The 56,167-nt window shown below is 67.3% G+C and carries 52 protein-coding genes and 2 pseudogenes (1 of these 54 cut by a window edge); 29 read left to right on the top strand and 25 right to left on the bottom strand.

Annotated features, from left to right (window positions below; translation table 11 throughout):
* The 10 genes from trpE to lpxB all read left to right on the top strand — a co-directional run.
* Nucleotides 1–279 carry the 3' portion of an anthranilate synthase component I gene (trpE, locus tag MHA02_RS16950; protein WP_147080785.1) on the top strand. 1,245 nt of this gene lie to the left of the window's left edge, so the window shows 279 of its 1,524 coding nt (coding positions 1,246–1,524); its start codon lies beyond the left edge, outside the window; its stop codon occupies nt 277–279.
* Nucleotides 280–284: 5 nt separating this feature from the next.
* Entirely contained in the window at nt 285–899 is a 615-nt protein-coding gene (locus MHA02_RS16945) for an anthranilate synthase component II (RefSeq protein WP_147080783.1), read from the top strand.
* A gap of 139 nt (nt 900–1,038) precedes the next feature.
* Nucleotides 1,039–2,052 (top strand): anthranilate phosphoribosyltransferase, encoded by a 1,014-nt coding sequence (gene trpD / locus MHA02_RS16940; RefSeq protein ID WP_147080781.1) that lies wholly within the window; start codon nt 1,039–1,041, stop codon nt 2,050–2,052.
* A gap of 94 nt (nt 2,053–2,146) precedes the next feature.
* Complete coding sequence (gene trpC / locus MHA02_RS16935) at nt 2,147–2,992, top strand: indole-3-glycerol phosphate synthase TrpC (protein WP_147080779.1); 846 nt, start codon at nt 2,147–2,149, stop codon at nt 2,990–2,992.
* Nucleotides 2,989–3,471, top strand: coding sequence for a cyclic pyranopterin monophosphate synthase MoaC (gene moaC / locus MHA02_RS16930; RefSeq protein WP_147080777.1), 483 nt, complete (start codon nt 2,989–2,991; stop codon nt 3,469–3,471). The genes trpC and moaC overlap by 4 nt, the downstream gene beginning before the upstream one ends.
* The gene (locus MHA02_RS16925; RefSeq protein ID WP_147080775.1) at nt 3,468–4,697 is read left to right on the top strand and encodes a molybdopterin molybdotransferase MoeA; all 1,230 of its coding nucleotides are present in this window, start codon (nt 3,468–3,470) and stop codon (nt 4,695–4,697) included. The genes moaC and MHA02_RS16925 overlap by 4 nt, the downstream gene beginning before the upstream one ends.
* A gap of 157 nt (nt 4,698–4,854) precedes the next feature.
* Entirely contained in the window at nt 4,855–5,322 is a 468-nt protein-coding gene (gene fabZ / locus MHA02_RS16920) for a 3-hydroxyacyl-ACP dehydratase FabZ (protein ID WP_147080852.1), read from the top strand.
* Complete coding sequence (lpxA, locus tag MHA02_RS16915) at nt 5,319–6,131, top strand: acyl-ACP--UDP-N-acetylglucosamine O-acyltransferase (RefSeq protein ID WP_147080773.1); 813 nt, start codon at nt 5,319–5,321, stop codon at nt 6,129–6,131. Before fabZ ends, lpxA begins: the two co-directional genes overlap by 4 nt.
* 11 nt (nt 6,132–6,142) lie before the next feature.
* Nucleotides 6,143–6,997: an LpxI family protein gene (locus tag MHA02_RS16910; RefSeq protein ID WP_147080771.1), complete on the top strand. Its 855-nt coding sequence runs from the start codon at nt 6,143–6,145 to the stop codon at nt 6,995–6,997.
* Complete coding sequence (gene lpxB / locus MHA02_RS16905) at nt 6,994–8,154, top strand: lipid-A-disaccharide synthase (protein WP_147080769.1); 1,161 nt, start codon at nt 6,994–6,996, stop codon at nt 8,152–8,154. Before MHA02_RS16910 ends, lpxB begins: the two co-directional genes overlap by 4 nt.
* 132 nt (nt 8,155–8,286) lie before the next feature.
* Here lpxB and pqqA (MHA02_RS16900) read toward each other — a convergent pair whose 3' ends face one another.
* From pqqA (MHA02_RS16900) to pqqA (MHA02_RS16890), 3 genes are all read right to left on the bottom strand, one after another.
* Complete coding sequence (gene pqqA / locus MHA02_RS16900) at nt 8,287–8,376, bottom strand: pyrroloquinoline quinone precursor peptide PqqA (protein ID WP_109951178.1); 90 nt, start codon at nt 8,374–8,376, stop codon at nt 8,287–8,289.
* 64 nt (nt 8,377–8,440) lie between these two features.
* Nucleotides 8,441–8,530 carry a pyrroloquinoline quinone precursor peptide PqqA gene (gene pqqA, locus MHA02_RS16895; RefSeq protein WP_109951178.1) on the bottom strand — a complete coding sequence of 30 codons (90 nt, stop codon included), beginning with the start codon at nt 8,528–8,530 and terminating at the stop codon, nt 8,441–8,443.
* A gap of 65 nt (nt 8,531–8,595) precedes the next feature.
* Nucleotides 8,596–8,685, bottom strand: a complete 90-nt coding sequence (gene pqqA, locus MHA02_RS16890) for a pyrroloquinoline quinone precursor peptide PqqA (protein ID WP_091970034.1) — start codon at nt 8,683–8,685, stop codon at nt 8,596–8,598.
* A gap of 468 nt (nt 8,686–9,153) precedes the next feature.
* Between pqqA (MHA02_RS16890) and lanM the strand changes: the two genes are divergently transcribed.
* From lanM to MHA02_RS16875, 3 genes are all read left to right on the top strand, one after another.
* Nucleotides 9,154–9,573 (top strand): lanmodulin LanM, encoded by a 420-nt coding sequence (gene lanM / locus MHA02_RS16885; RefSeq protein WP_147080767.1) that lies wholly within the window; start codon nt 9,154–9,156, stop codon nt 9,571–9,573.
* A 172-nt stretch (nt 9,574–9,745) separates the two neighbouring features.
* Nucleotides 9,746–10,423, top strand: a complete 678-nt coding sequence (locus tag MHA02_RS16880; protein ID WP_147080765.1) for a metal ABC transporter permease — start codon at nt 9,746–9,748, stop codon at nt 10,421–10,423.
* Nucleotides 10,424–10,616: 193 nt separating this feature from the next.
* The gene (locus tag MHA02_RS16875) at nt 10,617–11,252 is read left to right on the top strand and encodes a L,D-transpeptidase (protein WP_147080763.1); all 636 of its coding nucleotides are present in this window, start codon (nt 10,617–10,619) and stop codon (nt 11,250–11,252) included.
* Between the two features lie 159 nt (nt 11,253–11,411).
* Here the strand turns inward: MHA02_RS16875 and MHA02_RS16870 are convergent.
* From MHA02_RS16870 to MHA02_RS16850, 5 genes and pseudogenes are all read right to left on the bottom strand, one after another.
* Nucleotides 11,412–11,730, bottom strand: a pseudogene (locus MHA02_RS16870) (low molecular weight protein tyrosine phosphatase family protein).
* Nucleotides 11,723–13,510 carry an ABC transporter ATP-binding protein gene (locus tag MHA02_RS16865; protein WP_147080761.1) on the bottom strand — a complete coding sequence of 596 codons (1,788 nt, stop codon included), beginning with the start codon at nt 13,508–13,510 and terminating at the stop codon, nt 11,723–11,725. Before MHA02_RS16865 ends, MHA02_RS16870 begins: the two are co-directional and overlap by 8 nt.
* Nucleotides 13,511–13,960: 450 nt before the next feature.
* Nucleotides 13,961–14,683, bottom strand: a complete 723-nt coding sequence (locus tag MHA02_RS16860; protein WP_147080759.1) for an alpha/beta hydrolase — start codon at nt 14,681–14,683, stop codon at nt 13,961–13,963.
* A gap of 199 nt (nt 14,684–14,882) precedes the next feature.
* Nucleotides 14,883–15,377 (bottom strand): CinA family protein, encoded by a 495-nt coding sequence (locus tag MHA02_RS16855; RefSeq protein ID WP_147080757.1) that lies wholly within the window; start codon nt 15,375–15,377, stop codon nt 14,883–14,885.
* Nucleotides 15,374–16,672, bottom strand: a complete 1,299-nt coding sequence (locus MHA02_RS16850) for a bifunctional 2-C-methyl-D-erythritol 4-phosphate cytidylyltransferase/2-C-methyl-D-erythritol 2,4-cyclodiphosphate synthase (RefSeq protein ID WP_147080755.1) — start codon at nt 16,670–16,672, stop codon at nt 15,374–15,376. Before MHA02_RS16850 ends, MHA02_RS16855 begins: the two co-directional genes overlap by 4 nt.
* A gap of 116 nt (nt 16,673–16,788) precedes the next feature.
* On the opposite strand from MHA02_RS16850, the gene dusB reads away from it, so the two are divergent.
* Genes dusB through ntrC form a run of 3 tightly spaced genes read left to right on the top strand, consistent with a single transcriptional unit; the run spans nt 16,789 to nt 20,443 of the window.
* Complete coding sequence (gene dusB, locus MHA02_RS16845) at nt 16,789–17,823, top strand: tRNA dihydrouridine synthase DusB (RefSeq protein WP_147080753.1); 1,035 nt, start codon at nt 16,789–16,791, stop codon at nt 17,821–17,823.
* A 5-nt stretch (nt 17,824–17,828) separates the two neighbouring features.
* Entirely contained in the window at nt 17,829–18,962 is a 1,134-nt protein-coding gene (locus MHA02_RS16840; RefSeq protein WP_147080751.1) for a two-component system sensor histidine kinase NtrB, read from the top strand.
* A 23-nt stretch (nt 18,963–18,985) separates the two neighbouring features.
* Nucleotides 18,986–20,443: a nitrogen regulation protein NR(I) gene (gene ntrC / locus MHA02_RS16835; RefSeq protein WP_147080749.1), complete on the top strand. Its 1,458-nt coding sequence runs from the start codon at nt 18,986–18,988 to the stop codon at nt 20,441–20,443.
* Nucleotides 20,444–20,478: 35 nt separating this feature from the next.
* Here ntrC and MHA02_RS22720 read toward each other — a convergent pair whose 3' ends face one another.
* A complete protein-coding gene (locus MHA02_RS22720; RefSeq protein ID WP_238180391.1) occupies nt 20,479–20,694 on the bottom strand; it encodes a hypothetical protein in 216 nt (71 codons plus the stop codon).
* On the opposite strand from MHA02_RS22720, the gene MHA02_RS16830 reads away from it, so the two are divergent.
* The 4 genes from MHA02_RS16830 (at nt 20,642) to hflX (ending at nt 26,238) form a co-directional block, all read left to right on the top strand.
* Nucleotides 20,642–22,909, top strand: a complete 2,268-nt coding sequence (locus tag MHA02_RS16830) for a sensor histidine kinase NtrY-like (protein ID WP_373318383.1) — start codon at nt 20,642–20,644, stop codon at nt 22,907–22,909. The genes MHA02_RS22720 and MHA02_RS16830 overlap by 53 nt on opposite strands.
* Nucleotides 22,906–24,276 carry a nitrogen assimilation response regulator NtrX gene (gene ntrX / locus MHA02_RS16825; protein ID WP_147080746.1) on the top strand — a complete coding sequence of 457 codons (1,371 nt, stop codon included), beginning with the start codon at nt 22,906–22,908 and terminating at the stop codon, nt 24,274–24,276. The genes MHA02_RS16830 and ntrX overlap by 4 nt, the downstream gene beginning before the upstream one ends.
* A gap of 216 nt (nt 24,277–24,492) precedes the next feature.
* Nucleotides 24,493–24,750: an RNA chaperone Hfq gene (gene hfq, locus MHA02_RS16820; protein WP_147080744.1), complete on the top strand. Its 258-nt coding sequence runs from the start codon at nt 24,493–24,495 to the stop codon at nt 24,748–24,750.
* A 93-nt stretch (nt 24,751–24,843) separates the two neighbouring features.
* A complete protein-coding gene (hflX, locus tag MHA02_RS16815; RefSeq protein ID WP_147080742.1) occupies nt 24,844–26,238 on the top strand; it encodes a GTPase HflX in 1,395 nt (464 codons plus the stop codon).
* A 75-nt stretch (nt 26,239–26,313) separates the two neighbouring features.
* Here hflX and MHA02_RS16810 read toward each other — a convergent pair whose 3' ends face one another.
* From MHA02_RS16810 to MHA02_RS16765, 10 genes are all read right to left on the bottom strand, one after another.
* On the bottom strand, nt 26,314–27,882 hold the full coding sequence (locus tag MHA02_RS16810; protein ID WP_147080740.1) for a SulP family inorganic anion transporter: 1,569 nt from the start codon (nt 27,880–27,882) through the stop codon (nt 26,314–26,316).
* A gap of 14 nt (nt 27,883–27,896) precedes the next feature.
* The gene (locus MHA02_RS16805) at nt 27,897–28,604 is read right to left on the bottom strand and encodes a carbonic anhydrase (protein WP_147080738.1); all 708 of its coding nucleotides are present in this window, start codon (nt 28,602–28,604) and stop codon (nt 27,897–27,899) included.
* A gap of 751 nt (nt 28,605–29,355) precedes the next feature.
* A complete protein-coding gene (locus tag MHA02_RS16800) occupies nt 29,356–31,599 on the bottom strand; it encodes a xanthine dehydrogenase family protein molybdopterin-binding subunit (protein ID WP_147080736.1) in 2,244 nt (747 codons plus the stop codon).
* Nucleotides 31,592–32,650, bottom strand: a complete 1,059-nt coding sequence (locus tag MHA02_RS16795) for an FAD binding domain-containing protein (protein WP_147080734.1) — start codon at nt 32,648–32,650, stop codon at nt 31,592–31,594. The genes MHA02_RS16800 and MHA02_RS16795 overlap by 8 nt, the downstream gene beginning before the upstream one ends.
* Nucleotides 32,647–33,135: a (2Fe-2S)-binding protein gene (locus MHA02_RS16790; protein WP_147080732.1), complete on the bottom strand. Its 489-nt coding sequence runs from the start codon at nt 33,133–33,135 to the stop codon at nt 32,647–32,649. Before MHA02_RS16790 ends, MHA02_RS16795 begins: the two co-directional genes overlap by 4 nt.
* Nucleotides 33,136–33,282: 147 nt before the next feature.
* Nucleotides 33,283–33,744, bottom strand: coding sequence for a c-type cytochrome, methanol metabolism-related (locus MHA02_RS16785; protein WP_147080850.1), 462 nt, complete (start codon nt 33,742–33,744; stop codon nt 33,283–33,285).
* A gap of 468 nt (nt 33,745–34,212) precedes the next feature.
* Nucleotides 34,213–34,599, bottom strand: coding sequence for a CopM family metallochaperone (gene copM / locus MHA02_RS16780; RefSeq protein WP_147080730.1), 387 nt, complete (start codon nt 34,597–34,599; stop codon nt 34,213–34,215).
* Nucleotides 34,600–34,625: 26 nt separating this feature from the next.
* Nucleotides 34,626–37,796 (bottom strand): efflux RND transporter permease subunit, encoded by a 3,171-nt coding sequence (locus MHA02_RS16775; RefSeq protein WP_147080728.1) that lies wholly within the window; start codon nt 37,794–37,796, stop codon nt 34,626–34,628.
* Between the two features lie 64 nt (nt 37,797–37,860).
* Nucleotides 37,861–39,546, bottom strand: coding sequence for an efflux RND transporter periplasmic adaptor subunit (locus MHA02_RS16770; RefSeq protein ID WP_147080726.1), 1,686 nt, complete (start codon nt 39,544–39,546; stop codon nt 37,861–37,863).
* A gap of 64 nt (nt 39,547–39,610) precedes the next feature.
* Nucleotides 39,611–39,985 carry a hypothetical protein gene (locus MHA02_RS16765; protein ID WP_147080724.1) on the bottom strand — a complete coding sequence of 125 codons (375 nt, stop codon included), beginning with the start codon at nt 39,983–39,985 and terminating at the stop codon, nt 39,611–39,613.
* Between the two features lie 507 nt (nt 39,986–40,492).
* Here MHA02_RS16765 and MHA02_RS16760 point away from each other — a divergent pair.
* The 3 genes from MHA02_RS16760 (at nt 40,493) to MHA02_RS16750 (ending at nt 45,395) form a co-directional block, all read left to right on the top strand.
* Nucleotides 40,493–41,509, top strand: a complete 1,017-nt coding sequence (locus MHA02_RS16760) for an efflux RND transporter periplasmic adaptor subunit (RefSeq protein WP_373318382.1) — start codon at nt 40,493–40,495, stop codon at nt 41,507–41,509.
* An 11-nt stretch (nt 41,510–41,520) separates the two neighbouring features.
* A complete protein-coding gene (locus MHA02_RS16755; protein ID WP_147080722.1) occupies nt 41,521–44,640 on the top strand; it encodes an efflux RND transporter permease subunit in 3,120 nt (1,039 codons plus the stop codon).
* 278 nt (nt 44,641–44,918) lie between these two features.
* Entirely contained in the window at nt 44,919–45,395 is a 477-nt protein-coding gene (locus MHA02_RS16750; RefSeq protein ID WP_147080720.1) for a Ros/MucR family transcriptional regulator, read from the top strand.
* A 225-nt stretch (nt 45,396–45,620) separates the two neighbouring features.
* Here the strand turns inward: MHA02_RS16750 and MHA02_RS16745 are convergent, their stop codons facing one another.
* The gene (locus MHA02_RS16745) at nt 45,621–47,681 is read right to left on the bottom strand and encodes a carbohydrate porin (protein WP_147080846.1); all 2,061 of its coding nucleotides are present in this window, start codon (nt 47,679–47,681) and stop codon (nt 45,621–45,623) included.
* A gap of 314 nt (nt 47,682–47,995) precedes the next feature.
* A complete protein-coding gene (locus MHA02_RS16740; RefSeq protein WP_147080718.1) occupies nt 47,996–48,529 on the bottom strand; it encodes a DUF2147 domain-containing protein in 534 nt (177 codons plus the stop codon).
* Between the two features lie 226 nt (nt 48,530–48,755).
* Here MHA02_RS16740 and ndk point away from each other — a divergent pair, with 226 nt between their 5' ends.
* Both ndk and MHA02_RS16730 read left to right on the top strand, forming a co-directional pair.
* Nucleotides 48,756–49,178, top strand: coding sequence for a nucleoside-diphosphate kinase (gene ndk / locus MHA02_RS16735; protein ID WP_147080716.1), 423 nt, complete (start codon nt 48,756–48,758; stop codon nt 49,176–49,178).
* A 171-nt stretch (nt 49,179–49,349) separates the two neighbouring features.
* Nucleotides 49,350–49,724, top strand: coding sequence for a hypothetical protein (locus MHA02_RS16730; RefSeq protein WP_147080714.1), 375 nt, complete (start codon nt 49,350–49,352; stop codon nt 49,722–49,724).
* Between the two features lie 58 nt (nt 49,725–49,782).
* On the opposite strand, the gene purN is transcribed toward MHA02_RS16730, so the two are convergent.
* Both purN and purM read right to left on the bottom strand, forming a co-directional pair.
* Complete coding sequence (gene purN, locus MHA02_RS16725; protein WP_147080712.1) at nt 49,783–50,436, bottom strand: phosphoribosylglycinamide formyltransferase; 654 nt, start codon at nt 50,434–50,436, stop codon at nt 49,783–49,785.
* Nucleotides 50,433–51,500: a phosphoribosylformylglycinamidine cyclo-ligase gene (purM, locus tag MHA02_RS16720; protein ID WP_147080710.1), complete on the bottom strand. Its 1,068-nt coding sequence runs from the start codon at nt 51,498–51,500 to the stop codon at nt 50,433–50,435. The genes purN and purM overlap by 4 nt, the downstream gene beginning before the upstream one ends.
* A gap of 425 nt (nt 51,501–51,925) precedes the next feature.
* Here purM and MHA02_RS16715 point away from each other — a divergent pair, with 425 nt between their 5' ends.
* The 4 genes from MHA02_RS16715 (at nt 51,926) to MHA02_RS16700 (ending at nt 54,152) form a co-directional block, all read left to right on the top strand.
* Complete coding sequence (locus tag MHA02_RS16715; protein ID WP_147080707.1) at nt 51,926–52,180, top strand: hypothetical protein; 255 nt, start codon at nt 51,926–51,928, stop codon at nt 52,178–52,180.
* A gap of 304 nt (nt 52,181–52,484) precedes the next feature.
* Nucleotides 52,485–52,997, top strand: coding sequence for a transcriptional regulator LdtR (gene ldtR, locus MHA02_RS16710; RefSeq protein WP_147080705.1), 513 nt, complete (start codon nt 52,485–52,487; stop codon nt 52,995–52,997).
* Between the two features lie 82 nt (nt 52,998–53,079).
* Nucleotides 53,080–53,661 carry a YqaA family protein gene (locus tag MHA02_RS16705; RefSeq protein WP_147080703.1) on the top strand — a complete coding sequence of 194 codons (582 nt, stop codon included), beginning with the start codon at nt 53,080–53,082 and terminating at the stop codon, nt 53,659–53,661.
* Nucleotides 53,661–54,152, top strand: coding sequence for a disulfide bond formation protein B (locus tag MHA02_RS16700; RefSeq protein ID WP_147080701.1), 492 nt, complete (start codon nt 53,661–53,663; stop codon nt 54,150–54,152). Before MHA02_RS16705 ends, MHA02_RS16700 begins: the two co-directional genes overlap by 1 nt.
* A gap of 406 nt (nt 54,153–54,558) precedes the next feature.
* On the opposite strand, the gene MHA02_RS16695 is transcribed toward MHA02_RS16700, so the two are convergent.
* Nucleotides 54,559–55,998, bottom strand: a complete 1,440-nt coding sequence (locus MHA02_RS16695) for a TadE/TadG family type IV pilus assembly protein (RefSeq protein WP_147080699.1) — start codon at nt 55,996–55,998, stop codon at nt 54,559–54,561.
* Nucleotides 55,983–56,167: pseudogene (locus MHA02_RS22460) on the bottom strand (TadE/TadG family type IV pilus assembly protein); the annotation flags it as partial. The pseudogene MHA02_RS22460 and the gene MHA02_RS16695, both read right to left, overlap by 16 nt.

Below are 56,167 nucleotides of genomic sequence, written 5' to 3'. Positions count from 1 at the left end.
CGCGCCATGGAGATCATCGACGAGCTGGAGCGCGAGAAGCGCGGACCTTATGGCGGCTGCATCGGCTATTTCGGTGCGCGCGGCGAAATGGACACCTGCATCGTCCTCCGCACGGCCATCGTGAAGGACGGCCGCATGCACGTGCAGGCCGGTGCCGGCATCGTCTACGATTCCGACCCGGCCTCCGAGCAGCAGGAATGCGTCAACAAGGCTAAGGCGCTGTTTCGCGCGGCCGAGGATGCGGTTTCGTTCGCGAGCCGGGCACGGCGGGGGCAGTAGCGGGCATGTCCAACGTCCTCGTCATCGACAACTACGATTCCTTCACCTGGAACCTCGTCCACCTGATCGGCCCGCTCTGCGGCGGCATCGACGTGGTGCGCAACGACGGGATCACGATCGAGGGCATCCGCGCACGGGCACCAGACGCCATCGTGCTCTCCCCCGGCCCCTGCACGCCGAACGAGGCCGGGATCTGCCTCGACGTGGTGCGCGAACTCGGCGGCGAGATCCCGATCTTCGGCGTCTGCCTCGGGCTGCAATCGATCGGGCAGGCCTATGGCGGCGACGTGGTGCGGGCGCCGGCTCCGATGCACGGAAAAGTCTCGACCATCAGCCACCACGCCGAGGGCATCTTCCGGGGTTTGAACGATGCGTTCTCGGCGACGCGGTACCACTCCCTCGTGGTCGATCGCGCCACCTGCCCCGACGCGCTCGTCGTCACGGCCGAGGCGGACGGGCTGATCATGGGCATCCAGCACGCGACGCTGCCGGTGCACGGCGTGCAGTTCCACCCGGAGAGCATCCTCTCGCATCACGGCGCGCGGATCGTGAGCAACTTCCTCGACATCGCCGCGGCGTGGCGGGCGGGACGTGACAAGGCGCAGGTCGGCGTGCATTGAAGCCTCGTCATTGCGAGCGAAGCGAAGCAATCCAGGGCAACGTCCTCGACAACCAGGGCGTTTGCCCTGAATTGCTTCGCTTCGCTCGCAATGACGGCGATAGCAGACGCCGTTCGGAACAGTGCAGCCGCCATCCACGATGGACACCTTCAAACCCCATCTCGCGACGGTCGCCGCCAGCGGCTCGCTCACGCGCGAAGCAGCCCGCGCCGCCTTCGACGACCTGCTCTCGGGGGAGGTGACGCCCGTCCAAGCCGGCGCCTTCCTCACGGCTCTGCGGGTCCGTGGCGAGTCCATCGACGAGATCGTCGGCGCGGTGCAGGCCATGCGCGCACGCATGATCCCGGTGGAGGCGCCGGAGGGCGCCATCGACATCGTCGGGACCGGCGGCGATCATTCGGGCAGCTACAACGTCTCGACCCTGGCCGCGATCCTCACCGCCGCCTGCGGCGTGCCGGTGGCCAAGCACGGCAACCGCGCTGCGACCTCGCGCTCCGGCGCGGCCGACGTGCTTGCGGCGCTCGGCGTCAGGCTCGAACTGCCGCCGGAGCGCCTCAGCCATTGCTTGGCGGAAGCCGGCCTGTGCTTCCTGTTCGCGCAGACCCACCACGCCGCTATGCGCCACGTCGCGCCGGTGCGGAAGGAGCTGCCGTTCCGCACGATTTTCAACATGCTCGGGCCGCTCTCGAACCCGGCCGGCGTCACAGCGCAGGTGTTCGGTGTTTCGATGCCGGCCTGGGCCGAGCCACTGACGCGGGTGCTGGCCGAACTCGGCTCGAAACGCGTCTGGACCGTGCACGGCTCCGACGGTCTCGACGAGATCACCGTCACCGGCCCGACCGGCGTGGTCTCGCTGGAGGATGGCCGCATCGCGTCCTTCTCGGTCGACCCGCGCGAATGCGGGCTGACGCTCTCGAGCCTTGAGGATCTGCGCGGCGGGGACCCCGACCACAACGCCCGGGCCCTCGTCCAGGTGTTGGAGGGCGCGCGGAACGCCTATCGCGACATCAGTGTGATCAATGCCGGTGCCGGATTGCTCGTCGCCGGCCACGCGGAGACGCTCGCCGAGGGCGTCGCGCGGGCTCAGGGAGCGATCGATACGGGCGCGGCGCGGGCGACCCTCGCGCGCCTCGTGGCAATTTCGAACGCATGATAGAGGGCTGACCGCGCCTTCGTTTCTCCGACCCATCTCGGGATGAGGTGGTCTGGTTGGATCGGCTGCGCTGGTACGGGTCGAGGACAGAACGATGGACGACATCGTCGCCGAAGTGACGACCGGTCTGGCGGCCGACCGTGCCTCCGTGCTCGCGCGGATCGAGGCCTACAAGCGCCGCGAGATCGCCGAGGCGAAGCTGCGGGTGCCGTTGGCCAAGCTCGAAAAGCAGGTCGCCAAGGCCGATCCGCCCCGCGGCTTCGCCGATGCCATCGCCGCGCATATCGACGAGGGCCGGCCGGCGCTGATCGCCGAGATCAAGAAGGCGTCACCGTCGAAGGGCCTGATCCGCGCCGATTTCGATCCCGCAACGCTGGCAAAAGCGTACGAGGAGGGCGGCGCGACTTGCCTCTCCGTGCTCACGGACACGCCCTCGTTCCAGGGAGCGCCTGAGTACCTGATCGCGGCGCGCGCAGCCTGCGGGCGGCCGGTTCTGCGCAAGGACTTTCTGTTCGAGCCCTATCAGGTTCTGGAAGCACGGGCCTGGGGCGCCGATTGCGTGCTCGTGATCATGGCCTGCCTCGACGACGACGAGGCCCGCGCGATCACCGAGACGGCGCACGATCTCGGCATGGACGTGCTGGTCGAGGTGCACGATCAAGCGGAGTTGGAGCGGGCTTTGCCCCTCGGCACGCGGCTCGTCGGCGTCAACAACCGCAACCTGAAGACCTTCGAAGTTTCGTTCGAGACCGCGATCCGTCTCAAGCCCGGCATCCCCGACGACCGCATCGCGGTCGCCGAGAGCGGGATCGGCAGCCATGCGGAGGTCGCGCGGCTGCGCGAAGCGGGCCTTCACACCATTCTCGTCGGCGAGAGCCTGATGCGGCAAGCCGACGTCACCGCCGCGACCCGCGCCCTGCTGTTCGGCGGGGGCGCATGAGCGCCCTTACCCATCTCGACGCCGCCGGCGCCGCAAACATGGTCGACGTCTCCGATAAGGCAGCGACCTCCCGCACGGCGCGGGCGGAAGGCGTGGTGGTGATGCTGGCGGAAACGCTTCGTCTCATTCGCGAGGGCGACGCCAAGAAGGGCGACGTGATCGGCACGGCCCGGCTCGCCGGCATCATGGCGGCCAAGCGCACGCACGAGTTGATCCCGCTCTGCCACCCGCTGTTGCTCACGAAAGTCCGGGTCGATTGCGAGCCAGACGACGCGCTGCCGGGCCTGCGGGTCACTGCCGAGGTGCGCGTCACCGGACAGACCGGCGTCGAGATGGAGGCGCTCACCGCCGTCTCGCTCGCCTGCCTGACGATCTACGACATGGTGAAGGCGGCCGATCGCGGCATGCGGATCGAGGGTATCCGGCTGCTGGAGAAGGACGGCGGCAAGTCCGGCTCATGGCGGAGCGAACCGCGATGAGCGGTCTGATTTCCGTCGCCGAGGCACTGGCGCGGATCCTCGCCAGCGTACCCGGCCCCGTCGAGGCCGAGACCGTAGCGCTCGCCGAGGCGCATGGGCGCACGCTCGCGGCCGACATCGTAGCCACGCGCACGCAGCCGCCGTTTCCCGCTTCCGCCATGGATGGCTATGCCGTGCGAGCGGTGGACCTCGCCACCGTTCCGGTAAGCCTTCGCCTCGTCGGTATCAGCGCTGCGGGCCACGGATTTTCGGGCTCGATCGGACCCGGCGACACGGTGCGGACCTTTACCGGCGCTCCCGTGCCGGACGGTGCCGACGCCATCCTGATCCAGGAAGATGCGGATGCGAAGGGCGAGACCGTCACAGCGCGCGAGAGCGTGACGGCCGAAAAGTTCATCCGTCCGGCCGGCCTCGACTTTCGCGATGGCGACGTCCTGATGCGCGCCGGCGAGACGCTCGATGCGCGCCGCCTCGCCCTCGCCGCCGCCTCCGGCCACGCGATGGTTGGCGTCCGCCGCCGTCCGCGCGTCGCTATCCTCGCCACCGGCGACGAACTCGTGCGCCCCGGCGAGGCCGCCGCCTGGGACCAGATCGTCGCCTCGAATGGCCTCGCGGTGGCCTCGCTCGCCCGCGAGGCCGGCGCCGACCCGATCGACCTCGGCATCGCCGGCGACGACCTCGATAGTTTGAAAGCGTCCGTCGGCCGGGCGCGGGACGCCGGTGCCGATCTTCTGATTACCCTCGGCGGTGCCTCGGTCGGCGACCATGACCTCGTGCAGCGGGCGCTGTCGGACGAGGGCATGGAACTCGGCTTCTGGCGGGTCGCGCTTCGCCCCGGCAAGCCGCTGATGCATGGCCGCCTCGGCCCGATGCTCGCCATCGGCCTGCCGGGTAACCCGGTCTCCTCGATCGTCTGCGGCCTGCTCTTCGTCGTGCCGGCGATCCGGGCGCTGCTGGGCGATCCCCATGCAGGCGCCGACCGCAGCGAGCCGGCGACGCTCGGCCGCGACATGGCCGAGAACGACAAGCGCCAGGACTACCTGCGGGCCCATCTGGACATGGCCCCAGACCGCGTCCCGATCGCCACCCCTGAAACACGCCAGGATTCTTCGATGCTGGCGGTGCTCGGCCGCTCGGAGGCGTTGCTCATTCGTGAGCCGCACGCGCCGGCCGCACGCAAGGGCGATCCCTGCCGGATCATCCGGCTCGATCGGCGGATCATCTGACGAAGCGTCGCTCGCACTGCCCGATACCGCCCAATCTCCCCGAAAGTCTTGCATCTGCCGGATTTTCTCCCCAACAGGGCCGCTTGCTGAGACAATCGAGCAGCAGGGGCGGCGCCGGGACCGTCCGTAAACGCGTGGGGCGGGTGGAGTTTCGATGATGGCGGAGACGGCAACGGAACTCGCTTCGGCCGACATCCAGAAGGTGATGCAGTACCTGCCCCACCGCTACCCGTTCCTGATGATCGACAAGATCATCGAGATCGACGGGGACGACAGCGGCATCGGCATCAAGAACGTCACCGTCAACGAGCCGCAATTCACCGGTCACTTTCCCGGCCAGCCGATCTTTCCGGGCGTCCTGCTGATCGAAGCCATGGCGCAGACGGCCGGCGCGATCTGCTGCCGGCACATCGCCGAGACGGACGACGTGAAGTCGAAGCAGGTCTTCTTCATGACCATCGACAAGTGCAAGTTCCGCAAGCCCGTCGTCCCCGGCGACCAGGTGAGGTTCCACATGAAGAAGATCACCCGGAAGCGGACGATGTGGTGGTTCCGTGGGGAGGCGCGTGTCGATGGCTTCCTGGTCGCGCAGGCCGAGATCGGCGCCATGCTGGTGGCGGAATGAGCGCCTCCGCCACGATCCACCCGAGCTCCGTCGTCGAGGACGGCGCGCAAATCGGCGATGGGGTAACGATCGGCCCGTTCTGCCACATCGGGCCGCAGGTGGTGCTCGGCGAGGGCTGCGAACTCCTCAGCCACGCGGTGGTGGCCGGTCTCACGACGATCGGCCCGCGCACCAAGATCTATCCCTTCGCCTCGCTCGGCCACGCGCCGCAGGACCTGAAGTACCGCGGCGAGGCCTCGACCCTCACGATCGGCGCCGATTGCATGATCCGCGAGGGCGTCACCATGAACCCCGGCACGGCCGGCGGCGGTATGAAAACGACGGTCGGCAATGCCTGCGCCTTCCTCGCCAACAGCCATGTCGGCCATGATTGCCGGGTCGGCGACAACGTCATCTTCTCCAACAACGTCATGCTCGCCGGCCATTGCACGGTGGGCAACTACGCGATCCTCGGCGGCGGCGCCGGCGTGATCCAGTTCGCGCGGATCGGCAACCATGGCTTCGTCGGCGGCTGTGCGGCGCTCGAGAACGACTGCATCCCCTACGGCATGGTGCTCGGCAACCGGGCCTATCTCTCCGGTCTCAACATCATCGGCCTTCAGCGCCGCGGTTTTTCGCGGGACGACATCCACGCCCTGCGCCGCGCGTACCGGCAGCTCTTCGCGCCGGAGGGTACGCTGATGGAGCGGGTCGAGGACGCCGCCGCCGAATTCGGTTCGCATCCGGCCGTTCAGGAAATCCTCGCCTTCATCCGCGAGGGCAGCAAGCGCTCGATCTGCACGCCGCGCGGTACGGCGCAGGCGATCTGAAGGCCACGGCGATGAACGCGAGGGTCGAAACGGGTTCGCTCGCGCTGGTGGCCGGCGCCGGCCGCCTGCCGGAACTCGTCGCGGAGTCTCTGGAGCGAGCCGGGCGGCCGTTCCGGGTGCTGGCGTTGCGCGGCTTCACCGAGCGGCCGATGCGGGCGAGGGCGTCAGCCACCATCGATCTCCTCGATATTCCCGGGTTGCTGCGCATCCTGAACGAATGGATGCCTTCCGGCGTCGTACCCGCCGGGGGCGTCTCGCGGCCGAGCCCGGCGGCATTGCTCAATGCGTCGCACGCCCTGCGCAACCGCGATCTCCTTCGGCAGATCACCGGTGGCGACGACAGGTTGCTGCGCGGCGTGATCGGCCTCCTGGAAGACGACGGTCATCGTGTCGTCGGCGTCAACGAAGTCGCACCGGATCTGCTCGGCCGGGCTGGGCAACTGGGGCGCCACGCACCGGATGCGGCGGCGCAGGCCTCCATCGGCACCGGTGAGCTGATGCTGAATGCGCTCGCGCCCTATGACGTCGGCCAGGCTGCGGTCGTGATCGCACAGCGGGTCATCGCGGTAGAGGGCCCCGAGGGCACCGACCGAATGTTGAAGCGGGCCCGCGCCATCGGCCGCAGGCCGTTCGGGCGCGGGTCGGCACCCGCTGGAACGGTACTCATCAAGCTGCCGAAGCGTGGCCAGGATCTGCGCATCGACCTGCCGGCGATCGGCCCGCGAACCGTCCGCAATGCTGCGGACGCCGGCTGCGCCGGGCTCGCCATCGGCGCCGGTCACACCCTGGTCATCGACGAGGGCAAGACGATCGCCGAGGCCGACCGCCTCGGCCTGTTTCTCGTCGGCCTCGACGTGGCGCCCTGATGCACCGGAAAATCTGGCTCGTGGCCGGCGAGGATTCGGGCGACCAGCTCGGCGCCAAGCTGATGCGGGCGCTGCGGGACCTCTCGCCGGACGCGCTCGATCTCCAGGGCGTCGGCGGCGATGCGATGATCGCCGAGGGACTGACGTCGCTCTTCTCGATCGATGACGTCGCGGTGATGGGCTACCTGCCCGTGCTCTATCGCCTGCGTACGCTGCTGCGTCGGATCCGAGAGACGGTGAACGCGATCGTGACGAGCCGTCCCGACGTGCTCGTCATCATCGACAGTCCCGGCTTCACGCACGCGGTCGCCACGCGCGTGCGGAAGCGCCTGCCGGATCTGCCGATCGTCGACTACGTGTCGCCGAGCGTCTGGGCCTGGCGGCCCTGGCGCGCGAAGGGGATGCGTCCCTTCATCGACCATGTGCTGGCCTTGTTGCCTTTCGAACCGGCGGCGCATCAGCGGCTCGGCGGCCCGGCCTGCACCTATGTCGGGCACCCGCTGATCAAGCGGCTTGACGCCCTGCGCCCGAACGCCGAAGAATTGCGCGCTCGCGACACGGACCCGCCGCTGATCGTCGTGTTGCCCGGCTCGCGCCGCTCGGAGATCGAGCGTCTGATGCCGGTGTTCGGGCAGGCGCTGTCGCGCGTCGCCGCCCGAATCGGACCGCTCGAAGTCGCGTTGCCGGCCGTGACCCGCCATCGCGCCTTGATCGAACGCCTCGCACTGGCCTGGGACGTTCCGGTGCGGCTCGTCCACGGCGAAACCGGCAAGCATGCAGCGTTCCGGCGCGCGCGCGCCGCGCTGGCGGCTTCGGGTACGGTGACGCTCGAACTGGCGCTTGCCGGCGTACCGATGGTGGTCGGCTACAAGGTCTCGCGAATCGAGGAGATCGTCGCGCGCCGCCTCATCCAGGTGCCGACCATCGTATTGCCGAACTTGATCCTGGCCGAGAACGCCATGCCGGAATTCGTCCAGGCCGACTGCACGCCGCGCCGCCTGGCGGAGACACTTGCGCCGCTCGTCGTCGGTGGCCCGGCGCGATCGAAGCAGCTCGACGCCCTGGCACGGATCGATGACCGCATGAGCCTGCCCGGCGACGAGGAGCCCAGCCGGGCCGCCGCGCGCATCGTCCTGGGAGCATGCCGGGCTGCGTGATCGGACATCGTCGCTGGCACATCATTTCCGACTTCGATCGAGCGACGGCCGGAGGTCGGCAAAAACGAAAAAGGGCGCCACCCTTGCGGGTGACGCCCCAACATCTATCGGCCGGTGCGGCCTGAGACGACCTCAGTTGAAGGTGTCGATCTCGGCGGACTCGTAGCTGGTGACCTCCATGCCGACGCAAACTTCCTGAACGATCGGGGCAGACCACTTCATAACAAATCTCCTGTTTGGCGTTTGACGAGAAAAACGTGTCGGCTGATACCAGCCGGAGACGACCTTAGTTGAAGGTGTCGATCTCGGCGGACTCGTAGCTGGTGACTTCCATGCCGACGCAGACTTCCTGAACGATCGGGGCAGACCACTTCATGACGTTTCTCCTCGTTTGAATTTAAATGAGACACAAAGGCTTGGCTCTGATGAGCCGCCGTCACCTCAGTTGAACGTGTCGATCTCTGCCGACTCGTAGCTGGTGACTTCCATGCCGACGCAGATTTCCTGGACGACCGGGGCAGACCACTTCATGACCATCTCCTGCGCTCTTCGATGGACCCAACATAGGCGATCTGTTGGGCGCAATTCAAGCGGGCACTACACTTATATTTCTCATAGAACATGGGGGAAAGAGAGGATTCGTGCAGCGCAGGCGAGATTCCCGAAAAAGGGTTTCGATACAACGGCTTACGTCGGCGCTTTTGTTCGTGGCCGAGCGCGCTTCCTGGACCGAAACATGCCTGGGCACCCCTCATGATGACAGGTAACGCCTAGGGTCATAGGCCGGTTGCTCCCTTCGCCAGCTCTCGGTTCCAACTGGGGTTCCGCCATGTGGCCAAACGAACGGGCGTCGAAGGACACGCATTCTGGCGGGCAGGGTGATTGCCGAACCTTCCCAATCCGCAATGCCGCATTGCAGTATCCTGCGATGCCGCCCGTAGCAGCCATGGTACGCAGTGAGCGGTTCACAACCGATCTACCGACCCGGAGGCTCTATCGATGACCACCCCGTTCCGTGCGACCGCGCTTCTCGCCGCCGCAGCATTCCTGTTACCGGCCGCAACCCTCACGCCCGCCTTCGCCAAGAAGGTTGCCGGCAGCGCCGTTCTCAAGGCGGTCGATACCGACAACGACGGCACGATCGACCTCAAGGAAGTCGAGGCCGCCGCCTCCGCCACCTTCGATACGCTCGACCCGGACAAGGATGGCACCCTCGACGTCAAGGAGCTGAAGGGCCGCCTCAGCCCGGCCGCCCTCAAGAAGGCCGATCCCGATAACGACGGCACCCTCGACAAGAATGAGTTCGTCGCGCTCGCCGGTTCGCTGTTCAAGGAAGCCGATCCGGATAACGACGGCACGGTCGATGCCAAGGAGCTCAAGAGCCCGGCCGGCGAGGCTCTGGCCAAGCTGCTGAAGTAGATTTATCGGCAGTGGCCATCGGGGCTGGTGCTCCGATGGCCGTCCGCCGCATCGGCGGCGCCGCGCGACTATACGCAAAATAAGAATGCTTGAGCGTCATTCGATTGCGCGCAAGCTTGTCTGGCCCTGTCGGCGCCCCATAATCGCGGTGCACGCATAGGGAGACACAACCATGAAACGCACCACGCTCGCAGCCTTCGCCGGCCTCCTGGCCCTTACGAGCGCCAGCGTCGCCGCCCCCGAGCTCCAGCGCGTTCGCGGCACCATCGAGAGCGCCGACGCCGGCTCGGTCGTCATCAAGACGGCGGACGGGAAGTCCGAGACCATCGCGACATCGGGCGCGAAGTTCGCCTGGGTGGTCAAGTCGAGCCTCGACCAGATCAAGGACGGCGTCTTCATCGGCACCGCCACCAAGGGCGATAATCCGCCCACCGCCCTTGAAGTCGTGCTGTTCCCCGAGTCGATGCGCGGCACCGCCGAGGGCCATTACGCCTGGGACGAGATCGTCGACACCACCGAGGGTGGAACCAAGACCAAGAGCTCGATGACCAACGGCACCGTCAAGGCGAGCTCCTCGGCCGCCCCGAAGGTCAAGAGCTCGATGACCAACGGCACCGTGAAGGCCGCCTCGGGCGAGGGCGGCGAGAAGACCCTCACCGTGACCTACGACAAGGACGGCTCGAAGACGATCGCCGTCCCGGCCAAGGCACCGATCGTGGCCTTCGAGCCGGCAGATGCCGGCATCCTGAAGCCCGGCAGCCACATTTTCGTGGTCGCCGCCAAAGACAGCGGGAAACTCGAAGGCAAGCTGGTCGCCGTCGGCAAGGACGGCCTGACCCCGCCGATGTGATCGGCCGGTCGTCAGAGTACCGAGGTTATGCGGCGCCGGGACGATCCCCCGGCGCCGTTTCGCTGAAACCGCCGCGAAGGCAGGGACTTATGCCCGTGTTGCGGCACAGGCCGAATTGCCAATCGTACCGGAACCTCTCAGGGTTCTGCACGTCGTCCGTCAGGCTTAACCGTTCCGGTTGCGAGGCCGCGTCATGCGCTCATCCACCACCGTCCTGCTGTCGAGCGTTCTGCTCGCTGCCCTCACGACCTCGGCGTCCGCCGAGCTCCGTATCGACGTCGACAAGGCGTCCCAGCGGATGACGGTCACAGTCGACGGGCAGCCGCGCTACACGTGGCCCGTCTCCACCGGCGTGTCCGGCTACGACACGCCGAGCGGCAGCTTCAAGCCGTTCCGGATGGAGGCCAGCCACTTCTCGCGCGAGTTCGACAACGCGCCCATGCCGCATGCGGTGTTCTTCACGCAGATCGGTCACGCCATCCACGGCACCAACCAGGTGCGCAGTCTCGGCCGCGCCGCGTCGCATGGCTGCGTCCGGCTCTCGCCCGGCAATGCCGCGACGCTCTACAGCCTGATCAAGGCTCAGGGCATGGCCAATACGCGGATCACCCTGCAGGGCGAGGTCGAAGACCGCGTGGCCGGCGGCGGACGCGGGCGCGGATATCGCACAGCTCCGCCGCGGCGCGGCTACGACGATGGCGACGTGATGCCGGCCGGCCTGCAGGCCGCGCGCCCGCCGCCCGGCTACCGCTACGCGCCGCGGCAGCGCACGTATGATCCGTTCGGCGATGGCTATTACGGCCAATCGAGCGGTTACGGCGAGTATTAAGACGCGTCCGTCTGCGATTGTACTGGCCGATCCACCGCACCGTCTTTGCGAGTGCAGCGAAGCAGACCAGGGCCACCTGGCAAAAATTTTTGGATGTGCCCCTGGGTTGCTTCGCTCTGATCGCAACGACCGAGTTCGCGCTCAGGCGTTACGCGATAGCTATCGAAGATGCGGCGTCACCTTCGCCTCCAGCAGCCGCACCAGCCCAGGCTCCGTGAGCGCAAAATTGTCCGGGATGCCGAGACAGGTCAGCCGAGCGTTCTTGAGCGCCGTGCCGAATCTCTGCTGAAGCTTCCGCCGATGTGAGCGTTCCATCACGAAGACGATGTCGGCCCATTCGAGATGCTCGGCCGTCACCGGCTCGTCGGCATCGGCGGATACGCCGGCCGAGGCGACCTCCAGCCGCTCCCACTGCGAAAAACTGCTCTGCGGTCGGGCTCCGGAGCCGGGCCCGACCGCAGACAGCACCCTCACGCACTCTCCGCCAGCACAGCCTGCCGCTCGAACAGGGCGCGGTAGGTGCCGTTCGGGCGGCGGATCAGCGCGGCGTGGGGGCCGTCCTCGACGACGTGACCCCGGTCGAACACCAGGATCCGGTCGAGGGCCTGCACCGTCGAGAGCCGGTGCGCGATAACGATCGCCGTGCGACCGCGCATCAGCCGCTCCATCGCCTCCTGGATCAGCGCTTCCGATTCCGAATCGAGGCTGGAGGTCGCCTCGTCGAGGATCAGAATCGGCGCATCGGCCAGGAAAGCGCGTGCCAGCGCAACCCGCTGGCGCTCGCCGCCGGACAGCTTGATCCCCCGCTCGCCCACCAGCGTGGCGTAGCCTCTCGGAAGCCGCGTGATGAAGTCGTGCGCATTGGCCAGCTCCGCCGCCCGCTCGATCTCGGCCGTCGTGGCGTCGGGCCGGGCATAGGCGATGTTCTCCGCCAGCGAGCGGTGGAACAGCACCGGCTCCTGCGGCACGATCGCGATCTGCGAGCGCAAGCTGCCCTGCATTGCCCCGGCCACGTCCTGGCCGTCGATCAGGATGCGACCGCCGGTAACATCGTGGAGCCTCTGGATCAGCTTGACGAAGGTCGTCTTGCCGGAGCCCGAGCGTCCCACGAGACCGACTCGCTGCCCCGCCGGGATGGTCACGGAGAAGTCCCGGTAGAGCGGCGTGTCGTGACCGGCATAATGGAAGGTCACATGGTCGAAGCGCACCGCACCGCCGGACACCGCGAGCGACCGCGCATCCGCCCGATCCGCGACGCCATAGGGCTCGGCTTCGAGGGCGACCAGTTCCTCCATCTCGTTCACCGCCCGCTGCAGGTGGTTGATGTGGCCGCCGATGTCGCGCAGGTAGCCGTGCAGCACGAAGTAGCTGGTCAACACGGTCGCCACCTCGCCGGCGCTCGCCGCCTCGTGCCACCACAGCCAGAGGGCGAGCCCCACCAGCGCCGTGCGGAAGACCAGCAGCAGCGCGAATTGCGCGGTGCCGCTCCAGGTCACGCGCATCCAGGTGCGCCAGGTGCGCCTCTTCCATTTGCCGAAGGTACGGGCGAGCCGCGCGTCCTCCCGCGCCTCCGCGCCGAAGGCCTTCACCACGGCGTTGTTGCCGATGGCGTCGCTGAGCACGCCGCCGAGCCGGGTATCGAGGGCGTTCGAGAGCTGTGCCGCCGGCGCGATCACCCGCGTCGCGAGGGTGCCCGCGGTGCCGACATAGATCGCCGTCGCCACGCCCACGAGCGCACCCATGGCCGGCCAGTGCAGGCCGAGCATCACCATCGTGCCGAGCAGCACCACGAGGGTCGGCACCAGCGAGAGCAGCACGACGTCGTTGAGCCCGTCGAGCGCCCACATCCCGCGCGAGATTTTCCTGACGGTCGAGCCGGAGAAGCTGTTGGCGTGCCAGTCGGTCGAGAGGCGCTGCACGCGGCGAAAACTCGCCTGTGCCACGTCGGACATCATGCCGAGGGTCAGCGGCACCACCAGGCTCCAGGCGAGGTGGCGGAAGCCGATCGTGAAGAAGCCCAACACGGCCATCGCTCCGAAGGCCCGCAAAGCGGTATCGAGAGCGATCGCGCGGTCGGCGTGTGTCAGCGCATCGACGAGACGACCGGCATAGAGCGGTAGCAGCACGTCGGCGAGCGTCGCCAGCATCGTCGCCGCGAGGAGCGCGGAGACGAGGCGGACGCGCAGGCGCCATTGCCGGGCGACGAAGACGAGGACGCCGCCGAGCGCACCGTCGCGCCGGGGAGAACGAAGGGTCATGACGTTGTCCCGACGCGCGAAACCACGCCGGCTCCATCAACGGACACGCGTCGAAGCGGCAGAACGCCGTCGGTCGCGGTCGGATCGGAAGGAAAGATTGCGAAGTCCGCGGCGGCCGTCGGGCCAATGCGGAAGGCCGGTTCTGCGCGCTAACGCGGGCCGGCGGGGGAGACGAAACGAACTGTAGACATGCGGCCTCCCTCCCGTGAATTGCAACCGGCCGGCTGGATAGCAGCGCCGGGTGCATTTCGCAAATCCGAGATCAACGTCGCGAATGTTTAACTTTTTCTGGTGTTATAATTATAAATCTCAAATTACTCTGAACTTATTAGAATAAAACGACACGTTATAAGTACATGGACGCAGAGTTGCTCTTGATTATGACGTAAAAACCCCAGGCCTCGATGTGTGGCATCGCACGGCGCCATGCGTAACCGAACGCGACTACCCTCACTTCGAATGGGCGAGCCAATCCAGATTGACTGAGAAATTCGCGTATCCGCCCGAAATTCCATGATCGAGCACGCGCGATTGCTTGAACGTCAAGTCGGCATCCGCTCCCCGGTTGACGAGAGAATAGTGCAGACAAATCGGCGTATTGCATCGGGTCGTGCGCAGAACGAACAAGCTGTCCTTGCATAGGGCCTGCGCCCGTCGGTAGCCGAACGACAGCACATCGCCGGCCGCCGCCGACCAGCATTCGAGATGGGTGATCGGGAAGAAGCCGAGCGCCGGCGGCAGCTCGGTGTTGATCCCGGCGTCGAGGCTGATGAGCTTGATCGTCTCGCTCGTGCCGATGCGCGACACGGTGCTGACCGCGAGCGCCGCTCCCGAGGAATGGCCGGCGACGACGATGCGACGACCCGGCATCGCCCGAAGCCTGTTGGCGACGGCGTCGAGGGTCGGCTCCGCGACTGCGACGGCGCGCAGGACGTTGCTGCCGGCTTCGTTCGGGTAGGGGATGCCTTCGAAATCGAAGGTCCGGCCGTAGACGGGGTCGGCGGCGGCGGCCTGCTGCCAGAGGCGCATGTCGGCCTCCGTGGCGCCGTAGCCGCCGAAGAAGACGACGAGGGGCTTTTCGGCAGCGACGGAAATTCCTGATGCGCAGGTCGCAATGACGAGGCAGAGCCGCGCCAGTCGACGTGCCCATAGTCGGTGGCGAGGATCGGGCAAGGCGACAATCCAACTCTGTCCGGCGACGAAGCTCACCGCGTCAATGCGAGCGCAGCGAGGCAATCCGGCACCGATTTTCTGCCGTTTCGGATGTGTCCCTGGGTTGCTTCGCTGTGCTCGCAATGACGCAGGTGGATCCATCGACCGAGACGGGAAGCACAGGAAGGCCGCCGCTCCTGCCGTCCGCCCCCATCGTCGATCAGGCGAGCGCACCTTCTAAAAGCCCAAGCGCATCCTCGACGGCGCGCCGTCGGATCTCGCCGCGATCCAGGACACCGTAGCGCCGCTCCAGGTGCCGGGACTCCATACCGTTTCCGGCGAGGCCGAAATGGACGAGCCCGACGGGTTTCGCGGATGAGCCGCCGCCGGGGCCGGCCACGCCGGTGATGGACACGGCGACATCGGCGCGCGAGCCGGCAAGCGCACCCTCGGCCATAGCGCGGGCGGTCTGTTCGCTCACCGCGCCATACGCGGCAATTGTCGCCTCGGGTATGCCGAGCATCTCGTGCTTGGCTTCGTTCGAGTAGGTGACGAAGCCGCGCTCGACGACGGCGGACGAACCGGGGATTGCGGTCAGCAGGGCGGCGACGAGGCCGCCGGTGCAGGATTCCGCCGTCGCGAGTGTCAGGCCCGCCGCCATGTAAGCTTGTACCAGCGCTTCGGCGCGGGCGAGCAGCGCGGCGTCGTGGATCACGACTGGCGCGCGGCCTGCTCCGCCTCGGCGTCGAGTTCGGCGCAGATCTCCGGAAGGCGCACGCTGGCAGCAGCCTGGGCCGCGAGGCCTTCGGCTCGTCCGACGAAGCCGAGGGTCTCGGTGGTGGTCGCCTTGATCGAGACGCAACCGATCGGAATGCCGGCGATCTCGGCGACGCGGGCGCGGATCGCCTCGCGGTGCGCGCCGATCCGCGGGGCCTCGGCGAGTACGGTGATATCGAGATGATCGATCCGGCCGCCCCTGGCGCGCACGAGCGCAACGGCATGCGCCAGGAACTGGTCCGAGGCTGCGCCGCGCCACTTCTCGTCGCTCGGCGGAAAATGCGTGCCGATGTCGCCGTCGGCGATGGTGCCGAGCAGGGCATCGGTCAGCGCGTGAAGCACCACGTCGCCGTCGGAATGTGCGATGACGCCGCGATCGGCCGGGATCTTGATCCCGCCGAGCCAGACATGGTCGCCCGGTCCGAACTTGTGGACGTCGAAGCCGGTGGCGAGGTGGGAGACCAGTGTTGTCATAGTCGACGCAGATACCGCGTCGGCGCCTCCCGAGAAAGTCCGATCGGCGTCGATCAGGTCGCTCGGCTGCGTGATCTTGCGGTTGGCGGCATCGCCCTCGAACACCACCACCGAGAGCCCGGCCCATTCGGCGAGCGCCCCGTCGTCGGTGAAGCCGTCGCGGCCTTCCGCGACGGCGCGGCGATGCGCGTCGATCAGGGTGGCATAGACGAAGGCTTGAGGGGTCTGCACGGCGCGGAGCGACTCACGGGCCGGCGTCTCGTGGACGCGGCCGATGCCGGGAGCGATGGGCTCGACCAGCTTGATCGTGTCGGAGACCGCGACGCCCGGTACCGCCGCCCCATGCTCGCGGCCGGCCTGGATGGCGCGGTCGATCAGGTCGGTCGCGACGTAGGGGCGGGCAGCGTCGTGGACGAGCACCAGATCCGGCGCTGCGCCCGACGCGGCCAGGGCCTCGAGGCCGGCGCGGACGGATTGCTGCCGCGTCGCACCGCCCGCGACGGGCTCGGAAAGCTTTTTACCGAGATCGGGTTCGAGATCGGCGAGGCATTCGCGATAGAAGTCGGTGGCATCGGGCGCGATCACCGGCTGAATGCGGTCGATGCCGGGATGGCTTGCCAATGCCGCAAGCGTCCGGGTCAGGACGGCCCGGCCACCGACGCGGCGATATTGCTTGGGCAGGTCGCCTCCGATGCGCAGGCCCTTGCCGGCTGCAACGACCACCGCGGCGGTCAAAAGCCTCGCGGCGGGCTCGGTCATCAGGGGCCTCTGCGACATCATGGCGAAGTCGGCTGCGCTCATAAGCGGTGCCCAAGGTGAAGGCAAACCTGAGAAGGCGCTTGCATCGAACTGCCTTTGTCTATTTATTGTGCAAAATGTCGCCTGATCATTATTTGAGCGTTCTGAGCGCAGCTGGGGTTGCCGCAGTCGCTCCACCCCCGGTGCTGTTGGCGCCGTTGTCAGGTGTCACCGATCTCCACATGCGCCGGATCGCACGTCGCACCGGAGCGAGCGCCGTAGTCTCCGAGATGGTGGCGGCGGCCGAGCTCGCCCGGGGCGATGCCGAATCGCAGATCCGCGCAGAAGGTGCCGGGGTCTCGCCGCACATCGTCCAGTTGGCGGGCTGTGCGCCCGAGCCGATGGCTGAGGCGGCCCGCATTGCCGTAGAGAACGGCGCCGACGTGATCGACGTGAACATGGGCTGCCCCGCCAAGACCGTCACCGGTGGTGCTGCCGGCTCGGCCCTGATGCGCGACCTCGACAACGCTGCCCGCCTCCTCGGCGCCGTGCGCGACGCGGTCGCTGTGCCGGTCACCGTCAAGATGCGGCTCGGCTGGGATCATGCGAATCTCAACGCGCCGATGCTGGCGCAGCGGGCCGAGGCGCTCGGCCTGAATGGCGTGACGGTCCACGGCCGAACCCGGCAACAATTCTACAAGGGCAGCGCGGACTGGTCGGCGATCCGGGCCGTCGTCGAGGCGGTGCGCATTCCCGTCTTCGCCAACGGCGACATCGCGAGCCTCGACGATGCGCGCGCCTGCCTGACCGACTCAGGCGCGGCCGGCGTGATGATCGGTCGGGCGGCTTTGGGCCGGCCCTGGCTCGTCGGCGCCATCGCGGCCGGACTTGCCGGAGCGCCTCGGCGCGATCTCTCGCCGGAAGACCGCGAGAACATCGCCCGTGAGCATTACGAGGGGCTGATCGCGCTCTACGGTCCGGCGATGGGCGTGCGGCACGCTCGCAAGCATCTCGCGGCCTATGTCGATCACGCGGGCCCCGGCGCGCTCGCCCCGTCTGAGCGGACCCGCCTTCTTACCACAAGCGATCCGGCGGAGGCCCTCGCGCTCCTGCGCCGGGCGTTCTTCGATCCCGCCGGCGCCGTTCTCGAAACAATCGGCCAGGCGGCTTAGGCACGATGGCCAGTGAGAACAGCGCCTTTCCGATCGGAAGCCTGACGCCGGAGGCGATCATCAACGCGCTGCCGTTGCCGGTCATCACCATCGGCACCGACGAGCGCATCCTGCACGCCAATCATGCTGCCGAGAACTTCTTCGACGCCTCCGTGCGGCTGATGAAGCGCGGGCGGCTGCGCGACATCTTCCCCTTCGCCTCGCCGATCATCGCGCTGGTCGCCGAGGTGCGGAATCGCCGCTCCAGCGTCAGCGAGTACCGGGTCGAGCTGATCCAGCCGCGGACCGGCCTGGAGCGCAGCGTCGATGTGTTTGCGACGCATCTGGGCGATGGCGGCGACAACGTGGTGCTGATGCTCCAGGAGCGCACCATCGCCGACAAGATGAACCGGCAGCTCACCCATCGCGGCGCGGCCCGCTCGATGGTGGCGCTCGGCGCCATGCTCGCTCACGAGATCAAGAACCCGCTCGCCGGCATCCGCGGGGCCGCGCAGCTTCTCGAACAGTCCGGCGTCGAGGAGGACCGTGTCCTGACCCAGTTGATCTGCGACGAGTCCGACCGGATCGTGCGCATCGTCGAGCGCATGGAGCTCTTCGGTGAGGAGCGCCCCGTCGAGCGTGGACCGGTCAACGTCCACGGCGTGCTCGATCAGGTTAAGCGCTCGGCTCAGTCGGGCTTCGGCCGTCACATCCGTTTCGTCGAGAACTACGATCCTTCGCTGCCGCCGGTGCTCGGCAACCGCGACCAGCTCGTCCAGGTGATCCTGAACCTCGTGAAGAATGCAGCGGAGGCCATCGGGGCCGATTCCGTCGAGGGCGAGATCACCTTGTCGACCGCATTCCGGACCGGCCTGCGCCTGCAGGTGCCGGGCTCGCGCGAGCGCGTCAGCCTGCCGATCGAGGTGGCAGTGCGCGACAACGGACCGGGTATCTCCGCCGAGCTGCTTCCGGATCTGTTCGATCCCTTCGTTACCACCAAGTCGCAGGGTTCAGGCCTGGGACTTGCATTGGTCGCGAAGATCGTCGGCGACCATGGGGGCATCGTCGAATGCGATCCCGTTCCCCGCCGTACCGCCTTCCGCATCCTTCTGCCCATGTCCAGCGCCCGGGACGGGCGTGCCTCGGCCGCGGAGCCGTGAGTCCGGAGCTCGAGTAAAGCGATATGCCGAACGGCAACATCATCGTCGCGGACGACGACGCAGCGATCCGCACCGTGCTCAACCAGGCACTGTCGCGGGCGGGCTATGAGGTCCGCTCCACCGGCAACTGCGCGACGCTGTGGCGCTGGGTGGCGCAGGGGGAGGGCGATCTCGTCATCACCGACGTGGTGATGCCGGACGAGAACGTGTTCGACCTGCTGCCGCGTATCAAGCGGGTGCGGCCGGACCTGCCGATCATCGTGATGAGCGCGCAGAACACCTTCATGACCGCAATCCGCGCCTCGGAGCGCGGCGCCTACGAGTATCTGCCCAAACCCTTCGACCTGAAGGAGCTGACGGCGATCGTCGGCCGCGCCCTCTCGCGGCCCCGCGGCATCGCGCCGGCCGGGGCACCGCCCGAGAACGACGACATCCCGCTGGTGGGGCGCTCCCCGGCCATGCAGGAGATCTACCGGGCGCTCGCCCGCCTGATGCCCACCGACCTCACGGTGATGATCACCGGCGAATCCGGGACCGGCAAGGAGCTGGTCGCCCGCGCGCTGCACGATTACGGGCGGCGCCGCGCCGGCCCGTTCGTGCCGGTCAACATGGCGGCGATCCCGCGCGACCTGATCGAGTCCGAACTGTTCGGTCACGAGAAGGGCGCCTTCACCGGCGCGCTGACCCGCTCGGCCGGCCGCTTCGAGCAGGCGGAGGGCGGCACGCTCTTCCTCGACGAGATCGGCGACATGCCGATGGAGGCGCAGACCCGCCTCCTGCGCGTTCTTCAGCAGGGCGAGTACACCACCGTCGGCGGGCGGGTGCCGATCAAGACCAACGTGCGCATTATCGCCGCGACCAACAAGGACCTGCGCGTCTCGATCCAGCAGGGCATCTTCCGAGAGGATCTGTTCTTCCGCATCAACGTCGTGCCGCTGCGGCTGCCGGCGCTCCGCGAGCGCTCGGAGGACGTTCCCGACCTGATCCGGCACTTCTTCGTGCTCGTCGAGCGCGAGGGCCTGAGCCGTAAGCAGCTCGACGGCGAGGCCATGGAGCGGCTCAAGCGCTACCGATGGCCCGGCAACGTGCGCGAGTTGGAGAATCTCGTCCGCCGTCTAGCCGCCCTCTACCCGCAGGAGACCATCACCGGCCCGGTGATCGAGGCCGAGCTCGACACCCTGCCGCTGGCCCAGCCGCAATCGATAAACGGCAGCGGTCGCAAGGTTGCCGACAACGAGACGTTGTCCGGCGCGGTCGAGCGGCACATGTCGGAGTACTTTTCCGGCTACAAGGATACGCTTCCGCCGCCCGGCCTCTATCACCGCGTCCTACGCGAGATCGAAGGTCCGCTGATCGGCGCGGCCCTGGCGGCGACACGGGGCAATCAGATCCGCGCGGCGGAGCTGCTCGGGGTGAACCGCAACACCCTGCGTAAGAAGGTGCGCGACCTCGACCTGCAGGTATTTCGAACATCGCGCTGACCCGCAGCGCCCGTACGGCACTTCCAGCCGCCCGCTCAATCGGGCAGCATTTCGGCGCGATTCGTATTAATTTCGCCACACTGTTGTGGCCCTGCATCAGCCATGCCGCTGATGCGATGGATCAGGAAAAGTTCCGCCTCCGGTGCGGAAGCCGGAAGGGCCGGGGCGGGGTCCGCCACGCCCCGCGGGCCGGGCTGGATCGGGGCGGCCGTCGTCGCCACGGCGCTCGTCTCGGCAAGCATCACCTTCATGATGCTCGCCGGCCTGATCAAGGTCACGCCGAAGCCCGCCACCGGCGTGGCGCTCCTGGCCATCAACGCCGCCCTGGTCCTCGGTCTCGTCTTCGTGATCGCCTGGGAAGCGCGGGTCTTCTTGCATGCCCGCAAGGCCCATGCGGCGGTGGCACAGCTGCATTCGCGCATCGTCGGCTTGTTCAGCCTGATCGCGATCCTGCCGACGATCCTGCTCGCCATCGTCGCCTCAATCACCATCGACCGCGGCCTGTCCCTCGGCTTCACCGACCGGGTTCGCGACGTGGTGCTGAAATCCGTCGAGGTCGCCGATGCCTACCAGGAGAACCAGTGCCAGTCGCTGGCGCGCGAGATCCGCATCCTCACCGACGACCTGACTCGAGCCCGGCCGCAATTCGACGTGAATCGCGAGTGGTTCGAAGGCTTCATGACCACGCGCGCCCAGGCGCTCGGCCTGCCGATCGCCAAGATCATGCGCGGCCCGAACGACGTGGTCGCCCGCGCCCAGATCGACATCCTGAAGCAGACGCGTTTGCCCTCCGCCGCCGCCTTCGAGGATGCGGCGAAGTCGAGCGACCCGATCTGCCTGCTGCCGAACGAGGGGCGGGTCTTCGCCGCCCTGCTGCGGATGCCCGCCTACGACAACGCGGTGCTGCTGGTGCAGCGCGAGGTCAGCCAGCTCGCCATCGACTTCCCCGGCGTGTCGCGTGCCGCGGCGGCCGAATACCTCACCTACGATTCGCTCAAGCGCTCGATCCAGATCGCCTTCGCCTCGGTCTTCCTGCTGATCGCGCTGATCACGCTGCTCTCGGCGGTCTGGTTCGGATTGAGCTTCGCCAACCGCTTCGTCGAACCGATCCGCCGGCTGATCAACGCGGCCGATCAGGTTGCCTCGGGTAATTTCTACGCGCAGGTGCCGGCGCGCCGGGACGACGGCGATCTCGGCCATCTGGGCGAGAGCTTCAACAAGATGACGCAGGAGCTGCGGCGCCAGCATGACGGGCTGACCGCTGCGAGCGAACTGATCGACCGCCGCCGCCGCTTCACCGAGGCCGTGCTGTCGGGCGTGTCGCCCGGCGTGATCGGCGTCGATGCCGGTGGCATCATCACCATCGCCAACCCGTCGGTGGAACGCACCCTCGGCCTCACCTCCGGCGAACTCGTCGGCGTGCCCCTGACCCAGGCCGTGCCGGAGCTCGCCTCGCTGTTTCCCGAGGAAGGAAGCGGTCGCGAGGGTCGCCAGCGCGCGTTGCAGCAGCAGATCCAGCTTCAGCGGAATGGCCGCGAGCGCACCATCGCGGTCCGCGTCACCAGCGAGCAGGCCCAGGGCGGCTCGCGCGGCTACGTGGTGACGCTCGACGACATCACCGATCTGGTCTCGGCCCAGCGCACCTCCGCCTGGGCCGACGTGGCGCGCCGCATCGCCCACGAGATCAAGAACCCCCTGACCCCGATCCAGCTCTCGGCCGAGCGCATCCGGCGCAAATACGGAAAGATGATCACCGTCGACAAGGAGATCTTCGACCAGTGCACGGCGACGATCGTGCGGCAGGTCGACGAGATCAAGCGCATGGTCGACGAGTTCTCGTCCTTCGCGCGGATGCCGAAACCGGCCATCGCCCGGCAGGACCTGACCGAGATCGCCAAGCAGAACCTCTTCATGATGCGGGTCGCGCATCCCGACTTCGATTTCCCGTTCTCGGTGGACGGCGTCGGCGAAGAAGAACGGATCGAGGCGGCCTTCGACATCCGCCTTCTGTCCCAGGCGCTCACCAACATCCTCAAGAACGCCGTCGAGGCGGTCCAGGCGGTGCCCGAGGACGTGCTGACGGCGGCTGGTGGGCAGGGCCGCGTGAGCCTGCGTTTGCTGGTCGAGCAGGACTTCGCGGTGATCGAAGTCACCGACAACGGAAAAGGCTTTCCCGCCGAGGGACGCCAGCGCCTGCTCGAGCCCTATATGACGACCCGCGAAGGGGGGACTGGCCTCGGACTGGCCATCGTCAGCAAGGTGCTCGAAGAGCATGGCGGCGGGATCGAATTGAACGACAATCCCGACGGACGGGGCGGTCAGGTCCGCATGAAGGTGCCGCGCGACGTCTCGCGTGACGCGGGCACCGGTGCGGCGGCACCGTCCGAGCGGACACCCCACAAGAACACCACTGGCAGGGAGGGCGCCGTCATCAGCGCGCCCCGCGTCGCGGAGATGCAGTCATGAGCGCCGATATCCTGATCGTCGACGACGAGGCCGACATTCGCGACCTCGTCTCCGGCATCCTCGACGACGAGGGCCATCGCACCCGCACGGCCTCGGGCTCGGACGAGGCGCTGGCCTCGATCGAGAGCCGTCGGCCGCACCTCGTCTTCCTCGACATCTGGCTGCAGGGCTCGCGCCTCGACGGCCTGCAGGTGCTCGACCTGATCAAGGCCGGCCACCCGGACCTGCCGGTGGTGATGATCTCGGGCCACGGCAACATCGAGACCGCCGTCGCTGCGATCAAGTCGGGCGCCTACGACTTCATCGAGAAGCCGTTCAAGGCGGACCGGCTGATCCTGGTGGCCGAACGTGCGCTGGAAACCTCGCGGCTGCGGCGCGAGGTGCGCGACCTCAAGACCCGCGGTGGCCAGACGAACCGCATCGTCGGCGCCTCGGTCGCCGTGAACCAGCTGCGCCAGACCGTCGACCGCGTCGCGCCGACCAATGCCCGAGTGATGATCTCCGGCGCGCCGGGCTCCGGCAAGGAACTCGCGGCCCGGACCCTGCACACGACCTCGGCGCGCGCCAGCGGGCCCTTCGTGGTCATCAACGCCGCCACCATCACCCCGGACACGATGGAGGCGGAGTTGTTCGGTGTGGAAGCCGGCGAGGGCCGCACCCGCCGCGTCGGCGCGCTGGAGGAAGCGCATGGCGGCTCGCTCTACATCGACGAAGTCGCCGACATGCCGCGGGAGACGCAGAGCCGGATCCTGCGCGTCCTCGTCGACCAGAATTTCCAGCGCGTCGGCGGTACGACGCGGGTGCATGTCGACGTACGTATCATCTCGTCGTCCTCGCGTGATCTCGCCGAGGAGATCGCCGGCGGACGCTTCCGGGAAGACCTCTTCCATCGGCTGTCCGTGGTGCCGATCCGCGTACCGTCCCTCGCCGAGCGCCGCGAGGACGTGCCCGAGCTGATCAGCTTCTTCATGGAGCAGATCTCGGGCGCCACCGGCCTGCCGCGCCGTCGGATCGCCGAGGATGCGATGGCGGTTCTGCAGTCTCACGACTGGCCCGGCAACGTCCGGCAGCTGCGCAACAACGTCGAGCGGCTGATGATCCTGACTCAGACCGACCCGGAGCAGGAGGTTACCTCGGAGATGCTTCCCACCGAGGTCGGCGCCCTGGTTCCGACCACGCCGACGGGCGCGGGCGGCGAGAAACTGATGAGCCTCGCGCTCCGTGAGGCCCGCGAGATCTTCGAGCGCGAGTATCTGATCGCTCAGATCGCGCGATTCTCCGGAAACATTTCCCGCACCGCAGAGTTCATCGGCATGGAGCGTTCGGCGCTCCACCGGAAGTTGAAGTCCCTCGGAATCGGTCCGTAGACGGCGCTTCGTTCAGGACCGGACCACGTCGCTGTGGACCGGTCCAGGAAGACGCCTTCCGCAGCGCAAACCTCTTGCATCGTGGGAGGCTTCGCCCTGTAATGGAGACGGCTGGAGAGTCAGACCCGCATTGTGGGTTCGGATGGTTCGACTCGCGTTGCCAATTAAGAGAACCTACCCCGAGTGGTGGGCGCAAACTAAAAAAGGATAAGAAAAATGGCGGGCGAGCGGGCACAGAACCTCCAAGACACCTTTCTGAACCACGTTCGCAAGAACAAGATTCCGCTCACGATCTTTCTCGTCAACGGCGTCAAGCTTCAGGGCGTCGTGACGTGGTTCGACAATTTTTGTGTGCTGCTGCGCCGCGACGGACATTCGCAGCTCGTCTACAAGCACGCGATTTCGACGATCATGCCGGGTCATCCCGTGCAGTTGTTCGAACCGGACGAGGCGGCGCCGGCCGAGAAGGTCTGAGCCGATCTGCGCCATATTCGCGGTTGCAAGGGCCTGCCCCGTGCGAAACGGCATCGGCATCACGATATGTCATCGTGATGCCAAGAGGACTTCATGACTGAGACGCTGACTCCCGGCGAAGCGCGGCTGCGGCGTCAGGCCGCGCCCGAAGGCGATATCGCGGCTGCAACCCGCACATTGGTCGTCGGACCCTATCTGACCCGTGCTGCGGAACGATCGGCCAGCGCCGGCGAGACGCCGCGCTCGATCGAGGCGCGCCTCGACGAAGCCACTGGTCTCGCGGCGGCGATCGAACTCGACGTGACGCAGGCGATCAGCGTCCAGATCCAGCGCATCCGGCCCTCGACCTATCTCGGCAAGGGCCGGGTCGAGGAGATCGCAGGGTTGATCGCGGCCGAGGAGATCGGCCTCGTGGTGGCCGATTGCGCGCTCTCGCCCGTGCAGCAGCGCAACCTGGAAAAGGCCTGGGGCGCCAAGGTCATCGACCGCACCGGCCTGATCCTGGAGATCTTCGGCCGGCGCGCCTCAACGCGCGAGGGTACGTTGCAGGTCGAACACGCCCATCTTTCCTACCAGAAGAGCCGGCTCGTTCGGTCGTGGACCCACTTGGAACGCCAGCGCGGCGGCTTCGGCTTCCTCGGCGGTCCTGGCGAGACCCAGATCGAGGCGGATCGCCGTCAGATCCAGGAGCGCATGACCAAGATCGAGCGCGATCTCGATTCGGTCACGCGGACCCGCGGCCTGCACCGTACCAGCCGGGCGCGGGTGCCGTACCCGATCGTGGCCCTCGTCGGCTACACCAATGCCGGCAAGTCGACGCTGTTCAACGCGCTCACCAAGGCCGAGGTGAAGGCGCAGGACATGCTGTTCGCCACCCTCGACCCGACGGCCCGCGCCACCAAGCTGCCGCACGGCGAGACCGTCATCCTGTCGGACACGGTGGGCTTCATCTCCGACCTGCCGACCTCGCTGATCGCCGCCTTCCGCGCCACTCTGGAAGACGTCATCGAGGCCGACATCCTGCTGCATGTCCGCGACGTCTCGCACGGCGATACCGAGGCGCAGCGCGAGGATGTGGATACGGTGTTGCGCGAACTCGGCATCGAGGCGAATGCCGACCGGATCATCGAGGTCTGGAACAAGGCGGATCTGCTGCACGAGGGCGAGCGCACGCGGCTGGCCAATCTCGGCAACCAGAGCGGAGGCGCCGCCCCGGTGCTGGTCTCGGCCCTGACGGGGGAGGGGCTCGACGCGCTCTCCGCGCGGATCGAGGCGCGCATCGCCACCGCCCGCTCGACCTTCGCCGTGAAGCTCGGACCGGAGGAGGGTGCTGCGCTGAATTGGCTCTACGAGAATGCGGAGGTGCTCGACCGCAAGTCGGAGGAGGGCGGCACGATGCATCTCGCCATCCGCATCGCCCCCGAGAAGGAGCCGCGCTTCCTCAACCGGTTCGAGGGCGCGCGCCGTATTCGTTCCGCGGCACGCTGAACCTTTCGGCGGCTCCGACACGAACAAGAGCCGGCGCGGTGACCCCGCGCCGGCTCTTTTTGCGTTTCGGTTCGGTCAGTGCGCCGGAGCGGGATGAAGCGCCGCCGAAAGCTTTTCCCTGAGACCGGCGGAGCCGCCGACAACTTCGAACGTGGTGCCCGCCTTGGCCCGTCGGGAGGCCCAATCCTGGATCATCTCAAGACAGGTATGGTCCACGTGGCCCAGCTTGTCCGCCGAGACGCGGACCGGGCCGCCCGACGGCGTCAGCTCCAGCGCCTCGGTGAGATGTGGCAGCTGCAGGAAGGTCGCCGAACCCGAGAGCCGGACCTCGGGGACCGCGGCGAGACCGCCGGCGGGCTGGAAGGCGGTCGCCGCGCCGCCCTCGATCTTGAGCAGGCCCTTCTTGAGCAGGTGCGGAACCACCTGGATCAGGCTGAGCCCGAGCCCCACCAGCACGCCGGTGAGGAGGTCGGTGCCGACCACCGTCAGCATGGTCACCAGCCAGATCGCCGCGGTGGCGACGCCATGGCGTCTGTGCAGGTGAAAGGCGTGCTCGATGCTGATGAGACGGACGCCGGTGACGACGAGGATGCCGGCGAGCGCCGCCGTCGGCACCAGTTCCAGCGCCCAGGGTAGGGCCATCAGGAAGGCCAGGATCCAGGCGCCATGCATCACGGCGGAGGCGCGGGTGACGGCACCGGCCTGGACGTTCGCCGAGGAACGCACGATCACGCCGGTCATCGGCAGGCCGCCGACCAGACCGCAGAGCATGTTCCCGACGCCCTGCGCGCCAAGTTCGCGGTTGTACTGAGTGCGCGGGCCGTCATGCATCCGGTCGACGGCAGCGGCCGAGAGCAGGCTCTCCGCGCTGGCGATGATCGCCAGCGTCAGGGCCATGACGATCATGGTGGGCTCGGAGAGCCGGCCCCAATCGCCCGTGGCCGGCAACGCCAGTGTCGAGAGGATCGCCTCCGGCACGTCCACATGCTTCACGGCGAGACCGGCGACGGCGCTGACGATCGTGCCCGCGACCACGCCGACGAGCGCGCCCGGCAGCATCTTCAGTCGTGTCGGGCGTATCTTCTCCCATCCGAGCATGGCGACGATGGTCGACAGGCCGACGATCACGGCGCCGGTCTTGTTGCCCTCGCCCTGCACGAAGTCGAAGAAGGCGGCGGGGATAGCGACCAGATTGTCGAGGCCGCTCGCCTGCGGCAGAGCGTCAGTGAGGACGTGGATCTGCCCGAGCACGATCAGCACGCCGATGCCGGCGAGCATGCCGTGCACCACGGCGGGCGAGATCGCCCGGAACCAACCGCCGACGCGGAGCGCCCCGGCGATGATCTGGATAGCGCCGGCGACCACCAGCACGGGGCCGAGCATGCCGATGCCGTGCTCCCGCACGAACTCGAAGACGATTACCGCAAGGCCGGCAGCCGGGCCGCTGACCTGGAGCGGCGAGCCCGCGAGCATGCCGACGATGAGACCGCCGATGATGCCCGTGATCAGTCCGCGCTCGGGCGGGACGCCCGAGGCGATGGCGATCCCCATGCACAGCGGCAGCGCCACCAGAAACACGACGAAGGAGGACGGTAGATCCCGCGAGAGCGACGCAGGCAGGATCCGCGAAAGCGACTGAGGCATCGGGTGCTTCGTCCTTATTCGGCCGCGACGGACATCGGGCCGGCGTATTCCGGAGCGGCGACCCTGACCGAGGGCGCCTGCGCCACCTTGATCTCGGTATTCTCCTCGATCGCCACGAAGCGACCGTCCTCGCCGTCATAGGCAAGCACGGTGCCCTTCTCGATTTCGAAGAACCAGCCGTGGAGGCGCAGCTGCCCCTTGGCGAGGCCGGAGGCGACGCTTGGATGCGTGCGCAGGTTGCTGAGCTGGACGACGACGTTCTCCAAGGCCAGGGCGCGGTGCCGATCCTTCGGGTCCATGTCGGCGGGATAGGCCTCGCAGACTATCCGGCTCGCGGCCTGGCTGTGCTTCAGCCACGCAGCGACGTTCGGCATCCTCTCCAGCGCCTCGGGCATCATCAGCCCCTTCATCGCGCCGCAATCCGAATGGCCGCAGATGACGATGTCGCGAACGCCGAGCGCCACGACCGCATACTCGATGGCCGACGAGACGCCGCCGTTCTGCTGGGAGTAGGGCGGTACGATGTTGCCGGCGTTGCGGCAGACGAAGAGATCGCCGGGACCGGACTGGGTGATGTGCTCCGGCGAGACGCGGGAATCGGCACAGGCGATGATGAGAGCCGACGGCTGCTGCCCGTCGCGCACGAGCTGTTCGTAGACTTTCTGCTGGCCGGGAAATATATTGCCGCGAAAGTTCGATATCCCTTGGATGATATTGTCCACAATGGCCCTCGTCGTCTCGAATGGAAGCTGGATCGGCCGCATTCGCAACACCCGTCATAGACGATGGAGCGATTGCAGAGGTTCAGGACGTATCGAAAGACTTTGTAGGCGCCGATCCGACCGAGAATCGAACGCGCACGACCGATCCTGTTCGGTCGCAGGCGACATCAGTTCTTCGGCGCACGATGTCCGCGCTGCCTCCATCCCGGGACGGCGAACGTGCCGCGCGCCCCGTTCAGCGTTGCCATGCGGGCGCCAGGCCGCCGAAGGTCTTCGCCCTCGGGAGCGCGCACGACGATGAAGCGCAGGATCGGTTCAGGCTTCCATGACAGTCGCTGCCCCGGCACAAAGTCTTTCGGTGTGCTCCGGTGTATAGCGACGTATATCTCAAGGTTAAGTGCGAAACCGCACCTCGATATACTTGAGGTTTAATCCCGAGATCGGTCCGGTTGCGTGCCAAAGCGCACGCCTCTGCAGCGGACAACGGATCGTGAGGGATGAAATTCCGACCGGCACCGCCGGAATGCCGTGCTAGCTGTATCGTTCAGGTAGTGTCAGATCTGCGCAGCGCACGCCGCGCCTCTCCTCGCCCGCTGGGCGAGGGGGACCGCGCGAAGCGTGGTGGAGTTGGCAGCGCCGAGCGCAATCGGAAACGCCGCACCTTCCGTCCCCTCCGCGGCCACCTCCTCAAGGGTCGAGGATTGGCGCACCGGAGACCGAAGCGATCGATCGGCACTTGTTCGAACCGCCCTCAGCCGAGCAGGCGGTCCAGCGTGATCGGGAATTCGCGCACGCGGATGCCGGTGGCATGGAAGATCGCGTTGGCGATGGCGCCGGCCGTGCCCGTGATGCCGATCTCGCCGACGCCCTTGATGCCCAGCGCATTCACGTGGGGATCGTCCTCCTCCACGAGGATCGCCTCGATCGACGGCACGTCGGCGTTCACCGGCACGTGGTACTCGGCGAGGCTGGCATTCATGATCCGCCCCGACCGGGCATCGGTGACCGCGTGTTCGTGGAGCGCGAAGGACACGCCCCAGATCATGCCGCCGTAATACTGGCTCCGCACGAGGCGCGGATTCACGATCCGGCCCGCAGCGAAAGCGCCAACGAGACGGCTGACGAGGATCTGGCCGAGCTCGGGATCGACCTTCACTTCGGCGAAGACCGCGCCGTGCGCGTGCATGGCGTAGTGGTCGCGCGCCGCTGGATCGCTCGCGGACTTGGCCGTGGCGACGATCTCGGCGCGCCCGGCTCTGCCAAGAATCTCCGAAAAACGCTCGCCGCGGCTCTCGTCGTCCCGGCGCAGCAGGCTCCCGTCGCGGGCGATCACGCCGGCATTGCCGGCGCCGAACAGTGGCGAGGCCTCGTCGTTGGTGGCGAGGTCGGCGAGCTGCGCGATCACGGCGCGTCCCGCCTCGTGGATCGCCGAGCCGGCCGTGGCGGTATGGGCCGAGCCGCCGGCGATGCCGGCATTCGGCAGGTCCGACGAGCCCATCTCGAAGGTGACCGCGTCGAGATCGAGCCCGAGGCTGTCGGCGGCGATCTGGGCGAGCGCCGTCCAGGCGCCCTGGCCCATATCGTGCGCGCCGATGAGCATCGCGCCCCTGCCGTCGGCGCGCAGGATCGCCCGTGCCTCGGCCTGCATCATCAGGGCGGGGAAGGTCGCGGTGCCCATGCCCCAGCCGACCAGAAGGCCGGCCTCGTCGCGCATCGAGCGCGGCGCCGGATTTCGCGAGCCCCAGCCGAAGCGCTCGGCGCCCTGTGCGTAGCATTCGCGAAGTGCTTTGGAGGAGAACGGCTTGCCGGAGATCGGCTCGATCTCCGCATAGTTCTTCAGGCGAAATGCCAGCGGGTCCATGCCGCAGGCTTCCGCCATTTCGTCGACCGCGCTCTCGAGAGCGGCGCTGCCCGAGGCTTCGCCGGGCGCACGCATGAACATCGGCGTGCCGATGTCGAGGCGCACGGCCTCGTGCGTCGCGGAGATGTTCGGGCTCGCGTAGAGGGTGTGCGAGACGCCACCGCTGGGCTCGAAAAAGTCGTCGTAGGTGCTCGACGCCGTCAGCGTCCGATGCTCGAGCGCCGTCAGCCGGCCCTCGCCGTCGGTCCCCATTCGAAGGGTCTGGCGGGTCTGTGCGCGATGGCCGACCGGGCCGAACATCTGCTCCCGGCGCGTGACGAGTTTCACAGGCCGCCCGGCGAGCTTCGCCGCCATGATGCCGAGCACCTGCGGCCCGGCCGCACCGGCCTTCGAGCCGAAGCCGCCGCCGAGGAAGGGCGAGCGGATCAGAATGTTCTTCGGATCGATATCGAACAGGCCGGCGATGCGGCCCTGCGCCATCGCCAGCGCCTGGCTCGGCGTGTCCAGGGTCAGGCGGTCGCCGTCCCAGGCGGCGACGATAGCGTGAGGTTCCATGGCGTTGTGGTACTGAGACGGCGTCTCGTAGGCGACCTCGATCCGGCGGGCTGCCGCGGTCAGGCCAGCCTCGACATCGCCCGTGCTCGCGCTCGGCTCTTCGCCGGCCCCGACGGCGGGCGGTACGAAGGGCGTGTCCGTATCGAGCGCGGTGCGCGCGGCTTCCGCCTCGTAGCGCGGCGCGAGCAGCCGGGCGCCCTCGGTCGCGGCCTCCACGGTCTCGGCGATGACGACGGCGATCGGCTGGTTGGCGTAGCGGACGTTCGCGTCCTGCAGCAGGTCGAGCCGAAAGGCGAAGGGGTTGTCTTTCTTGTCCGGGTGTTGCGCGAGCTTCGGCGCGTTCTCCGGCCGCATCACCGCGACGACGCCGGGGTGCGCCTCGGCCGCCGCCACGTCGAGATGGGTGACGCGGCCTCGCGCGATCGCGCTGACCGCCATGACGGCGTGCAGCAGGCCCTCGGGATGGTTGTCGGCGGCGTAGGTTGCCGCGCCCGTCACCTTGAGCAGGCCGTCGCGCCGCGTCAGCGGCTGGCCGATGCTCGATCCGTGGCGAATGCGCGTGACTGCGGTCTCAGGCATGGAGCGGGTCTCCCGAAGCGGGGGCGAAGACGGAGGCCGGCAGGGCGGGCATGCGCTCCGGCGTGCCCGCCGTCGCGAGCGTCAGCGCGCGCACGATCAGCCGGCGAGCGAGTTCGATCTTGAAGGCGTTGTCGCCGGAGGGTCTCGCGCCGGCTAGCGCGGCATCGGCCGCCCGGCGGAAGGCCGCCGCGTCCGGCGCGGCCCCGACCAGGGCCGTTTCCGCCTCCCGTGCCCGCCACGGTTTCAGCGCGACGCCGCCGAGCGCGATGCGGGCCTCGCCGATCCGCCCGCCGTCGAGGCGCAGCGCGGCGGCGACCGAGACCAGGGCGAAAGCGTAGGAGGTGCGCTCCCGGACCTTGGCGTAGCGGCTGTGCGCGGCGAAGCCGGCGGCCTCGCCCGGCAGGCGCACAGCGGTAACGAGCTCGCCCGGCTCCAGCACGCTCTCGCGCTCGGGTGTGTCGCCGGGGAGGCGGTGGAAGGCTTCGAGCGGCACCTCGCGCCTGCCGGCTCGGCCTTCGATCTCCACCACCGCATCGAGGGCGACGAGCGGCACGCAGAAGTCGGATGGGTGCGTGGCGATGCAGTGCTCGCTCCAGCCGAGGATCGCATGGCCCCGCGTCTCGCCGCCTAGCGCCTCGCAGCCGGCGCCCGGCTCGCGCTTGTTGCAGGCGCTGGCCGGGTCGTAAAAGTATGGGCAGCGGGTGCGCTGCAGCAGGTTGCCGGCAGTCGTAGCCGCATTGCGCAGCTGGGCCGACGCCCCCGACAGCAGCGCCTCGGCCACCGACGGATAGGCCCTGGCGAAGTCCGCATCGTGGGCGAGGTCGGCGTTGCGCACCAGCGCGCCGACCCGGACACCGCCGTCCGGCAGCCGCTCGATCCGGTCGAGCCCGGGAAGGCGGGTGACGTCGACGAGGCGGGTCGGGTGTGTGAGGCCGCCCTTCATCAGATCGAGCAGGTTGGTACCCGCAGCGAGATACGCGGCGCCGGGCTCGGAGGCGGCCGCGATTGCCTCGGCGATCGATCCGGCACGGACGTAGTCGAAGCGGTTCATGCGGCGTTTCCCTGGTTCATGCGGGATTGCGCGTCGCGCACCGCCTCGGTGATGCCGAGATAGGCGCCGCAGCGGCAGAGGTTGCCGCTCATCGCCTCGCGGATCCGCTCGGGATCGTCGCCCGCCTGCGCCTCACGGATGAGCCCCACCGCGCTCATGATCTGGCCGGGCGTGCAGAAGCCGCACTGGAAGCCGTCATGCTCGACGAAGGCCGCCTGCACCGGATGCAGCGCATCGCCCTCCGCCAAGCCCTCGATGGTCAGCACCTCCGCGCCGTCGAGGCTCGCTGCCAGCTGGAGGCAGGCATTGATCCGCCGCCCGTCGACGAGGACGGTGCACGCCCCGCACTGGCCGCGGTCGCAACCCTTCTTCGAACCGGTGAGGTGAAGGCGCTCGCGCAGCAGGTCGAGCAGGGTCACGCGAGGATCGTCGAGGGCGATTTCGCGGCGCGTGCCGTTGATGGTCAGGGACAAGGGGATGGTCATGCCGGGCGTCTGTCCCGCTTCACTCTGGAAGCGTTACAGATAGCCCGCCCGGCGATGCCGGGTAGGGCCGCCGCGACTGCCGGTCGCGCGACCGAGTTCAAGCGAGGCCGACGGGCTGGTCACCAAGACCCGCCCGTCGAGGAGATATCAACTGCCGAGACAGCCCTTCTCGGCTTCGGCAATTGAGCCGGGCTTGTCCTCGTGGCCGCCGGGGCGCTGGCGTCCCCAGGCATCGTCGGCACGGGCTTTGAGGTAGACGTAGAGGTCGTCGACGTAGCAGGCTACATTCTTGTTGCCGCCGAAGGCCGGCATGACCTTGTTCTCGGACGCATTCACGTCCTGCTTGCCGCCCATCACCGTCTCTTGAAACTTGTCGTAGGTCAGTGTCTTCAGCGATTCGGCGAGGGCGGGCGCATAGGTCGAGCCGGCACCGTCGGGGCCGTGGCAGGTGTGGCACTCGGCGTGATAGCGCCGGTAGCCCGAATAGGTCAGCCAATCGACCTTCTTGCCCTCGTCGGAGATGTTGTAGGTCGGATGGCCGTCGGCATCGAGATACTTGCCGTCTTCCGTCTTGGCCGGCTTTTTCGGCTCCGCATGGGCCGCGTTCATCGCCAGCCCCGACGCCGCCGCGAAGGCTGCAAGCAGAGCGAGCTTCCGTAATTTTTGGGGCTGTCCGTGTCTCAAGGCGTTCTCCCTGTTCTGGCGATCAGCGTCCGAGAGACGGCATCGATTCCGATCGCCGTGGCAGGGCCTGTCGCTTCATGGCCGTGGCGTTCGGCCGCACGGGGGAAACTCTGAGGTCCGCATAAGGATGCAGCGCAAACTCGAATTCGAGAAATTCTAGTCTGTTTGTCCGGTATGATACAGTCTAATTCTCTGCTTTATATTGCGGTGCAACTTTAGAGTTTCCGTTCGGCGCAACATTCGATCCCCTCGGAAATTTTGCAGTGCAGCTTTTGCTTCAGGCGGTGATCAGCCGTTCGATGTCGGCGCTGCGCTACGATCGATTGCAGGCTTCGATGTCGTGCTCGACGCGGTTTTGGGGCCGGCCGGCGCCGGCCGCTTGCGGTCGAGCAATCAGCGCCCCGGCGAGGTCTGCTGGCGCTTCAGGAAATCCTGCATCTGCGCAATCTCGACGTCCTGCGCCTTGACGATCTTTTCGGCGAGCCTGCGGATCTCCGGGTTCTGCGAATGCGCCAGCGCGACCTTCGCCATGGCGACGGCGCCCCGGTGATGCGGGATCATTCCGCGGACGAAGTCGAGGTCGACGTCGTTCGAATAGCGAATGGCCATATCCTTGTGCATCTGCGCATCGGCCTCGCGAAACGCCTTGGTCGCCGGCGTGTCGGTGGTCTTGGCCTCCGGCATGGCATGGTCGTGGTGGTGGCCGCCCTCCGCGAGGGCGACCGCCGCGGTGAGGGCTGACGCGAGGACGAAAGCTGTCAGGACGGAGGCTTTGTGCATGCGGGTTCTCGTCGCGTGAGGTGGGATCAGTAGGCTTCGCGCAGGGCGCCGGCCGGCTGCGGCTCCGTCTTCAGCCCGGCGAAGGCGCGGCGGCCGAAGCGCAGGACCAAGACAGGGGTGAGCACGGCATCGAGCAGCGTCGCGCTCACCAGGCCGCCGAAGATGGTGACGGCCACCGGGTGGAGGATTTCCTTGCCCGGCGCGGTGCCGTCGACGAGGAGCGGCACCAGCGCGATTCCGGCCGAGAGGGCCGTCATCAGCACCGGCGTCATCCGCTCGAGGCTCGCCCGCACGACGAGGGCAGGTCCGAGCGCGATCCCCTCGCGGGCCGCGAGATTCAGCATGTGGCTGATCTTGAGGATGCCGTTGCGGGCGACGATCCCGGTGAGCGTGACGAAGCCGATCATCGACGCCACCGAGACCGGCAGCCCTGCAATCCACAATGCCGCCACGCTGCCGATCATGGCCGCCGGCACGTTCGCGATGATGATCAGGGTCAGTGCGACGGAGCGGTAGCGGCCGTGCAGCAGGGCGAAGACCAGGGCCAGTGAAACGAGCGAGAGGAGAAAAATGGTCCGCGCGGCTTCGCCCTGCGCCTGATACGTCCCCTCGAGGGTCGCGCTGACGCCCTGCGGAAGCCGAGCGCCGTCGAGCACACCGCGGATGCCGGCGACGATGGCGGTCATGTCGGTGCGGCCGTCGGAATTGGCCTGGATGACGATGCGCCGCCGTCCATTCTCGCGAAGAATCTGGTTCGGCCCGTCGGTCTCGCGGATGTCGGCGATCTCGCGGGCCGGCACCCAGCCGGACGGCGTCTCGACCAGGAGGTCGCCGAGCGCCTGGGGCGTGCGCCGGGCTTCGGGCAACCGCAGCGTCACGTCGAAGCGGCGCGGGCCGTCGGCGATGGTCGAGACCGTGCGGCCGTTGGCGAGCCGGCTGATCGCCTCGACGACGCTGGAGGGCGAGACGCCGTAGAGAGCGGCGCGGGTGTGATCGACGCGGATGTCGAGTTGCGGGATCAGGACCTGCCGCTCCACCTGCAGGTCGTGCAGCCCCGGAACCTCTTTGGCGATGCGTTCGCGCAAGGCTTCGGCGCTGCTGCGCAGGGTATCGAGATCGTCGCCGAACAGCTTGAGCGCGAGCTCGGCCCGGACGCCCGAGAGCATGTGGTCGAGCCGGTGCGAGATCGGTTGTCCGATATTCACGGAGACCGGCAGGACCGCCAGCCTATCGCGCAGGTCCGTCACCACGGCCTCGCGGGCGCGGCCGCCCGGGCTCATCCGCACCTCGAGATCGGAGGAGTGGACACCCTCGGCATGCTCGTCGAGCTCGGCCCGGCCGGTCCGGCGGCCCACCGCACGCACCTCGGGCACGTCGAGCAGCAGGCGTTCGGCGATCGCCCCGACACGGGCGCTCTCGGCGAGCGAGATCCCCGGCCGGAAGGTGAGGTTGATCGTGAACGAGCCCTCGTTGAAGGCCGGCAGGAACGCCCGCGGCAACCGGCTCGCGCCGATCCCTGCGGCCGCCACGGCGAGCACGGTTGCCACGATCAACAGGCGCTGATGCGCGAGCGTCCCCCGGAGCAGCACCGCGTAGCTGGCCTTGAGCCCGCGCACGAGCCGCGGTTCGTGGTTGGCGAGGCTCTTCATTCTCGGCAGCAAATAAGACGCCAGCACCGGCGTCAGCGTCACCGAGACCAGAAGGCTCGACAGGATCGCGACGATGTAGGCTTGCCCCAGCGGCGCGAACAGCCGGCCCTCGATGCCCGACAGCGCGAAGAGCGGCACGAAAACCAGCACGATGATCGCCGTGGCGTAGACGATGCCCGAGCGCACTTCGCTCGATGCCGCCACCACCACATCGAAGACCGAGCGCGGCGAGCCGGCGGCCCGGTTCTCGCGGAGTCTGCGATGGATGTTCTCGACGTCGACCACCGCGTCGTCGACGAGTTCGCCGATGGCGATGGCGAGGCCGCCGAGCGTCATCGTGTTGATCGACAACCCGCAGCCCTTGAAGACCAGGGCGGTGGCGAGGATCGAGACCGGGATCGCGGTCAGCGAGATCAGCGTCGTGCGCGCGTTCATCAGGAAGGCGAACAGCACCAGCGCGACCACGGCGACGGCCTCCAGCAGCACCCGCTCGACGTTGCCGAGCGAGGTCTCGATGAAGTCGGCCTGCCGGAACAGGATCTTCTGGGCGTTGATGCCGGCGGGCAGGCTCGGGCCGATCTCCTTCAGCGCCGCCTCGACACTCTCGGTGAGGCGCACCGTGTCCACGCCCGGCTGCTTCTCGACGGAGAGGATCACAGAGGGTTTGCCCATGTAGCCGGCGTCACCCCGACGGGGTTTGGCCGCGTAGGCCACCTCGGCGACCTGGCGAAGATGCACCCGGCCCTCGACCGCCGGATTGCCGGTGCCAGGCAGGTCGGCCGCCTGGGTAGCGCCCTGCGCGCCGGTCGGGATCACGACGTTGCGCAGATCGTCGAGGCTGAGCGTGCGGCCGACGTTGCGGATCAGGATCTCGCGGGCGCTGCTGTCGGCGAAGCCGCCGCCGGCATTGGTGCCGAAGCCGGCGAGTGCGTTGGCGAGGCCCTGATTGGTCACGCCGAGCAAGCGCATCGCGGCCGGGTTCGGGTTAACCCGGAACTGGCGGACCTCGCCGCCGATCGGGATCACCTGCGCGACGCCGGGGATCGAGAGCAGACGCGGCCGCAGGGTGAAGTCGGCGGTTTCGCGTAGCGCCATTGGCGTCGCCGTCTCGCCGGTCAGGGCGACAAGCAGGATGCCGCCCATGATCGAGGCCACCGGCCCCATGGTCGGCTCGACGCCCGCCGGCAGTTCGCTGCGCACGAGAGCGAGCTTTTCGGCGACGAATTGGCGATCGCGAAACAGGTCGGTCTCCCAGTCGAACTCCACCGTGACGATGGAAAGCCCCACGCCGGAGACCGAGCGCACGCGGCTGACGCCGGGCAGACCGTTCATCCGGGTCTCGATGGGATAGGTGACGAGTTGCTCGACCTCCCGCGGCGCATAGCCGTCCGCCTCCGTCATCACCGTGACGGTGGGCCGGTTCAGGTCGGGCAGAACGTCGACAGGCAGCAGCGTGAGCGCGAAGCCGCCGCCGAGAACGACGGCGGCGCAGAGGGCGAGGACGAGGACGCGGTTCAGCAGAGCGGCGCGGACGAGGAAGGCGAACATCAGGGTTTGCTTCCGCACTTGCACGCTAAAGCGTTGGCGTCTGACGATCGATGCAAAGCCATCGTCACCGCACCTGATCCAGCAGCTCGGCGCCCTGCGTCACGATCCGCCGGCCCGCCGGCACGCCCGCCGCCAGCAGCACCCGCTCGGCATCCAACGGCTCGATTTTCACCGGGCGCGGCGCGAAGCGCTCGGCCGAGACGTGCTCGTAGACGACCGCGCCGCCCTCGGAGCGGATCACGCTGGCGCGGGGCAGCGCGAGTCCGTTGGCCGTGGTGCCGGTCGGCGCGAGCACGGTGACGAACTGGCCCAGCCGCACGCCCTCGCCGTCTCCCGTGATCGCGAACTGCACCGGCACCGCCTGGGCGCGGTCGGCAAGGCCGGCTCCGCGATAGGCGAGGGTCAGGGTTCGGCCGTCGGGCAGCCGTCCGGTCGCTTCGGCGCCGGGCTCCAGGGCCTCGAAGCTCAAGGCCTCGACGTAAAGTTTACCGGGATCGACGATACGAAAGACCATGGTGCCGGGCGCGGCCATCTGGCCGGCGGTCGCCGCACGTTCGGCCACCACCCCGTCGACCGGGGCGGTCAGATCCTCGGGTTGACGGCGGAGGGTGTCGAGAGCGCTGCGGCGATCCTTGAGGCCCGAGAGTTCGGCCCGGGCATCGTCCAGCGCCGTCTGCGCGATGGCGCCGCTCGGCGCGAGCTTTTCATAGCGGGCCACACGACGGGCGACGATGGCGATCTGCTGGTCGAGATCGCCTTGCGTCTGCCGCATGTCGGAGGCGTCCACGGCCTGGACGGGCGGTGTTACGGTGGCAAGCACGTCGCCCCGGCGCACCCGCGCCCCCAGGTTCGGAAAGCCGCCCGGCGGCGGCGACAGGCGTCCGCCCACCGAGGATTGCACGACCCCGCTGGCGTTCGGATCGGCGATCACCCGGCCCGGCAGCTCGATGGTCCGGCGATGGCCGGCCTCGCTCGTCACGCCGGTGCGGACGGCGAGCAGGTGCTGCGTCGCCTTCGGCACGAAGACGATGCCGTCGGGCAGCCGGCGGGCCTGCTCGAAGATCGTGGCGACGGGATCGAGCACCGCGGAGCCGCTCACGTCTGACGTTGCGTGATCGTGGCCGTCACCGGCCATGGCCGCGCCGCCGATCAGCAGGGTCAACGCCACGGCGAAAACGGCCAGAGCCGGGAACGCACGCCGGGAGCCCATCAGCGCGATCGTCGCGAGGCCGAGCAGGAAGCCGGCCGCCCCCGCACCGACGAGGCCCTGGTGTCCGAGATGGTCTCGGATTTCGGCGAGAAGGGCGGAGGTTTCGGATTTGGCGGGGGCCGCAGCCGGATCCGACGGAGGCGGCGGCAGATCGAGATCGAGCGTCAGCGTTTCCTCGACGCCGTCCGCCTTCACCGTGACGGCGAGGTCGTGATGGCCGCCGGCTGCGAGCCAGGGTGCGGCGAGGCGATAGCTGCCATCGCCCTGTGCCGTTGCCTCGACGAAGCCCTCGGGCGTCTCGACGTCGATATCGGCTCCGGTTACAGGCGCGTTGCTGGCGAAGGCGTCGAGATAGAGCACGAGCTCGCGTCCGCGCGGGATCGCGACGAGCTCGAAGGCAGGGGACGCAGCTTCGGCCCGAGGCCCGACATGGGAGGGGACGGGCGCCTCGGCGGCGCCGTCGTGCCCCTCATGGGCCAGCGCCGGATAGACTCCGAAAACGGCCAGCGCCCAGAGCGCTGCCGCAACAAATCGAAACATGACGGAAGACCTTCACCGGAGGGAGGCCGCCGGCGGCGCGCAAGCGCGGCCCTGGCGGCGAGGCTCAGGCGAAGGGTCTGGGGGGCTCGGGGAGCGCCTCGAGCACGATTCCGTCCGGGCTCGCATGCTCGCGCGACAGCGAGCGGGCCGATGCCATCGGCGGAAGGGCTGCGTCCACGCCCTCGCAGGCGAGGCCGGTCGCACAGCAGCACGAGCCGTGATGACCGCCGGTGGTGCAGCAGGGGCCGACGCAATCAATCCTGGATTCGGCCTGAACCGTTACCTTGGGGTCGCGCGCATGGTGGCTGGACGCAGCATCTGCGGCCTGCGTGGCGACGGCGTGAGAACGACCGTCATGCGCCTGCGCCGAGGACGGCGTCAGCGAGACCGCGATCGTTGCGACCGCCAGCGCCAGCAGCAGCGCGATGTGTCGGACCATCACCATTATGGCGTATGCGTAGCACGATCCTCTCCGGCAAGACAGCTCCTGCCTGCGACAGGCTTAGGCTCGATGAAGTCTGCGCAGATCGGGCGAATTCGGTAGCGATAGCCGGGATAAAACGGTAACTCGATGACGGGATCAGAACAGCTTACGCCAAACGGCGAGCGGACGGAGAGCGCGCGTGGTTCGGTTTCGCAGTGAGCGGCGTGATCCTCGCCGTTCTTCCCGCCCGGTGGGGTCTTCGAGCTGCGTTGACTTGATCCGCAATCCCACTCTCGCCTTAAGCCTGACGTGCCGTGCCGTAGCGGCGGCCTCGATGGGGCCTCCAGCACCTGTCGCGATCGCGGGCGGACCCTTCGAGGCCCGGCGGCGCGGGGACTTCAGGATGAGGGTGGCGGTGGGGAAGAGAACATTTCCGCTCGTTCCTCCGATGGTGCGCTCGTGAAGACACGTCGCAACACCGCCGCTTGGTGGATCGCGGGCCTGCTGCTCGTCCTGGCTCTCGTGGTTCTGCCGTGGCCTATCCCGCAAGGCCCTATAGCTCCAAAGCCAACGAGCTCGATCGCGCCGGCAAGATCCGAAGCACCGCATCTTCCCGCGATGCGGACTTCCGTCGAGGGCGGCCGCGTGGTCGTGAAACTCACCGACGCGGAGCGTGAGCGTATGGGTGTCGAGACGGCACGGCTCGTGCCGAAGGCGCATTTCACCGAGATCCAGGCCTATGGCAGTGTGCTCGACATCGCGCGCATCACCGATCTGACGAACGCCTATGCCAGCGCCAAGGCGGCGTTGCAGACGGCGCAGGCGCGGGCCGAGGTTTCGCGCAGCGCCTATGCGCGAGCCAAGAGTCTCGGCCAATACGCGACGCAGGTTCAGGTCGAGACCTCGGAGGGTACGTTTCGCACCGACGAGGCGGCGCTCGCCGCCGCGCAATCGCAGCTGCGCACGCTGGCGGCGACGGCCCAGCAGGAATGGGGCGGGGTGCTCGGCAAGGCGATCGTCGAGCGGGCGCCGGCGGTGACCCGGTTGATCGAGCGCGCCGACTTTCTGGTGCAGGTGACTCTGCCGCCGGGCGAGACGCTGAAGGGGCAGCCGGGGGCCGCCTTCGCCGAGGTGCCGCCGCAGAGCGAGCGCGTGGCGCTCCGCTTCGTCTCTGCCGCGACCCGCACGGACCAGCGCATCCAGGGCCTCAGTTTCTTCTATACCGTGGCCGGCGACAGCGGCCTTTTGCCCGGCATGAGCACGCTCGCCTTCCTCACCTCCGACAAGGTCGCCAACGGCGTCGCCGTGCCCGAGAGCGCGGTGGTCCACTGGCAGGGCGGCGCCTGGATCTACAGGGCCGTCGGCGACGATAGCTTCGCGCGTCATGCTCTCCGGTCCGACGCGCCGATGGCCGACGATGCCTACGTCGTGGCCGACCTGACCGCCGAGACCGAGGTCGTCGTGACCGGGCCGCAGGCCGTACTCTCCGAAGAGGTGAGGGCACAGGGGCAGTCCGGCACCGCCGACGACGACGATTGAGCGCGAGCCCGGTGACCCGTGAATCCTCCGGCCCGCAGGCCGCCCTCGTCGCCTTCGCCGTGCGCCGGCCCGGCATCGTCCTGGCGCTGGCGATGGCGCTGGCCGTCTACGGCATCCTCGGCCTCGGACAGGCCAAGTACGACGTGTTTCCGGAATTCGCGCCGCCGACGGTGACGGTGCAGACCGAGGCGCCCGGGCTCAACCCGGAACAGGTCGAGGTGCTGGTGACGCAGGCCGTGGAGGTGGCGCTGAGCGGCCTGCCGGGGCTCGCAACCATGCGCTCGAACTCGATCCAGGGCGTCTCGGTGATCGTCGTGACCTTCGGGACGGGCAGCGACATCTACCGGGTGCGCCAGCTGGTGACGGAGCGTCTCGCGACCCTGGCAGGCCGCCTGCCGCAGGGCGTGCTGCCGCCGGCGATGACGGCGCTGACTTCCTCCACCAGTTCGGTTCTCCTCGTCGGCCTGACTTCGGACACCCGCTCGCTGATCGAGTTGCGCACCGTTGCCGACTGGCGCGTGCGCCTTCGGCTGCTCGCGGCCCCGGGCGTCGGCGAGGTTCTGGTCTATGGCGGCGAGGTACGCTCGTTCCAGGTTCAGGTCCGGCCGAAGGACCTGATCCGCTTCCGCATCGGCCTCAACGACGTGCTGGTGGCGGCGCGCAAGGCCACCGGCGTGCGCGGCGCCGGCTTCGTCGACACCGCGAACCAGCGCATCGCGCTCCAGACGGAGGGTCAGTCGCTGACGCCGGAGGAAGTAGCGCGGACGGTGCTCGTCAACGAGGGCGGAGCCAGCGTGGTCCTCGGCGACGTCGCCGACGTCGTCACGGCGCCCGAGCCGGCGATCAGCGCCGCCTCGATCGACGGCAAGCCCGGCGTACTTCTCATGGTCGGCGCGCAATACGGCGCCAACACCCTCGACGTCACCGAAAAGGTCGAGACGGCACTGGCCGAGCTGCGCCCGGCTCTGGAGCGCGACGGCATCACCCTCCGGGCCGACCTTTTCCGGCCCGCGAACTTCGTTTCGGTCGCCAACGCCAACGTGTTGCAGGCGCTGGCGCTCGGCGGCGTGCTCGTGGTGATCGTCCTGTTCGTCTTCCTGCTGGATTGGCGCACGGCGCTGATCAGCGCGGTGGCGATCCCGCTCTCGCTGATCAGCGCCGTGCTGGTGCTGGCGATTCTCGGTGAGAGCCTCAACACAATGACGCTTGGCGGCCTCGCCATTGCCATCGGCGAGGTCGTCGACGACGCGGTGATCGGCGTCGAGAACGTGGTGCGGCGGCTGCGCGAGAACCGCCGTGCCGGCTCGACGTCGAGCGAATCGCGCATCATCTTCGACGCGATCCTCGAGGTCCGCGTCTCGGTCGCCTACGCGACCTTCGCCGTACTGCTCGTGTTCCTGCCGGTGCTGGCGCTGACCGGCGTCCCCGGCCGGCTCTTCGGCCCCCTGGCCATCGCCTACATCCTCGCGGTGCTGGCTTCGCTCGCGACCGCGCTGACGGTGACGCCCGCTCTGTCGCAGTTGCTGCTCGCCGGCCGAAAGAACCTGCCGACCCGCGATCCGCCGGTGATGCGCGGCGCCCGCGCCGTCTACACACGCTGCCTCGCGCGGATCGAACACCGGCCGAAGCTGGTCCTCTCTCTCGCCCTCCTGATCACGCTGGCCGGCGCGGCGGCGGCCCCGTTCTACGGCGGCGCCTTCCTGCCCGATCTCAAGGAGGGGCACCTGATCCTGCACATGACCTCGGCGCCGGGGACCTCGCTTCAGGAATCGCTGCGCCTCGGCGGGCATCTCGCGGCGGAGCTGAAGGCGATCCCCGGCGTGCGCGCCGTCGCCCAGCAGACCGGGCGGGCGGAGGCCGGCTACGACGTCGGCGGACCGCAGGACAGCGAGATCCACATCGATCTCGCGAGCGGCCTCGACGGCGCCGCCCAGGATCGCGCCCAGGCCGGCATCCGCGCGCTGATGGCCGCAACGCCCGGTGCGAGCTTTTCCCTGAAAACCTTCCTGACCGAGCGGATCGAGGAGACGGTGTCGGGCTTCACCGCGCCCGTCGTCGTCCAGGTCTACGGCTCGGACCTCGACCGGATCGAGGCGGCCGCCCGCGATGTCGCCCGCGAGCTCGCCGAGGTGCGCGGCGCAGCCGATGTTCAGCAGAAGTCGCCCGCCGGCCTGCCGCAGATCAACGTCGGCTTGCGCCCGAACGACCTGCGCCACTGGGGTCTCGACGCGATCGAAGTCCTGGAGATCGTGCGCACGGCTTACCAAGGCGACACGGTGGGTCAGGCCTACGAGGGCAACGCCGTCTTCAACGTCATCGTCATCCTCGAACGCGCAGCCCGCGCGAAGCTCGCCACTGTCGGCGACCTGCCGCTGCGCACGCCGAGCGGCAGCTATATTCGCCTCGCCCAAGTCGCCGACGTCTACGAAACCTCGGGACGCTATGCCGTCCAGCATGCCGGCGCCCAGCGCGTGCGCACGGTGACCGCCAACGTCGAGGGCCGCGATGTCGCCTCCTTCGTCGTTGCCGCCAAGCGCAAGATCGCCCGCTCCGTGAAGCTGCCACCCGGAATCTATGTCGGGTTCGAAGGCGCCGCTGCCGCGCAGGCGAAGGCCCGGCAGGATCTGCTGCTGTATTCGGGGCTCGCTGGCCTCGGCATCCTGTTGCTGCTGGCCGTCGTTACGGGATCATTCCGCAATCTCGCGATCGTTCTCGTCAACATGCCCTTCGCCTTCGTCGGCGGCGTGTTGGCGGTAGGACTGACCGGTGCTGTCGTTTCGCTCGGCTCGATCGTGGGATTCGTCACGCTGTTCGGCATCAGTCTGCGCAACACCATCATGATGATTTCCCATTACGAGCATCTGGTGCGCGTCGAGCGCCGGCGTTGGGGGCTCGCGACGGCAATCGAGGGTGCGGCGGATCGCCTCGTGCCGATCCTGATGACCTCCCTCGTGACCGGTCTCGGACTGCTTCCGTTGGCCTTGGGGGCCGGCGAGCCGGGCCGCGAGATCGAAGGCCCCATGGCTATCGTCATCCTGGGGGGGCTGGCGACTTCCACGATCCTGAACCTGCTTATCGTGCCGACGCTCGCCCTGCGTTACGGCCGCTTCGCAACCGCGCGCGACACCTGATCTCGCGACATCTGCTCGACGGGAGCTTTGCGGAGGCAGTGCCGATCACATCGAGTTGATCGGCAGAGCCATCGCCTTCCGTGTGTTTCTCGACATATCTGTTTGTTTGCAGTGCTCGAACCATACAATTTTACGTCGTTTGCGCCCCGCGTAGGCTGTGCTCGAATTCGTCCATCGTAATGTCGGTGGACTTTGCATGATCTCTTCGGATCGTCTCTTGATTTTCAGAACCATTTGTATGATCTTGGTCGCGAGGGGCACTCATTCGGACCGTGAAAATGGCAGAAGAACAACAGACAATGAACACAGACTTCGTCACCCTCGCAGGTGACATCGTGTCCGCCTACGTATCGAAGAATTCTCTGCCAGCCGCCGACCTTCCGGCCCTGATCGGCAGCGTCCACACGGCTCTCGTCGGCCTGTCGGGCAGCGTCGAGGCCGCACCGGTCGCCGAGAGCATCGAGAAGCCGTCCTCAGGCCAGGTGCGTAAATCGATCACGCCCGATGCGATCATCAGCTTCATCGACGGCAAGTCGTACAAGACCATGAAGCGCCATCTCGGTACGCATGGTCTCGACCCGCATTCCTATCGCCAGCGCTACGGCCTGCCGAGCGACTATCCGATGGTCGCCCCCAATTACGCCGCGCAGCGCTCGGCACTCGCCAAGTCGATCGGCCTCGGCCGTCCGGGCGGCCGTCTTCCCGAGGAAGTCGTCGAAGAGCCCAAGGCCCGCGGCCGCCGCAAGGTCGCCTGACGCGTTGAAGACGCGTTCGTCGTCCGCGAGGGTGGCACGACACTATAGAGCCGTATCCGATCCGATCGGGTGCGGCTTTTTCTTTGGTTCGACTGATCGATAAATAAATAACGCCACCGTCGTCATTGCGAGCGAAGCGAAGCGATCCAGGGCCAATTCCCTGACGCTCCTGCAATGACCCTGGGTGGCTTCGCTCCGCTCGCAATGACGGAGTGGAATAGCGCCTCAAAACTCCGCGTGCAGCCGCGTCCCGAAAAAATCTGCCGGGCCGCGGTCGCGGTTATAGGCCGGGTTTTCCACGTGCTGGTAGTCGAAGGACATCGTCACCGACTTGGTCAGGCTCATCGCGTAATACGCTTCGACCGCCCGCTCCGGTGAATAGTTGAGCTGCCCGTCGCCGATCAGCAAACCGAAGCCGCCGGCCGCGAAGAACGCCCGGTGCGAGGGCGAGAGCTCGTTCATCGAGGTGCCGATGCCGACCGTGTCGGCCGGCCGGCCCCAGGCGGTGCCCTTGAGCGAGATGCCGCCTGAGTAAGAGCGGTCGATATCCGTAAAGGACAAGTTTTCGTTGCGACCGTCCCCGGCGCTCGCGCGGGCGAACACGCCGAGATCGCTCGTCACCGCCTGTTCGAGATTGACGTAAAATCCGGTCTTCCGCCGGGGTGCGCGGGTTGCGGCCGCCGCGTCGTTGACGTCGACGAACAGGCCCGCCTGGGTCAGCCCGACGACCTGCCGATAGTTCGCGGTATTGCCGACGTTCGAGAACAGGCCGAGCCTGACTTTGCCGGGCTGTTCCAGCCACGGCAGCGTGTGGCGTTCCTCGAACTCCGCCGTGAGGCCCTGCCGGTCGAGCACCCGCGGGTCGAGCACGTCGCTGGAGGGTTGCTTCGGCACCTGCGTATAGGCGGCGCGCACGGCGAACTCGGCCCTGTTGTACTCGACCATCAGACCTTGCGTGTAACCGGGCAGATTGGCCGGGAAATCCCAGGCCGCCGAGCCCCACAGGCCCCAGTTCATGAAGTCGAGACGCGGGTCGTGGGCATAGGCGTTGCCGTCGAAGTAATCACCCATCGCGAACTTGCCGGCGATCACCGTGATACGCTCGACGTCCCGCGTGCCGGCGATGGAGTTCGGGCCGTCTGGCACCTGTTCGGTCTCGCCGCCGAGCCCGAACGTCTGCTTGATGAAGTAGCGGTTCGAGCGAAGTTTCGGGAAGGGCGCTCCGGCCTTCTGCGCCTCGCCGTTGACGAAGCCGGCGACGCCGAGCGTCCGGGACAGGCCGAAACCCTGGCTGAATTCCGGGTTGTAGTAGAGTTCGGTGCCCTCCCAGAGCTTGAAGCCAATGAAGGCCGTCGCCGTCGTGGTCGCCTGCGCTTGCTGCGGCACGAGGCTCTGGTCGCCCCGATAGGGCGAGCGGAAGCCGGTGACGCCCTGGTTGATGAAGGTGGTCTGGCCGTGCAGCGAGAACCGGCTCGGCTCGCTCGGCGCCTCGTCCTCGCTCTCCGGCGGAAGCTTCAGGCCCTCGGGGTGCCAGTACAGCCGCAGCATCATCTCGTTCGAGACGAAGGCGCTGCGTGTCGTGACCGGGCCGCCGTTCACCCCCGGCAACACGCCGAGATCGAACCGGCCGCTCTGGCCGAAGTCCACGTAGCGATAGTCGAGCCCGAGCGAGAAATCCGGTGTGATCGCGAATTGGACGCCCGCGCCCAGCGTGAAGCCGAGATACGACACGTTCCGGCGGGCGCCGGCGACGCCCCCGGTTGCCGGATCCGGGTAGGTTGCGAGCACGCGCCCGTTGCTGCCGGCGAGACCGAAGCTCGCATAGACGAGGTTCCGGTCGAAGGCGTAGCCGAACCGCGCGCGGCCCGTGCCGATCACGTCGGTCTTTTCGCGGATCAGGGCGAAGGCCGGGTCGAGCGCTTCGTACCCGAAGCCCGGCGCGGTGGAGGAGGCCGGCCGCTTGAGGTTCGCGCCGACGAGATCGGCTTCGATTCCGTAGACGAAGGCGCCGCTCTGCCAGTTCCAGCCGCCGAACGCGCCGCCGACGGCCGAGGTCGCATCGCGGTTCAGGTTGTTCCGGCCGGTGGCGTCGCCGGTTTCGAAGGCCCCGACACGGCGCCCACCGACGGTCGATGGCCCGAACTCGTAATTGGCGAAGGACGCGCCGGCGCTCCCCTGCAGGCCGAGATAGCCGCCGGACCAATCGACGAAGCCGGGCACAGGCGAGGGCCCCGCCAGATCGGCAGCGTGGGCTCCATCCGCGATCAGGCCGGCGGCGGCGATCATCCAGGCCGCGCGGGGCCATGCCCGGCGGAGGCGACACGCCTCGATCCGTCCGCTGACCCGTCCCACCGACACGCACTCCCATCATCGCCGTCAGCGAGGTATAGCCAATGCTATAATCTCGGCAATCGCTGGGGAGTGAGTCTCCACAGCCGTTGCTCCTACGCCACATGGCGATCAAGCAGGGCTGTCCGACAGGATGATGACAGATGCGCGGACGTCCGCACGAGCGAAGCGCCCCGATCACGAGAAGGGCGCGCCGGAACCGGCGCGCCCTCGTTCGTTCAGCGTAGCGTCGTCGAAGGAAGCCTGGGCGATCAGTCTTCGGGTTCGGCTTGCGGCGCAGCCTTCACGGCCGGCTTGGCGGCCGCCTTGGGGTCGGTTGCCGTCATCGCGGCCTGCTGGTTCACGTCGGGTACGCGGTTCCAGGTCTGCGAGCCGCACAGCACCTTGAGCAGGCAACCCGAAATGTTCAGCTCGGACGCGCTCTCGCGCTCCAGGCTGACCGAGTACATCTTGCCTTCCTCGGCGTTGTAGATTTCGCCCGAGAACTTCGCCTCTTCCGGCTGGAGGTTGTCGAGCAGCGTCAGGCCGATCACCGGGCGGTTGCGCTTCTTCGGGTCGGGATTCTTGAGATCGGTACGAGGACCGCCGCCGGGGGCGGTCGGCGTCTTCAGCCACACAACCTTGCCGCAGATGTTCGAAGCGCTCGGGCCGCAGCGGTCGATGCGGACCTTGGCGCGCCCGTCCTCCGTCAGCCAGGTGCCGGTCGGGTCCTTCGGCGCGGCGAAGGCCGCGGAGGCGGCGCCGAGCGCTGCGAGGACGAGGGCGGATCGAAGGGCGATGCGCATGGGCGGTCTCCGTGTGCCTGCCAGGGGAAGCTGTGCTGCAGGGCCGAACCCCGCGTCGTTCACCGATCAGAGCGTCGCAATGGGGCGAATTTCCGGCACTGTTGCGCTGAAGCCATGACGGTGGCCCGTCACGGCTTGGTTGAGACCGCCGTTGCCCCCCGCTATAAGCCCGGCGCGACGGCCGTTTTCGGCCTCACCGACCTCTCATAAAAAGTCCGTACCGATCATGGCCACCGAGCGCACCTTCTCCATCCTCAAGCCCGACGCGACGAAGCGGAACCTCACCGGCGCGGTCAACGCCGTGATCGAGAAGGCGGGCCTGCGCATCGTCGGCCAGCGCCGCATTCAGATGAGCAAGGCGCAGGCCGAAAAGTTCTACGAGGTCCACAACGCGCGTCCGTTCTTCGGCGAGCTCGTCGAGTTCATGACCTCCGGCCCTGTCGTCGTGCAGGTGCTCGAGGGCGAGAACGCCATCGCCAAGTACCGCGAAGTCATGGGCGCCACGAATCCGGCTCAGGCCGCCGAGGGCACCATCCGCAAGACGTTCTCGGAGTCGGTCGGCGAGAACACGGTGCACGGTTCCGACAGCGCCGAGAACGCCAAGCTCGAGATCGCTCAGTTCTTCCAGGACGCCGATATCGCCGGCTGAGTCTTTGTCTGAAGAGGCCTCCGAGACCGACGTCTCGGGGGCCATCCACCGTCTGGCGGCGACACGTTGAAGTCGCATTCCCGCCACGGTGTGGCCTCGCTGCCCTAGCGGCGCACAGGTCGGCGAGACGAGAAGGATTCCGTTGACGAATCTCTCTCGCGGACAAGATCCATGCGCCTCGTTTCCTCGCGCGCCAGCAAGCTTCTCGCGGCGGCCGCCCTCGCTTCCCTGCTCGCCGCCTGTCAGTCCGGCCGCACGCAGGTCGCCTCGCTCGAAGGCTACACGCCCGACCCGGCGCTGAAGACTGCCTCCAAGAGCAACCTCAAGGGCCGTGTCAGCCACGCCTGCGTCGTCACCCAGGCCCGCTTCCAGAAGGTTGCCGAAGCGTCCGTCGAGCAGCCCTGCGGCTGCTACGCCGACCGCACCCTCAGCAGCCTCGACGGCGGCGAGATCCAGTCCTACCGCGCCACCGGCTACTTCAACGACAGCGCCAAGGCGAAGGCCCTGAACGCGCTCGACAGCTGCAAGCTGCCGCGCCCGGCTTGAACCATTGCGGGGCTCTGTCCCCGCGCCCCGCCGAAGGGCTGGGCCCTTCGGGATCGCGCTACAGCGAGTGCAGGGTGCCTTCGGTGCCCTGCCCGGCGGCGAACGCCACACGGCCGCCTTCCAGCGGCGCTCGGCCCGACGCGACGAGGGCGAGCGCCTTCGGATAAAGCCGGTGCTCCTGCGCGATCACGCGGTCCGCGAGGCTGTCCGGATCGTCCCCGGCCATGACCGGTACGGCCGCCTGCGCGATGATCGGCCCGGCATCGAGCTCGGGCACCACGTAATGCACCGTGCAGCCGTGCAGCCGTACACCCGCCTGGAGCGCCTGCTCGTGCGTATGCGTGCCGCGAAACAGCGGCAGCAGCGATGGGTGGATGTTGATCATCCGCCCGGCCCAGGCCTCGACGAACCCGGCGGAAAAGATCCGCATGAAGCCGGCGAGGCAGACGAGCTCGGTCCCGGCCTCGCGCAAGGCCGCATCGAGCGCCACATCGAAGGTTTCGCGATCCCGAAAAGCCTTGTGGTCGATCGCCTGCGTCGGGATCCCGGCCTCGCCAGCCCGCGTGAGACCCGCCGCATCCGGACGATTCGAGAGCACCAGCACGATCTCGGCCGGATAATCCGGGGCCTTCGCCGCCTCGATCACCGACGCCATGTTCGAGCCGCGCCCCGAAATCAGGATCGCGACGCGTTTTCGCTTCGGAGCGCTCACGACGCCAGCGAACCCGTAAACGTCACCGGCTCCGCTCCACGCTCCGTGATCTGCCCGAGCCGCACCGGCGTCTCGCCGGCCTGGGTAAGGGCGCTCGCCACGGCGTCCACGGCGTCGGCGGCGACCACCACCACCATGCCGATGCCGCAGTTGAAGGTTCGCAGCATTTCGGCCTCCGCGACCCCGCCCTCCCTGGCGAGCCAGCCGAAGACCGGCGGTACCGCGATGGCGGAGAGGTCGATCTCGATGCCGACGCCGTCCGGCAGGACACGGGGCAGATTGTCGGGAAAGCCGCCGCCGGTGATGTGGGCGAGCGCGCGCACGCCGCCGGCGCGCTTCATCGCGGCGAGCAGGGCCTTCACGTAGATCCGCGTCGGCTCCAGCAGCGCCTCGCCGAGCGTCCGACCCGGCGCGAAGGGCGCGGGCGCGTCCCACGCCAAGCCGCTCCGCTCGACGATCCGGCGGACCAGCGAGAACCCGTTCGAATGCACACCCGAGGAAGCGAGGCCGAGCACCGCGTCGCCGGGCTCGATGCCCGGCCGCGGCAACAGCGTGCCGCGTTCGGCGGCGCCGACCGCAAAGCCCGCGAGATCGTAATCCTCGTTGGCGTAGAGGCCGGGCATCTCGGCGGTCTCGCCGCCGATCAAAGCGCAGCCCGCTTGCCGGCAGCCCTCGGCGATGCCGCGGACGATGTCGGCCCCGACGCCGGGCACCAGCTTGCCGGCGGCGTAGTAGTCGAGGAAGAACAGCGGCTCCGCGCCCTGCACGACGATGTCGTTCACACACATGGCGACGAGATCGATGCCGATCGTGTCGTGCCGTCCGGTCTCGATGGCGATCTTCACCTTCGTGCCGACGCCGTCATTGGCCGCCACTAGGATCGGGTCCTTGAAGCCGGCGGCCTTCAGGTCGAACAGGCCGCCGAAGCCGCCGATCTCGGCATCCGCACCCGGCCGGCGCGTGGCGCGCACCAGCGGCTTGATCGATTCGACCAGAGCGTTGCCGGAGTCGATATCGACGCCGGCCTGCGCGTAGGTCAGCCCGTCTTGATCTGCGGCCGTCATAGGCACTCCGTCCTCGTGTTGCGGCCTCTTTAGCCGATTTTCGCGAAGGTCCACCCCATCCCGGACGCAACCGCCGAGATCGCTGTCGACAACACGCGCAGGACCGGCGTCCGTTTCGGCTGCCGCGGAGCGCGGCGTCGCGCCATGGAGCATCGCATCGCCCGGGGCGAGGGCCTCGCTGCGACCGACGTCTTGGCGGAAGCTGCCGCCGCACGGATGTTTTCGCGACTTTACAGCAGGAAGTGCCTCCGGTGATTGGCCATGGCGCGCCGCGGCGTGCTACATCCGACGACGTCGCCGGTGCCGGGTTCCGCTGCTCGGCGCCACTTCTTCCCGACGCAATCCCCATCTTCGTGGAGAGCGAAATTCGGCGTGCGCCGCGTCGCGCCGACGGATGGGCACCGGACGAGTACCGAAAGACAGCGATGACGACCACCACCACCGACGACCCGACCGCGAAGAACCGTGCCGAGGATCGCGCTGAGCGCGCCGAGCGCATGGCACGCGACGGAGCCCAGGCCATGGCCGATCACAAGGCTGCGACCAAGGCCGTCGACGATCGCACCGTCCGCCTGCGCGCGATGCGCCTCGCCAAAGAGCAGGAAGAGGCCGAGGCGGCTGCTCAGGCGCCCAAACCCGCGCCGGCCAAGGCGAAGCGCAAGCGCGTCGTGAAAGGCTGAACGCGCCCCCTCGGGCCCGTTGGCATTGCGGCGAAGGTTCAAATCCTTCGCCAGCAGATCGGTGACGTCGCTCGATACGGCGCAAGTTCTACCAGGTCGATGCTTGGTAGACCGACCGAAAATCTGCCGTACAGCCCTCCGCTTTGATCAATAGCGCCGATTTTACGTCGCATTTACCGATGCGAGTAAATCGCAAATTCATCTTGTCGCTTAAATCGCCTTTCATTCGTCTGGGCCAGATTGGTTGCATAAGCGGGGCCGAGCACAACGGCGCACCGGCAGAACAGACCAAGTGAGGCGTCAGATGAAGTCCCAGGCCGCGAGGATCGTCGAGTCCGACACCGCTCCCGAAGCCGCTCCGGCGGCTGGGTCCTACCTGGAGGCCCTGCATCTCGTGGAGCGGCTGCACCGCCGTTTGCTCGACGTGATCAAGGACGAGTTCGAGCGCCGCGGCCGCGAGGACGTCAACAGCGTCCAGGCCCTGTTGCTCTACAACATCGGCGACAAGGAGCTCACAGCCAGCGAGCTGCGCTCGAAGGGCTACTATCTCGGCTCGAACGTCTCCTACAACGTCAAGAAACTGGTCGAGGCGGGCTTCCTGCACCATGCTCGTTCCAAGCTCGACCGCCGCTCGGTGCGGATCAGCCTGACCAACAAGGGCCATGAGGTCCACGAGATCATCCGCGGCCTCTACGAGAAGCACGCCCGCACGATCCAGCCGATCGGCGGCATCTCGATCGACGATTTCGGCCGCCTCAACCAGGCTCTCGGCCGTCTCGAGCGCTTCTGGACCGACCAGATCCGCTACAAGCTCTGAGGCCGCAGAGGCTACGGGGCTCTCGCCTGACCGGTCGTGCTGTGCTCAAAGGGCGGCGCATTTCCCGACCGGACAAGGCTCCATGATCCGCCGCCTCTACGAGTGGATACTCGCGCTCGCCGCCAAGCCCTCGGCACCCTGGGCGCTGGCTGCGGTGGCCTTTGCGGAGAGTTCGTTCTTCCCCGTGCCGCCGGACGCCATGCTGGTGCCGATGGCGGTGAGTCGGCCCGAGAAGGTTTGGTTCTACGCGACCATCGCGACGATAGCCTCCGTGCTCGGCGGCATCCTTGGCTATGCCATCGGCGCGCTGCTGTTCGATTCCGTCGGCCAGTGGCTGTTCAATCTCTACGGCCTCGCGGACAAGGCCGAGACCTTTCAGGCCTCCTACGCCAAGTACGGGCATTGGGTGATCCTGCTGAAGGGGCTCACGCCGATCCCCTACAAGCTCGTCACCATCACCTCGGGCTTCGCCCATTACGACCTGTTCTGGTTCGTGGTTCTGTCGGTGATCACCCGCGGAGCCCGCTTCTTCATCCTGGCCGGCCTGCTTGGGCGCTACGGCGTCTCGATCCGCGCCGTGCTCGACCGGCACCTCAACGTCGCCGTGGCCCTGTTCGCAGCGGTGGTGATCCTCGGCTTCGTCGCCTTCAAGGCGATGCTCTGATGCGCCTCGGCAGCCTGCGCCAGCTCCGCATCGCGGCGCTTGTCGTGCTGCTCGGCGCGGCCTCGACGGTAGGCGGAGCGCTCTTCTTCGAGCACGTACTCGGTTACGTGCCGTGCAAACTCTGCCTGACCGAGCGCGTGCCCTACTACCTCACCATCCTGTTGGCTCCCCTCGCCGTCGTGATGCCTGGCCGCGGCGCGCGACTGGTCCTCGGCCTGATCGCCCTGGTGCTGCTCTACGGCGCCGGTCTCGGCGCCTATCATGCCGGCGCCGAATGGGGCTTCTGGCCCGGCCCGAACGATTGCGGCGGCGGCTCGGGCGCCGGCCCCGCCGACGTCGGCGATTTCCTGAAGGATCTCGCCGTCAAGCAGACCGTCGACTGCACCAAGGCCGCTTGGCGTCTTCTCGGTGTTTCCTTGGCCGGGTGGAACGCCCTCATCGCCCTAGTGGTCGGGGTGTTCGCCGGCATGGCAGCCCTACGCAGCCGATGAATGACCGGGCGCGAAGCCGCAGGTTCGCATCGGCGATGCTGTCCTCATCGATCTCGGAAACGTCCGAAAAACGACCGCGTGCCGCAGTGATGGAACGGCCGAAGCTCCTGCTGACTCGCGCTCGCGTCCTTCGTCGGTGATCCGCGTACCGCGCTGGTGAAAACGACCGAGGTACCGGCCCCGCGCCCGATGCTCGAACCGACTGAAGAACGTCGCTTTCACAGAAGCGGAAGTGTGCGGCTCCGTTCGGACCTCAACCAGCACGTTACGACCGCATGACACAAACCCATATGCCGTGTCGGCAGACCATATCGGTTCGGCGACGCTGAGTGTGCTTCGCCCTAAACGCGGATGATCGGTGTGTCTCGATGGAGTCGCAATCGACGTCGCGTTTTGCGCTCCGGCACTACTGGATGATATGCGCGACCTGAAGCGCTTGATCGAACATGGCGTTGAGTGCAGCGGTAATATCGGTCGGAGTATTCGCCGTATAAAAGAAGCCGGATGATGCGCAAGATTTCAGAGGATTCGAGAGTGTTGAGCTGAATCCGTTGACGATGTTGTTTTCCCAAGCAACACCGCCGCCTCGGTCTACGTACTTGATCGGATTGTACGGAATATACAGTATCGAGATGGTCGCGCCCGCATTCTTCAATGACTGGCACAACGATGGGTCCATCGGGGCCGGCTTGGATCCGTCCCACCAAGCGTTGGCATACCCGGCGAACGTGGATGGGTTGCCGGGATAGGCATACTTGCCGCCAGAGGCCGTAAAGTAATACTGACTGTTCTGCATGCCATCCGTCACCAGGAAGACGAATGGCCTGGGAGTGGATGCGCTCGAACCATCGCCAAAGCTTGATATCGTGGTTTTCATCTGCGGTAAGGAAAGCTCGAAATGTGTTCCACCGCTTCCGGTACCTGTAGTCGGATCTCGACCAACCGGAAGCTGGGTAGTTCCCGTATCCAGCAGCGAGGTGAATGCAAGCGGCCATGATGCGCTACACTGCGCTGCCGTACTCACGGTAGACATCGTTCCGGTCAACGCTGCCAGTGTACCCAACTGATTGATAAAAGGATAGATTCCGACGCGATACTGATTTGGCACCGTAGGATTGGCTGCGCGAGTGATCAGGGAACAGACGGCTGAATTCACGGCATCGGAACGCAACTGTATCGTTCCGGCGGCTTTGCTCCAGCCGACAAAACCCGGGAAATGACACGCAAACTGGCAGCCCTGTTGATAATCACTGTACATATCGTTGTTGGCGCTGGCCAGCTGCGTCATGCCGCTATCCGTTGACGGCAGGCCCATCGAGCCTGACACATCCACCATCAAATAAAAATCCAGGTAACTCGAAACATCGGCGGCAGCCGATGCAGTATTTCCCAGATTGATTGTTGATGAATTGAATATCGTTCCGAAATTGTTTTTCACTGTAGCGGTGTATTTCACGACCGACGTAAATGTTTGCTTCGTTCTGGTGACTTGAGGTGTTTGCAGTTGGAACGTTGTGAAGGGTAGATTGCCAGCATTGACTTGAAACACACTGTTAGCTTGGGCGACGCCAGCCGCGATGGCCTTCGTTGTTACGTTGACTTGATTGGGATTGTTAGCAAGATAAGCTTTTGCGGTGACAACAGCCGCAACGGCTGCGGCATCGGCTGCGCGATCCAACTTCGCTTTGTTGCTTGTCGCGACGCCATAGTCGACACCAAGGCCAATGATGCCGATCAACGGTATCAAGCATAGGCCAAATATAACTCCCACGCTCCCTTCAGTGTTTCTTGAAATCGAGATGGTGTGGAGCTTTGAATAGTTTTGCGGATTTAAAACCCAGGACATTTCGAGGCTATTCCATCGTTATTCGTGGTGTCGAAGTTTATAAGTGTCGCGTAGCGAGGCTGGACATAGGCTGTACGGGCAATTTTGATCGCTGGAACGATGCCTGCGCCGAATGTGGGTCTGAACGTAAAGACGACATCGACGACGATGATCGACGGTGATCCGAAAA

This window comes from Methylobacterium haplocladii (assembly GCF_007992175.1).
Lineage (GTDB): Bacteria > Pseudomonadota > Alphaproteobacteria > Rhizobiales > Beijerinckiaceae > Methylobacterium > Methylobacterium haplocladii.
Note: the sequence above shows the minus strand (reverse complement) of the source record. Positions and strands in the feature narration are given on the sequence as shown.

Excerpts from the sequence above, each read along its gene's own strand:
- MHA02_RS16840 (WP_147080751.1), top strand. The coding sequence starts at position 17,829 with ATGGCCAGTGAGAACAGCGCCTTTCCGATCGGAAGCCTGACGCCGGAG.
- MHA02_RS16925 (WP_147080775.1), top strand. The coding sequence starts at position 3,468 with ATGAGCGGTCTGATTTCCGTCGCCGAGGCACTGGCGCGGATCCTCGCC.
- MHA02_RS16745 (WP_147080846.1), bottom strand. The coding sequence starts at position 47,681 with ATGATCGCCGCCGCCGGCCTGATCGCGGATGGAGCCCACGCTGCCGAT.
- MHA02_RS16695 (WP_147080699.1), bottom strand. The coding sequence starts at position 55,998 with ATGTCCTGGGTTTTAAATCCGCAAAACTATTCAAAGCTCCACACCATC.
- MHA02_RS16785 (WP_147080850.1), bottom strand. The coding sequence starts at position 33,744 with ATGAACGCGGCCCATGCGGAGCCGAAAAAGCCGGCCAAGACGGAAGAC.
- MHA02_RS16775 (WP_147080728.1), bottom strand. The coding sequence starts at position 37,796 with ATGTTCGCCTTCCTCGTCCGCGCCGCTCTGCTGAACCGCGTCCTCGTC.
- hfq (WP_147080744.1), top strand. The coding sequence starts at position 24,493 with ATGGCGGGCGAGCGGGCACAGAACCTCCAAGACACCTTTCTGAACCAC.
- copM (WP_147080730.1), bottom strand. The coding sequence starts at position 34,599 with ATGCACAAAGCCTCCGTCCTGACAGCTTTCGTCCTCGCGTCAGCCCTC.
- MHA02_RS16795 (WP_147080734.1), bottom strand. The coding sequence starts at position 32,650 with ATGAACCGCTTCGACTACGTCCGTGCCGGATCGATCGCCGAGGCAATC.
- MHA02_RS16810 (WP_147080740.1), bottom strand. The coding sequence starts at position 27,882 with ATGCCTCAGTCGCTTTCGCGGATCCTGCCTGCGTCGCTCTCGCGGGAT.
- MHA02_RS16790 (WP_147080732.1), bottom strand. The coding sequence starts at position 33,135 with ATGACCATCCCCTTGTCCCTGACCATCAACGGCACGCGCCGCGAAATC.
- MHA02_RS16850 (WP_147080755.1), bottom strand. The coding sequence starts at position 16,672 with ATGACCGAGCCCGCCGCGAGGCTTTTGACCGCCGCGGTGGTCGTTGCA.
- MHA02_RS16700 (WP_147080701.1), top strand. The coding sequence starts at position 53,661 with ATGCGCCTCGGCAGCCTGCGCCAGCTCCGCATCGCGGCGCTTGTCGTG.
- dusB (WP_147080753.1), top strand. The coding sequence starts at position 16,789 with ATGTCGCCTGATCATTATTTGAGCGTTCTGAGCGCAGCTGGGGTTGCC.
- MHA02_RS16750 (WP_147080720.1), top strand. The coding sequence starts at position 44,919 with ATGGCAGAAGAACAACAGACAATGAACACAGACTTCGTCACCCTCGCA.
- ntrX (WP_147080746.1), top strand. The coding sequence starts at position 22,906 with ATGAGCGCCGATATCCTGATCGTCGACGACGAGGCCGACATTCGCGAC.
- MHA02_RS16740 (WP_147080718.1), bottom strand. The coding sequence starts at position 48,529 with ATGCGCATCGCCCTTCGATCCGCCCTCGTCCTCGCAGCGCTCGGCGCC.
- MHA02_RS16910 (WP_147080771.1), top strand. The coding sequence starts at position 6,143 with ATGAACGCGAGGGTCGAAACGGGTTCGCTCGCGCTGGTGGCCGGCGCC.
- MHA02_RS16875 (WP_147080763.1), top strand. The coding sequence starts at position 10,617 with ATGCGCTCATCCACCACCGTCCTGCTGTCGAGCGTTCTGCTCGCTGCC.
- trpD (WP_147080781.1), top strand. The coding sequence starts at position 1,039 with ATGGACACCTTCAAACCCCATCTCGCGACGGTCGCCGCCAGCGGCTCG.
- MHA02_RS16730 (WP_147080714.1), top strand. The coding sequence starts at position 49,350 with ATGCGCCTCGTTTCCTCGCGCGCCAGCAAGCTTCTCGCGGCGGCCGCC.
- MHA02_RS16770 (WP_147080726.1), bottom strand. The coding sequence starts at position 39,546 with ATGTTTCGATTTGTTGCGGCAGCGCTCTGGGCGCTGGCCGTTTTCGGA.
- moaC (WP_147080777.1), top strand. The coding sequence starts at position 2,989 with ATGAGCGCCCTTACCCATCTCGACGCCGCCGGCGCCGCAAACATGGTC.
- pqqA (WP_091970034.1), bottom strand. The coding sequence starts at position 8,685 with ATGAAGTGGTCTGCCCCGGTCGTCCAGGAAATCTGCGTCGGCATGGAA.
- pqqA (WP_109951178.1), bottom strand. The coding sequence starts at position 8,376 with ATGAAGTGGTCTGCCCCGATCGTTCAGGAAGTTTGCGTCGGCATGGAG.
- MHA02_RS16865 (WP_147080761.1), bottom strand. The coding sequence starts at position 13,510 with ATGACCCTTCGTTCTCCCCGGCGCGACGGTGCGCTCGGCGGCGTCCTC.
- lpxA (WP_147080773.1), top strand. The coding sequence starts at position 5,319 with ATGAGCGCCTCCGCCACGATCCACCCGAGCTCCGTCGTCGAGGACGGC.
- MHA02_RS16715 (WP_147080707.1), top strand. The coding sequence starts at position 51,926 with ATGACGACCACCACCACCGACGACCCGACCGCGAAGAACCGTGCCGAG.
- MHA02_RS16705 (WP_147080703.1), top strand. The coding sequence starts at position 53,080 with ATGATCCGCCGCCTCTACGAGTGGATACTCGCGCTCGCCGCCAAGCCC.
- MHA02_RS16945 (WP_147080783.1), top strand. The coding sequence starts at position 285 with ATGTCCAACGTCCTCGTCATCGACAACTACGATTCCTTCACCTGGAAC.
- ntrC (WP_147080749.1), top strand. The coding sequence starts at position 18,986 with ATGCCGAACGGCAACATCATCGTCGCGGACGACGACGCAGCGATCCGC.
- fabZ (WP_147080852.1), top strand. The coding sequence starts at position 4,855 with ATGGCGGAGACGGCAACGGAACTCGCTTCGGCCGACATCCAGAAGGTG.
- hflX (WP_147080742.1), top strand. The coding sequence starts at position 24,844 with ATGACTGAGACGCTGACTCCCGGCGAAGCGCGGCTGCGGCGTCAGGCC.
- ndk (WP_147080716.1), top strand. The coding sequence starts at position 48,756 with ATGGCCACCGAGCGCACCTTCTCCATCCTCAAGCCCGACGCGACGAAG.
- purM (WP_147080710.1), bottom strand. The coding sequence starts at position 51,500 with ATGACGGCCGCAGATCAAGACGGGCTGACCTACGCGCAGGCCGGCGTC.
- MHA02_RS22720 (WP_238180391.1), bottom strand. The coding sequence starts at position 20,694 with ATGAAGGTGATGCTTGCCGAGACGAGCGCCGTGGCGACGACGGCCGCC.
- ldtR (WP_147080705.1), top strand. The coding sequence starts at position 52,485 with ATGAAGTCCCAGGCCGCGAGGATCGTCGAGTCCGACACCGCTCCCGAA.
- MHA02_RS16765 (WP_147080724.1), bottom strand. The coding sequence starts at position 39,985 with ATGGTCCGACACATCGCGCTGCTGCTGGCGCTGGCGGTCGCAACGATC.
- trpC (WP_147080779.1), top strand. The coding sequence starts at position 2,147 with ATGGACGACATCGTCGCCGAAGTGACGACCGGTCTGGCGGCCGACCGT.
- MHA02_RS16880 (WP_147080765.1), top strand. The coding sequence starts at position 9,746 with ATGAAACGCACCACGCTCGCAGCCTTCGCCGGCCTCCTGGCCCTTACG.
- lanM (WP_147080767.1), top strand. The coding sequence starts at position 9,154 with ATGACCACCCCGTTCCGTGCGACCGCGCTTCTCGCCGCCGCAGCATTC.
- MHA02_RS16800 (WP_147080736.1), bottom strand. The coding sequence starts at position 31,599 with ATGCCTGAGACCGCAGTCACGCGCATTCGCCACGGATCGAGCATCGGC.
- pqqA (WP_109951178.1), bottom strand. The coding sequence starts at position 8,530 with ATGAAGTGGTCTGCCCCGATCGTTCAGGAAGTCTGCGTCGGCATGGAA.